The following is a 44165-nucleotide window of genomic DNA, read 5'->3' on the forward strand; positions in this document are numbered from 1 at the left end:
CCGAGTGGTGGGGCAAGAGCGTTTTGCTTACTTTTGCGCTGTTCAAAAGTGAGCCGCCGTAAGGGCGGAACCCATAGCAGCCGTGATCCAAATAACGGATATGTACCCAGCGGCCCCGCGCCAACTACAGTACTCAACCCGTAAAAAATGTGTAGATACCTATGCTGCGATGGCATCGACCGCATCTCCCTGAAGTACCGAGGTGTCTGCATGGCAGGCAAGCCAGCCCCCACAGAAGAGCAGAACTGATTTTGATCTGACAGGCACCGTTGACCACGATGGCCGCGCGCAGAAAGCCCATCGCCTACGGGTTTTTCACACCCACCAGGCTCATCAACCCCGCCAACGGAAAGTCCCCTTCCAACTCCGCCAGGCTGGCCGTGTGCATCGGTTGCGGCTGCCGCAAATGACCATGCTGCAACAAGCTGATCAGGCTACCCACCAACGGCTGGTGGCTGACCAGCAACACGTCGGCATCAGTGTCGAGTTTTTCCAGCACGTGCAGCGGGTTGCTGTCCGGCGTCAACCACGGCACCGTGCGAATCTGCGGCTCAAACCCCAATGCCTCACGCACCAGTTGCGCAGTCTGCTGCGCGCGCACATACGGGCTGGCGATGATGGCGCTGATCGGCTGGCCGATCAGGTGCGCAGCACTGCGCAACACTTCGCCGCGCCCATGCTCGGTCAGGTTGCGCTCAGCGTCGGAAGGCGCGTGGGCTTCGGCTTCACCGTGACGCAAAATCCACAGCTTCACAGTTTGGGCTCCTCATCACGCACCGGGTGCGGCGCCGGTGGCACGCTGTGGGCGGCTTCGCCCTCCGGTGCGCGCGGGGTCGGCCAATCCGCGAACGGCCACGGCTTTTGATCAGTGTGGAAACTGCCGAAACGGCCGATCTGCGCAAGAAACTGGCTGAGGCTGTCGCCAAAATTCATCAGGCCCAGGTTCGGCGCGCCGTAGAACAGGCGATACACCAACTGCACCACCACCAAAATACCGAGCAGGAACTGCGCGACTTGCCAGACCAGGGCAAACACCAGCATCCACAGGACTCGCAGGAGGATGGACTCGTATTTAGGGCCTGCTTTCGGATCGTTCATGGCGCGTTCCTCAGTTGAAACCACTGGTGGAAATAAAGTCGACATCGGTCTTGGGCTCGGCGCGCATCAGCAACTCGATGACCTGGTTCAAGGTGCGCCCTTCAAACAGGATCGCGTGCAGCCCGGCGACCAGCGGCATGTACACACCGACTTCCTGGGCCTTGGCCTTCAACACTTTGAGCGTGTTGACGCCTTCGGCCACTTCGCCCAGGCGCGTGACGGCGTCCTCCAAACTAAGGCCTTGGCCGAGGGCGAAACCGACCTGATAATTGCGGCTTTTCGGCGACGAGCAGGTGACGATCAAGTCGCCCACGCCCGCCAGGCCGAGGAAGGTCATCGGGTTGGCGCCCTGGTTCACCGCAAAACGCGTCATCTCCGCCAAGGCGCGCGTAATCAGCATGCTCTTGGTGTTTTCGCCCATGCCCAAGGCCACGGCCATGCCGGCAATAATGGCATAGACGTTTTTCAACGCCCCGCCCAGCTCGACGCCAAAGCGGTCGCTGCTGGCGTAGACGCGAAAGGTACGGCCATGCAGCACGGCCTGGACGCGCTCGCACAGTGCCTCGTCTTCACTGGCGACCACGGTGGCTGTCAGCGCGTGCTCAGCCACCTCCCGCGCCAGGTTCGGCCCGGACAGCACGCCAATGCGCGCCTGCGGGGCGATCTCTTGAAGAATTTCGCTCATCAGCTTGAAGGTGTGGGCCTCGATACCTTTGGTCAGGCTGACCAGTTGCTTGCCCGCCAGGCGTTCGGCGTGGGGCGCCAGCACCGAGCGCAAGGCGCTGGAAGGCAACGCGACAAAGCACAGGTCGCAGTCAGTCAAGGTAGCCAACAAGTCGGTCACCGGCTCGACCGCCGGGTGAATCTTGATGCCTTTAAGGTAACGGGGGTTTTCACGGTGGACGCGAATGGCCTCGGCCTGCTCGGGATCGCGCATCCACTGGCGTACCGCGTGGCCGTTTTCAGCCAGCAGATTTGCCACGGCGGTCCCAAAACTTCCGCCTCCCAGGACCGCAATAGGGCGCTGTTCAGTCATATGCAATCCGTTAATCCATAGCAGTGGCGATGGCGGCATTATACGGGGCGACCCGCTTGCGGCCAGCCCCCGTGTCAATTCACACGCTTGTCGGAAAATGCCCCGTCTGTGTGAAGTAATTGCAAGTGTGGCGACTGGCAAATGGCCCCACCTCAGTTAACATGGGCGGCTATCCGTAATTATCAAGGCCGTGCCGTGTATTTGGGCCCTCCTCCTCGCTCATCTCTATTATTGATGCTGTTGTGCAGCGCACCTGCGTTGGCGGATGACCTGTTCCTCGACAGCCAGCCACTGCCCCAGGTACTCACGGCCACGCGCCTCAAGCAATCGGCCGCCGCCGTGCCTGGCAGTATGACCGTCATCGACAGTGAGCTGATCAAGGCCAGCGGTGCGCGCGACATCGCCGAGTTGCTGCGTTTGGTGCCGGGGATGATGGTCGGTTACACCACCGGCAACCAGGCGGCCGTGAACTACCACGGCACCAGCGCCAGTGATGCACGGCGCATGCAGGTGTTGATCGACGGGCGTTCGGTGTACCGCGCGGGCCTGGCCACGGTGGACTGGAGCGATATTCCGGTAGCCATGGAAGACATCGAGCGTATCGAGGTGTTTCGCGGCCCCAACACGGTCAGCTATGGCGCGAATGCCTTGATGGCGGTGGTCAATATCCTCACGCGCTCGCCGTCCAACAGCCACGGTTCACGGGTCAAAGTGATCCGTGGCGAACGCGGCATCAACGACTTCTACGCCAGCCAGGGCATGGGCTGGGAGACCGGCGACTTGCGCTTGTCGCTGTCCGGGCAACAGGACGATGGGTTTGACAGCGACAAGCTCGGTGCCGACCGCCGTGACAGCCGTCGCCTCAGCCGTTTCAGCCTGGCGGTGAGCCAGACCCTGAACGCGCAGCAGAGCATCGACTGGCAGTTGGACGCCAAGGAAGGCAGCAATCAGCGCCCTTATACCTACACGCCGGTATTCGCCGGGATTACCGAAGGCGGCACCAATTCCGACGTTACCGCCAAGGACTATGCCGGCTCGATGCGCTGGAACATCGAGTTCAACCCCGAACACAGCCTGTATATCCAGGGCTCGGCCCAGCAATGGGACCGCCAGCAGGTCTGGAAAGCCTGTGACGCCAAGGTGTCGTTCAGCCCGGAACTGACCCAACTGTGGCAGCTCAACCCCAACTATGCCGAAAAGTTGGCCCGCCACATGGATATCTACAGCCAGGGCACCGCGCCGCCCGGCAGCGCTGCCGAACAAGCACTCGGCAACCAGGTGCTGGACCAGTGGCGCCAGGGCGCCAGCCAGAGCGTGTGTGGCGATATCGACCAGAGCACCCGCGAGAGTCGCTATGACATTGAGATCCAGGACACCCTGAGCCTGTCCGACAGCCTGCGCCTGGTCAGCGGCATGAATTATCGCTACGACCGCGCCGACTCCGACACCTACTTCAATGGCACCCTCGACGACACCACCTGGCGCCTGTTCGGCCACCTGGAATGGCGCGCCAGCGAACACTGGCTGTTGCAGGGCGGTGCGATGTACGAAGACACCCACTTGAGCGGCAATTCGCTGACGCCGCGGGTGGCGGTCAACTACCTGATCAACCCGCGCCACGGCTTGCGGGCGGTGTATTCCGAGGCGATTCGCTCGCCGGACATGTTCGAAAACAACGTCAACTGGAGCTACCGCGTCACCAACCTGAGCTCCCCGACCTTCGGGCAAAACTCCGGGCAATATTTTGTGGTAACACGCGGCCCCGGCAACCTTGATAAAGAGTTGATGCGCTCGCGCGAGCTGGGCTACAACGGCTTCTTTGCCGACCTCGGGCTGAATGTCGACGTGAAACTGTTCTACGACGAAATCACCGACATGATCAGCTCGCCGCTGCGCAACAACCAGTACATTGCCAGCAACGCCAACAGCGCGCGGTTTACCGGTGCCGAATCGCAATTCGATTGGCGCATGAGCAATGCCGACCGCCTGCGGCTGACCTATGCTTACGTCGACGCCGCCTCCAGCAACCCGCTCGATAAGGCACAAACCGCGCGCAACAGCGGCTCGGCCGGCTGGCTGCGTGAATGGGGCCACGGCTGGTCAAGCGCGCTGTTCTATTATGGTGACGACGCACTCAACACCTATCGCTTCGAACGGGTCGACCTGCGCGTAGCCAAGCGCATTGCCCTGGGCAAAGCCAACGTGGAGCTGGCCGGCATGTTGCAACAACGCCTCGACAACCAGCCCACCACCTTTGTCGACAACCATTACGACAGTCGCCACGTCCTCTACTTCAGCGCGGAGTTAGAGTTCTGACATGGGCGCTCAGTCACGGATGACCCTCCTGCTTGTTTTACGCTTCTGGAGGCGCGCCTTGTTATGGGTGTGCCTGCTGCTGGCCGCGCCGGCCTGGAGCGCCGACATTCTGCTGACCTCTGCCGAAGACGGGGCCGGTGTACAAGCGTTTGCGCAGGCCCTTGCCCAGCAGCGTCCCGAAGACCACGTGACCTTTACCCCGCTCAAAGACCTGCCGGCACCCAGCCGTTTGCCGGCGAATACCCGCCTGATCGTGCTGGACCTGCCCGGTCTTGATTGGCGCCTGCAGGATGCCCAAGGCCCGCCGACCCTGGTGCTGCGCATCAGTCGCCTGCAAGCGCGGCAGCGCCTGGGCCACACTCACCCGGCGAAAATCAGCCTGTTGTGGAGCGATCCGCCGCTTGCGCGTCAGCTCAACCTGATCGCGAGCATCCTGCCGCAGGCCAAACGCATCGGCGTGCTCTACGGCACCGACAGTGAATTCCTGCTGCAGGAGCTGCGCGAGTATGCGACACCGATGGGGCTGGAGATCGTGCCGCAGCTCTGGGACAACATTAATGACAGCCGCCCGCTGCAGAATCTGTTCAAGAACAGTGACGTGCTGCTCGGCCTCGATGACCCGCAGTTGTACAACCCCAAAACCGTGAAGAACCTGTTGCTCAGCAGCTACGCCCAGCAACTGCCGCTGGTGGGCCCCAATGCGGGGTTCGTCAAGGCCGGCAGCCTGGCCAGCACCTACAGCGATCAGGCCGACTGGCTCGATGTGCTCGACCGGCTACTGGATCATCCGCCGACCAGTTGGCCGCGTTCGTTGTACCCGGAACATTTTAAAGTCGTCGGTAACCCGCAAGTCGCACGCTCACTGGGAATCGAACAGGTTGACGAAGTCGCCGTCGCCGCCCGATTGGCCGAAGGAGAAAAACGCCCATGACCTTGCGTCGTCGTTGGGACATCAACACCCGCACCCAGCTCATCACCCTGGGCCCGGCGCTGTTGCTGACCTTGCTGTTGATCAGCTTCTTCACCTTCGTGCGAATCCAGGACCTGCGCCAGGAACTGGACCACACCGGCCAACTGATCGCCAACCAATTGGCCCCCGCCACCGAATACGGCGTCATTTCCGGCAACATCGACGTGCTCGACAGCTTGCTGCGCGCGACACTGGCTACGCCGCACGTGCGCTTCCTGGAGATTCAGGACAGCGCCGAAAAAATCCTGTTGTACGTCGAGCAGCCGTCGGAAAAAAACGACCGCTCGCTGTCGGTGAAAGTGTTCCAGGCGCCCATCCGCCTGCAACACATCCAGCTGGGCAATGACTTCTTCCAGGACAACCTCAACGAACCCAAGGCGCCGCGTGCGGATTACCTCGGCCGGGTGATTGTCGGCATGTCCAACGATGCGTTCAGCCAGCGCCAACAGGAGATCCTGTTCAAGGCCGGTATCCTCGCCCTGTTCGCGCTGCTGTTCACCTTCCTGCTCGCACGGCGCCTGGCCGCCAGCCTGTCGCAGCCGATCAGCGCGATGGGCCACGCGGTGAAGGCCATCCAGCAAGGCGACTACAAGACGCCGCTGCCGATTGTGGATGACTCGGAACTGGGCGACCTGTCGCGGCATATCAACAACCTCGCCGAGGGCCTCAACCAGGCCAGCCGCGAACAGCACCAGGCCATGGCCCAGTTGATCCAGACCCGCGAGGAAGCCGAGCGGGCGAACAATGCCAAGTCGGATTTCCTGGCGATGATGAGCCACGAATTGCGCACGCCCATGAATGGCGTTCTGGGCATGTTGCAACTGCTGGAAACCACCGAGATGACCGAGGAGCAGACCGAGTACGCGGCACTCGCGTCGGAGTCCACCGAGCATTTGCTCAAGGTGATCAACGACATCCTCGACTTCTCGCGCATCGAACGCGCAGCGCTGGAGCTGGAACATATTTCGTTCAACCTCGCGGACCTGATCAGCAGTTGCGCCCAGGCCTTCCAGCACAGCGCCCAGCAACGCGGCCTGGCGCTGGAGCTGCCGATTCCACTGGGCATGGATGCGTTGCGGGTGCAGGGCGACCCGACGCGTATCCGGCAAATTCTGGTAAACCTGATCGGCAACGCGTTGAAATTCACCGAGCACGGCACAGTGACCGTCGAGCCCCATTGGCAAACCCTCGACCATGAGTTGGTGTGGTTCACCTGCACCGTGCGCGACAGCGGCATCGGGATTTCCGCCGAACGCCTGGAATTGATGTTCGACGCGTTCCAGCAGGCCGACAGTTCCATTTCAAGACGTTACGGCGGCACCGGCCTGGGCTTGCCGATTGCCCGCACATTGGCCGAACGCATGGGCGGCACGCTGCGCGCCCAGAGCGAGGAAGGCCGGGGCTCGGTGTTTACCCTGGAAATCCCGTTGGCCATCGACCAGCAGAGCTTGCCGGCGATTGCCCCGCACGCCGAAGGCAAGAGCAGCGCCGGCGATGGCCGTCATGTACTGCTGGTGGAGGACAACCCGGTCAACCGCACGGTGGTCGAAGCGATGCTGCGCAGCCTGGGCTTTGAAGTGAGCCTGGCCACCGACGGCGCCGAAGCCATACGCAGTGCCGAGAGCCTGATATTCACCGCCATTTTGATGGATTGCCGCTTGCCGGTGATCGATGGTTACGAGGCCACCCGTCAAATTCGCCAACTGCCCGGCTGCGCCGATCTGCCGATCATTGCCCTCACCGCCAACGCCTTGCAGGGCGATCGCGAAGCCTGCATGGCGGCCGGAATGAACGATTACCTGGCCAAGCCGTTCAAACGCACGGATTTGCAGCAAATCCTGCAGCGTTGGGTGCAATAGCCCCGCGCCATCAACCAACTGCGACTGGCGTGAAAGACGAAAGTGCGGCAGTCTTAGGCACCCGAACGGGCCCATAAACAGGCCCGGTTTAAAATTTCAGTGAACAAGTGTACATTCAGTACCTTATCGCTGTGACTTTCACTACAACGCAATAGTCTATGTGTAGGCTGCCGACATGAGGCATGAACGCTTCATTCGGTTCGGGAAGATTTGCCCTACCCTGCCGCATGGGATTATTGAGGAGCTCGCATGACCAAACAAAACGCCTTTACTCGGGAAGACCTGCTGCGCTGCAGTCGCGGTGAGCTGTTCGGCCCAGGTAACGCGCAACTGCCCGCCCCGAACATGCTGATGGTGGATCGCATCACCCATATCAGCGAAGAGGGTGGCAAGTACGGCAAAGGTGAATTGGTCGCCGAGCTGGATATCACCCCTGACCTGTGGTTCTTCGCCTGCCATTTCGAAGGCGACCCTGTGATGCCGGGCTGCCTGGGCCTCGACGCCATGTGGCAACTGGTCGGCTTCTACCTGGGCTGGCAAGGCCTGCCGGGCCGCGGCCGCGCCCTGGGTTCGGGCGAAGTGAAGTTCTTTGGCCAGGTTCTGCCGACCGCCAAGAAAGTCACCTACAACATTCAAATCAAGCGCGTCCTCAAGGGCAAGCTGAACCTGGCCATCGCCGACGGTTCGGTGACTGTCGACGGTCGCGAAATCTATACTGCCGAAGGCCTTCGGGTCGGCGTATTCACTTCCACTGACAACTTTTAAGGGTTATCCGCATGCGCCGCGTCGTTATCACTGGTCTGGGCATTGTTTCTTGCCTGGGCAATGACAAAGAGACCGTCACCGCTAACCTGCGTGCAAGTCGCCCTGGCATCCGTTTCAACCCGGAATATGCCGAAATGGGTCTGCGTAGCCAGGTTTCCGGCTCCATCGACCTGCCGCTCGAAGAACTGATTGATCGCAAGATCTACCGCTTCGTCGGCCACGCTGCCGCCTATGCCTACCTGGCCATGAAAGACGCCATCGCCGACTCCGGCCTGAGCGAAGACCAGGTATCGAACGTACGCACCGGCCTGATCGCCGGCTCCGGCGGCGCATCGACCCTCAACCAGATGGAAGCGCTGGACATCCTGCGCGAAAAAGGCGTGAAGCGCGTTGGCCCGTACCGTGTAACGCGGACCATGGGCAGCACCGTTTCGGCCTGCCTGGCCACGCCGTTCCAGATCAAGGGCGTGAACTACTCGATCTCCTCGGCTTGCGCTACCAGTGCTCACTGCATCGGTACTGCGGTTGAGCAGATCCAGCTGGGCAAGCAGGACATCGTATTCGCCGGCGGCGGTGAAGAAGAACATTGGAGCCAGTCGTTCCTGTTCGACGCCATGGGCGCGCTGTCCACCCAGTACAACGAAACCCCGGAAAAGGCCTCCCGCGCCTACGACGCCAAGCGTGACGGTTTCGTCATCGCCGGCGGTGGCGGCATGGTGGTGGTCGAGGAGCTGGAACACGCTCTGGCCCGTGGCGCGAAGATCTATGCGGAAATCGTCGGTTACGGCGCCACTTCCGACGGCTACGACATGGTTGCGCCAAGCGGCGAAGGCGCGATCCGTTGCATGCAGATGGCGATGTCCACCGTTGATACCCCAATCGACTACCTGAACACCCACGGCACTTCGACCCCGGTCGGCGACGCCAAGGAAATGGAAGGCGTGCGTGCGGTATTCGGCGACAAGGCGCCGGCCATCAGCTCCACCAAGAGCTTGTCCGGTCACTCCCTGGGCGCCGCCGGCGTTCACGAAGCGATCTACTGCCTGCTGATGATGGAAGGCAACTTCATGGCCGGCTCGGCCAACATCGACGAGATTGATCCGGTGGTGGCTGATATGCCGATCCTGACCAAGACTGTTGAAAACGCCAAAATCGATACCGTGATGAGCAACAGCTTCGGCTTCGGTGGCACCAACGCCACCCTGGTACTGAAACGCTGGCAGGGTAAATAAGCCCCGCAGGTTGATCGCATGAAAAAGCCCCGACTGGTTCGGGGCTTTTTTATGGGTGACCGGGTTCGAGACCGAGTCGCCTGCTTCGCGAGCAAGCCCGCTCCCACATTTGGAATGCATTCCCCTGTGGGAGCGGGCTTGCTCGCGAAGAGGCCAACTCGGTTTACAGCCCTACACCGAAAACCGCGCCACCATGGTGTTCAGGTCCACCGCCAACCGCGACAGCTCCTGGCTCGCCGCACTGGTCTGGTTCGCCCCGGTCGAGGTCTGATGCGCCAAATCGCGAATATTCATCAAATTGCGATCCACCTCCCGCGCCACGGCCGCCTGCTGCTCCGATGCACTGGCAATCACCAGGTTACGCTCGTTGATCAAGGTAAACGCCGACGCAATTTCTTCCAGCGCGGTGCCCGCCGCCTTGGCGATGTCCAGCGTAGACCGCGCCCGCGTATTGCTCTGCTGCATCGAGCTGACCGCTTGATCGGTGCCCTGTTGAATCCCGCTGATCATCTGCTCAATTTCCTGGGTCGACTGCTGCGTGCGATGTGCCAACGCCCGCACCTCATCCGCCACCACCGCAAACCCGCGCCCGGCATCCCCGGCGCGCGCCGCTTCGATCGCGGCATTCAGCGCAAGCAAGTTGGTCTGCTCGGCAATCGAGCGAATGACATCCAGCACCTTGCTGATGCCATAGACCTTCTGCGCCAGGTCCTCGACCTGCGTCACATTGGCGGTCACGTCCGTGGCCAGCGCCTCGATCGACTCTACCGTCTGGTGCACCTGCTCACGCCCGTGCTGGGCAATGCGGTCGGACTCACGTGAGGCCTGTGAGGTGGCCACCGCGTTGCTCGCCACTTCCTCCACCGCCGCCGTCATCTGGTTGACCGCCGTCGCCGCCTGCTCGATTTCCTGGTTCTGCTGGTGCAGGCCACGGGTGGCGTCCTCGGTCACGCAACTGAGTTCTTCGGACGCCGAAGCCAATTGGTTCGAGGATTCGGCAATTCGCCGGATGGTGTCGCGCAGGTTCTCCTGCATGCCTTTGAGCGCCTGCTGCAAACGCGCCGGCTCGTCGCTGCCGGTCACGCTGATCTCGCCGGTCAAGTCGCCACTGGCCACGCCCTGGGCGACCTTCAATGACTGCGCCAATGGCAGCACGATGCTGCGCGTCAGCCACACCGCCAGCCCGATGGTGATCAGCGCGGTGAGCACAATCATGCCGACCACCCATGTGCGGGACTGTATGAACACATTTTGCGCCAGGTTCGCAGCCTGATTGGCGCTGGCTTTGTTCAAGGCGACCAAGTCGTGCAGCGTGCCGGCCATCTCGTCGGCGAGTTGGTTCATCTCGCCGTTGACGATTTTGATCGCGGCCTCCAGCTGATTGGCCTTGGAGAACGCCATAACCTGCTCCTGGCGTTGCAGGTACTGCTGCTCCTGCGCTTTGAAGCGATCAAACAGCGTGCGCTCTTCGGGCAGCACGATCAGCCCTTCATAGAGGGTTTGCGCTTGGTGCAGGCCATTTTTGAGGTCGGTGAGTTTCTGCTCGTTCTGCGCCAGCGCCTGGGGATCACGGTTTACCAGCAAGCGCAGGGTCAGCGCGCGGACCCGCAACAGGTCCTGGCTCATCTCCCCCACCGCCATCACGCTGGGCAGCCAGTTGTTTTCGACCTGATCCGACTGCTGGCGCATATTGGCCATCTGCAGCAGGGCGAAGCCGCCCAAGACGAACACCATCAACGCCAGTACGCCAAAGCCCAAGCCGGCGCGGGGGGCGATATTCAGACTACGGATACTACTCATTGCCTGGGTTCCTTCCAAAATGCGCTGCATCCACCTGCAGCGGGTCTCCTGAAAGGTATCGGCCCTTTATTGACTTTGCGTAAGACGAAAAGGCGATATCAATGTGCCTGCTCATCGCGAGGGGGTTTCGGCAGAATCGCCAGGAAGTTATCGCGTGCGACTTTGCGGGCTACGGCCTCGGGCAGCGCATCAAGGAAAGGATCGAAACGGCGCATTTCCTTACCGAGTTTGTTGAAGCGCCCTACAACGTCCGAACCCAGCATAAAGCGCTCCGGAAAGCGCTCCACCAGCTTTACCCACTCCGGCCTGGGATTGCCCGCACTGTCGAGCAAGTACGGCGTGAGCATGCTCCAGGACAGGTCGATGTACAGATTGGGATAGGCCTCCAACAGTCGGCTCAAGGTCGGCAGTAGAAAGTCCATCTGCACCTGATGTCGGTGGATCTCTTTACTGGTGCCGGCATGCGCCCAGATAAACCGGGTGTGCGGGTGGTTGCGCAGCGATTCTTCGACTTCCGCCAGGTACAGCGGGTTGCGCTCGCGCTTGGAGGTGATATTGGAATGCAGCATCACCGGCAGGTCGTTTTCGGCAGCAAGGTGATAAATGGCCGCCATGGCTTCGTTATTGGCGCGTGGGGTGTCGCCGGCGGTCAAGGCGGTCAGGTCATCGTGGCGCGTAAACACTTCGCCAATGCCCTGCCACAGCCCGGGATTGAGATCGAGCATGCGCTGGATATGCGCGGCAGAGTTCTTGTCGTTAGGGTTGAACCCGGACAGAAACGGATGGAAATGCTTGCGCTGCTCGGGCGTGAGCTTATTTACCGCAGCGGCAACGATCACGTCAGTGGCGCTGTACCAATAGGCATCGGCGTCATCACCGGCGTAGTAACGCGGGCGCTTGGGTTCGTCTTCGTGCCATTTCTTCGCCACGGGAATGCCGGAAATCATCACATGCTCAATGCGCGCGTCGGCCATCGCCTTGAGCAATTTATCCATGCCGGCGGTTTCCTGGAAAAAATCCACGTAATGCAGGTGCGCATCGCTGTAGGCATAGTCGCGCGCCTGCGCAGCAAGGCTGCTGGCGGCAAGCAACAGGGCGAGACTCAGGCGGTTCCAGGGCACGGTAAACCTCGATATCGGCTAATACGGGTAGACCTTGCGCGCGACCCAGGGGTTCATCCGTCAAAAAACACGGAACACCCCAGCGCCAGCATGTTCTATAAGTGCCAGCATGTTCTATAACTGCATGACCTTCATCCTGCCAAACCGTGAGGTTCACCATGCCTGTTACCGTCAACACCCTGAACCACGACAACTTTCGCCACAGTGTGAATATCAATAATCACGAACTGTTCACCGACCTGCCCAAAAGCCTGGGCGGCGACGACTCGGCGCCCTCCCCCCACGACTATTTCGATGCCGCCCTGGCGTCGTGCAAGGCCCTGACCGTCAAGCTCTACGCCCAGAAGAAAGACATCCCGCTGAGCGGCGTGACCGTGGAAGTCACCCACGACAGCAGCGAGGAGCAGCAGGGCAAGTACAAGCTCAACGTGAAGCTGACCCTCAAAGGCGTGCTCACCGATGCACAGCGCGACGAACTGCACCGCGTGGCCGACCGCTGCCCGGTACACAAATTGATGACCACTGCCGAGGTCACCATCGAGACGAAATTGTCCGAAGGCGCCTTCAGCCAATAGCGCCGCTCTCCCGCCGAGCGGGTTATGCTCAAGCAGCCTCTAACCCGCTCAGACAGGGACGCACCATGACCACCCTCACCGTGATCCGCCCGCGCGCCGAAGATGTCGAAGGCCAGCCGATCCTGCGCCCGCTGCCGTCGCGTGAATGCCGCAGCGTCGGACCTTTTGTGTTTTTCGACCACATGCTGCCCACGCGCTACGCGCCGGGCACCGGCATGAATATCCGCCAGCACCCACATATCGGGCTGTCAACGCTGACTTATCTGTTCGAAGGCGCGTTGCAACACAAGGACAGCCTCGGCTCGGACCAGGTGGTGCAGGCCGGCGACGTCAGCTGGATGACCGCCGGCAGTGCGATTGCCCACGTCGAACGCACGCCCGAGGCGCTCAAGGCCGAAGGTTTCAGCCTGCATGGCCTGCAAGTGTGGCTGGCCTCGCCCAAAGACCACGAGATCGGGCCGGGGCACTACAGCCATCACGCGGCGGCGAGCTTGCCGGTGAGTGACAACCTGGGTGTGCAGATTCGCCTGATCGCCGGCAGCGGCTTTTGTCTCAAATCGCCGGTGCCAGTGCTGTCGCCCACGCTATATGCCGAGGTGCGCATGCAAACGGCCACGACGCTGCTGATCCCGGATGAGCATGAGGAACGCGCGGTGTATGTGCTGGAGGGTGAGGCGCAGTTGGACGGCGAGGCGCTGGAGGTGCACAGCTTGGTGGTGTTGCCTGCCGGGCAGGACATGACGCTATTTGCTGAAAGCGATTGCCACCTGGTGGTGTTTGGCGGCGCGTCTCTGGATGGGCCACGGCGGATCAACTGGAATTTTGTGGCGAGCGACCCGGCCATGATCGAACAGGCGCGACAGCGTTGGGCGGCTGGGGATTGGCCGACGGTGCCGGGGGAAACAGAAAGAATCGAGTTGCCGGTGAGATGATTGTTCCCACGCTCTGCGTGGGAACACAGCCCGTGACGCTGCGCGTCACAAAGAGCGGACGCAGAGCGTCCAGCCAGGCATTCCCACGCGGAGCGTGGGAACGATCAACGCTAAAGATTTAGCCCTTGAACACTTCATCCAGCAAGTCATGCATCGACTTGAACGCCCGCTTGGCGGTCTTGGCGTCGTACATCATCTTGCCCGGCACATTGGCGTGCGGGTCGGTGAAGGAATGCACCGCGCCGCCGTAGCTGAGCAACTGCCAATCCACACCGGCCGCGTTCATCTCAGCTTCAAACGCCGGCAGCTGCTCTTTGGGCACCAATGGGTCGGAAGCACCGTGCAATACCAGCACCGAGCCCTTGATGTGCTTGGCGCCTGCCGGGTTCTGCGTGTCGATAGTGCCGTGGAACGATACGGCAGCCTTCAACGGCGCACCGGTACGCGCAAGCTCCAGCGAGCAGAAACCGCCAAAGCAGAAGCCGAAGGTCGCCAGCTTCGAGGTATCAACCGCCGCTTCGGTCTGGCCTTGCAGTTGCTCGAACGCCGCCTGCAGACGCTTGATCAGCGCCGGGTTGTCATTTTTCAACGGCATCATCGCCGCGCCGGCCTCATCGCCATTCGAGGGGCGCACAGTTTGCCCGTACAGGTCGGCGATCAGCACCACGTAACCCTTGGCGGCCACGCTTTTGGCGATCTCTTCGGCACCCGCACTCACACCCATCCAGTTCGGCGCCATCAGCAGGCCCGGCAATGGGCCTTGGTGGCCGGCATCGAACGCGAGGCGGCTTTCGTAAGACTGGCCATCAATCTGATAGACCACGGAACGTACAGTGACTTGGCTCATCATTTACTCCAGTTGAAGTGCGTTAGAACGAAAAAACCCGCCGAAGCGGGTTTTTCTACAACGGTGTTAAACCGACAGCTCAACCAACAGCTTGTTCAGTCGGCGCACGTAGGCCGCCGGGTCTTTCAAGCTGTCGCCAGCGGCCAGGGCCGCCTGGTCGAAGAGGATGTGCGACAGGTCGCCAAAGCGCTCTTCGCTCTGCTCGCCGTCGAGTTTCTCGATCAGCGGGTGAGCCGGGTTGAATTCAAAGATCGGCTTGGAATCCGGAACCTTCTGGCCGCTGGCTTCGAGGATCTGACGCATCTGCATGCCCAGGTCCTGCTCGCCGATGGCCAAGATCGCCGGGGAATCCGTCAGACGGTGGGAAACCCGCACTTCGCTGACTGCGTCGCCCAAAGCGGTCTTGATCCGCTCAACCAGGCCTTCTTTGGCCTTGGCAACTTCTTCGGCTTCTTTCTTCTCTTCTTCGGAGTCCAGGTTACCCAGGTCCAGGTCACCACGGGCCACGTCGACGAAGGTCTTGCCGTCGAATTCGCTGAGGTAGCTCATCAGCCACTCATCGATACGGTCGGTCAGCAGCAGCACTTCGATGCCTTTCTTGCGGAAGACTTCCAGGTGCGGGCTGTTCTTGACCTGCGCGTAGGTTTCGCCGGTCAGGTAGTAGATTTTGTCCTGACCTTCTTTGGCGCGTGCCAGGTACTCGGCCAGCGACACCACCTGCTCACCGTCTTCACCCTGAGTGGAGGCGAAGCGCAGCAGACCGGCGATTTTTTCCTTGTTGGCAAAATCTTCAGCCGGGCCTTCTTTCATGACCTGACCGAAGTTTTTCCAGAAGCCTTTGTATTGCTCAGGCTCGTTCTTCGCCAGTTTTTCCAGCATGTCGAGCACACGCTTGGTCAGCGCCGACTTCATGGAATCGATGATCGGGTCTTTCTGCAGGATTTCCCGCGACACGTTCAGCGACAAGTCGTTGGAATCGACCACGCCTTTGATGAAGCGCAGGTACAGCGGCAGGAAGGATTCCGCCTGGTCCATCACGAACACGCGCTGCACGTACAGCTTCAGGCCTTTTGGCGCTTCGCGCTGGTACAGGTCGAACGGCGCACGGGCTGGCACATAGAGCAGCGAGCTGTATTCCAGCTTGCCTTCAACCTTGTTGTGGCTCCAGCTCAGCGGGTTCTCGTAGTCGTGAGCGATGTGCTTGTAGAACTCCTGGTATTCCTCGTCTTTGACTTCGGTACGAGGGCGGGTCCACAAGGCGCTGGCACGGTTGACCACTTCCCATTCCTGGGCAGGCTGCTCTTCACCTTCAGCGGCCGCTTGTTCTTTGGGCAACTCGATCGGCAAAGCGATGTGGTCGGAATATTTCTTGATGATGTTGCGCAGGCGCCAGCCATCGGCGAATTCGTCTTCACCGGATTTCAGGTGCAGCACGATGCGGGTGCCACGGTCAGCCTTGTCGAGGGTGGCGATTTCAAACTCGCCCTCACCTTTGGAAGACCAGTGCACACCTTCGCTGGCGGCGAGGCCGGCGCGGCGGCTGAACACTTCAACTTTGTCGGCAACGATGAAAGCCGAGTAGAAGCCCACGCCGAATTGGCCGATCAGGTGCGAATCTTTTTTCTGATCGCCAGACAGGTTTTTCATGAAATCGGCGGTGCCGGATTTAGCGATGGTACCCAAATGGGTGATCGCGTCTTCGCGGCTCATGCCGATACCGTTGTCTTCGAGGGTGACGGTCTTGGCGTCCTTGTCGAAGCTCACACGGATTTTGAGTTCGGCGCCACCTTCCAGCAACTCAGGCTTGGACAGGGCTTCGAAACGTAATTTGTCGACAGCGTCAGAGGCGTTCGAGATCAATTCGCGAAGGAAAATTTCCTTGTTGGAATACAGCGAATGGATCATGAGGTGCAGCAGCTGCTTCACCTCGGTCTGGAAGCCCAGGGTTTCCTTTTGAGTTTCCACACTCATGGTCATCAAACTCCAATTGGATGGCAGTGGCCGCGCCCTTGAGGGTTGGCGGCGGGTTGTCATCAAAGTTGGGGGCTAAGACCAGGATTTCAAGGGCGGGCCGCTTCCTCAATTTTGAAATGTGCACGGGCGGTGGCAATCGGTTCGGCCACGGTACTTTGCCAGGCGGTGATCGCCACATTCGCCACGCGACGGCCCTGGCGCCACACCTGGCATTTGGCGTAGGTGTCGCGAAACTGCCCGGCGCGCAGGTAATCCAGGGAAAAGTCGATGATTTTCGGGATGCCCGGCGAGCCGGTAAATACCAGCAAATGTAACGCCGCCGACAGCTCCATAAAACCGGCGATCACACCACCGTGCAGCGCCGGCAATATCGGGTTACCAATGTTGTCCTTGTTGGCCGGCAGGCGAAACAGCAATTCATCGCCCAAACGCGTGCATTCAATGCCGATCAGCTTGGCGTAGGGAATCAGGTCGAGCAGTGCTTCGTAGTTACCGCGTTCATGGGCCTGCTCCAAGCGAGTCTTGAATCGATGTGTCATGCCTGTTCTCCCTTGATGGTGCTGCCCAATCCTTGTGCGCCCTTGAGGCGCTTGCCCATGCGCATGAACGTGCCCACCACGTGGGCGATGGGCTGTTGCGGGTCATCCTGATAGGCGAAGCCACGGGTGAAAATCACGTCGGTGGTGACCCGGTAGCACTGCGCAAAGCCGTACACCGGTTTGTGCGGTTCGGCGGGATGCATGTAGTCCACACGCAAGTCGAGGGTCGGGCACACCTCGAATTCGGGCAACACACACAGGGTGGCCATGCCGCAGGCCGTGTCCATCAACGAGGTAAGTGCGCCGCCGTGAATCACTCCGGTTTGAGGATCACCGACGATATGCGGGCCGTACGGCAGTGACAGCGTCATGCCCTCCTCGCTCGCGGCATGGACGCTGATGCCAAGCACCTGGCAATGGCGCAGGGCCGAAACAAAGCGTGTGGCACGCGCTAACAGGGGATTTTCGGTCATATGTTCTCGACTCTTATTAGTGTTGATTCGCGGAGTGTTGGGTGCAGGTGAAAGTTCCTTGAACACCCGCGTTTATATATCTGGGGAATAAAAGGAACTAATGCTGAACCCTCAGGCTCGAAAGGCCAGTAGATATCTTCAATAAGGAGAAACACCCCATGCGCAAGACTTTAGCTATTTCCATGATGTTCGCCGCTGCCCTCGGTCTCGCTGCCTGCGATAAAAAATCCGAAGACAAAGCCCAAGATGCCCAAGCGCATTCTGAGCAAGCTCAGAAAGACATGGCCAAAGCTCAGGATAAAGTGAACGACGCTGCAAAAGAAAACGCCGATGCTGCCAAAGCTCAGGCTGATGCGAACGCTGAAAAAGCAAAAGAAGACGGCACCGCCACACCAACAGCCCCTGCCAAGCCTTAATCGCCTGGTTGTTGCTGCAAAAAAAAGCCCGCTTATATAGCGGGCTTTTTGTTGTCCGTCGTTTTGTTCGGCGCCAGAAAGTTGCACTAATTCTAAAGCCTCTCACTAAGGTTCCTTCGCCGACTCGGTCAACGGGCTGTCAGTCGGGGTATAGACCATCACCTGCAGTACGTCGGAATGAAACTCTCGGCGATACAGCACGACCACGACCCCGCCGCTCATCAACATAAACAACCAGGGGCTGACAAACCAGGCCAACATGGTCATGCCGAAGTAATAAGCCCGCAGGCCAAAGTTGAATTGGTTGGCCGCCATCGAAATCACCCGCGCCGCCCTCAGCGCAAACGCCTTGCGCTCCTGCTCCGACACCTGCCGCTCACCGACCATCGGCGCAGAGCCCACCAGCACCGCCGCAAAGTTGTATTGGCGCATGCACCAACTGAAGGTGAAAAACGCATAGACGAACACCAGTGCCAGGCACAGCAGCTTGATTTGCGACACGCCCTGGGAAGCCTGCTGCACCATGGGAATGTCCGCCAACAACAACACTGCCCGCTCGGAAGCGCCCAACACGGTGAGAATACCCGCCAGGATGATCAGCGTGCTGGAGGCAAAGAACGAAGCGTTGCGCTCCAGATTGCCGATCACGCTGGCGTCGGCGATACGGTTGTCGCGCAGCAGCATGCGGCGCATCCAGTCTTCACGGTACAAGTGCAGCACGCTGGCAAGGCAGGCGGTGTCGCGGGCTTTCCAGAGCGCGTAACGGGTGTAGCCGCCCCAACACAGCACGAACCAGAGGGCGGCGAGCAGGTGGATCTGATTGGTTTCAACGAACGACATGCGGGTCCTTAAACACAGCGGATGGGGACAAACGTGATTCAAAATGTGGGAGCGGGCTTGCTCGCGAATGCGGTGTACCAGTACCAGATTTGCTAGCTGACACTGCGCATTCGCGAGCAAGCCCGCTCCCACACTGACCGTGTTCGAACTTTAGAGCGTTGTTGTGTCACAGGCATAAAAAATGCCCCGTATCGATTGATACGAGGCATTTCAGTGAAGCGCGAAACCCTTCGTTAAGCGATCGCTTCGCTACGCTTGCCGAGCATGCGGTCAACCACGACAGCAACAACCAATGTCATCACCGACGGCACCAGCCAAGCCAGGCCTTGCTCGCTCAGTGGCAGGTGCGACAACTGCGTCGGCATCCAATCAGCCAGGCCTGCGCCCTTGAGCGCGTCAATGCAGCCAAAAATGAACGACACCAGCATCACCGGGCCAACGATGCGGCCCTGCTCCAGCCAGAAGTCTTTGCAGAAGCTCAGGGCCACCAGCACGATGCACGGCGGGTAGATGGCTGTAAGCACCGGGATCGAGAAGGCAATCAGCTTGGTCAGGCCCAGGTTGGACACAAACAGCGAGAACAACGCGAGGATCACCACCAGCGTCTTGTAGGACAGCGGCAGGATCTTGCTGAAGTACTCGGCGCAGGCACAGGTCAGGCCCACGGCGGTGACCAGGCACGCCAACGAGATCAGCACGGCCAGGAAGCCGCTGCCCAGGGAGCCGAACGTGTGTTGCACGTAAGCATGCAGAACGGCTGCGCCATTGCTGGCACCGGCGGCTACGGCGTGGCTGCCCGAGCCCAGGCGGAACAGGCTGATATACACCAGCGCCAGGCCCACGCCGGCAATCAGCCCGGCAATGATCGCGTAGCGGGTGATCAGCTGGGGCGACTCAACGCCACGGGAGCGAATGGCATTGACGATGACGATCCCGAACACCAGCGCGCCGAGGGTATCCATGGTCAGGTAACCATTGATAAAGCCCTGGGAGAACGGTGCGGCGACGTATTCCGGTGTGGCCACGCCAACGTCACCGGCCGGCAAGGCAAATGCGGCGATGCCGAGGATGGCCAGGGCGATGATTTTCAGCGGTGCCAGGAAACGACCAACGGTGTCCAGCAGGCGGCCCGGGTACAGGGAGACGAAGAACACCACCAGGAAGTACACCGAACTGTAGAGGAACAGTGCCAGCGGGCTTTCGCCGGTCAGTGGCGCCAGGCCCACTTCAAACGAAACGGTCGCGGTACGCGGGGTGGCGAACAGCGGCCCTACCGCCAGATACGCCGCCGCCGCGAGCAGGCCGCCGGCGATCTTACCGATCGGGCTGCTCAACGCGTCCATACCGCCGCCGACCTTGGCCAGGGCGATCACAGTGACCACCGGCAGACCCACTGCGGTAATCAGGAAGCCCAGCGCTGCCATCCAGACGTGAGGCCCGGACTGCAAACCAACGATAGGCGGGAAGATGATGTTGCCGGCGCCCACGAACAGGGCAAAAGTCATAAAGCCTAACGCCAGGACATCCTGGCTTTTCAACACTTTCATTTGAGGAAATACCACACTACTGAATCGGAATTTAGAGAGGGATTCCCTATGGATGAGGGAACTGCTGCCGGTCCTTATGGGGACCGACCGGTCTAGCGCGCGGCTTCCTTTTGGGATGCGGACGCATAAAGAGGCGGCTAGAGTACAGAATTGGGCTGACAAACGCACTGTTGCGGGGCGAACTGTCCGATAAGCGACATCTGGATGTCGCATTTTCATACTTAAATTTGGCATACAGAACAATGTGGGAGCTGGCTTGCCTGCGATGCGGGCGACTCGGCGCATCAGGTAAACCAAGTCGATGCTATCGCAGGCAAGCCAGCTCCCACATTTTGACCTTCATCAGGCTCGCGACTTCAGCAAGTCCAGAAAGCACAAAGGCCACCCGAAGGTGGCCTTTGCCTGGTGAAGCGTCAGTTAAGCGCGAGGCTTACTTGACAGCCCAACCGGTCAGCTCAGCCAGGGCTTTGCCGATGTCTGCCAGCGAACGCACGGTTTTAACGCCTGCGTCTTGCAGTGCAGCGAATTTCTCGTCTGCAGTGCCTTTGCCGCCAGAGATGATTGCGCCAGCATGGCCCATGCGCTTGCCAGCAGGGGCAGTCACACCAGCGATGTAGGAAACAACCGGCTTGGTCACGTGTGCCTTGATGTAGGCAGCCGCTTCTTCTTCAGCCGAACCGCCGATCTCACCGATCATCACGATCGCTTCGGTCTTCGGGTCTTCCTGGAACAGCTTCAGGATGTCGATGAAGTTCGAACCCGGGATCGGGTCACCGCCGATGCCGACGCAAGTCGACTGACCGAAACCGGCGTCAGTAGTCTGCTTCACAGCTTCGTAGGTCAGGGTGCCGGAACGCGAAACGATACCGACTTTACCTGGCAAGTGAATGTGACCTGGCATGATGCCGATCTTGCATTCGCCTGGGGTGATCACGCCTGGGCAGTTAGGGCCGATCAGGACTACGCCCAGCTCGTCGCACTTAACTTTAGCGTCCAGCATGTCCAGGGTAGGAATGCCTTCGGTGATGCAAACGATCAGCTTGATGCCGCCGAATGCCGCTTCCAGGATGGAGTCCTTGCAGAAAGGAGCTGGAACGTAGATCACGCTGGCGGTGGCGCCAGTGGCAGCTACAGCATCTTTCACGGTGTTGAACACTGGCAGGCCCAGGTGCTCGGTGCCGCCTTTGCCCGGCGTTACGCCGCCAACCATCTTGGTGCCGTATTCGATGGCTTGCTGGGTGTGGAAACTACCTTGCGAACCGGTAATACCCTGGCAGATAACTTTGGTGTCTTTATTGATCAGGACGCTCATTATTTGCCCTCCGCAGCTTTGACAACTTGTTGAGCAGCGTCGGTCAGGCTGGTAGCCGCGATGATGTTCAAACCGCTTTCTGCCAGTACTTTAGCGCCCAGTTCAGCGTTGTTACCTTCAAGGCGAACAACAACCGGGATTTTAACGCCGACTTCTTTCACTGCACCGATGATGCCTTCGGCAATCATGTCGCAACGAACGATGCCGCCGAAGATGTTAACCAATACTGCAGCGACGTTGGAGTCGGACAGGATGATCTTGAAGGCTTCGGTAACGCGTTCTTTGGTAGCACCACCGCCCACGTCGAGGAAGTTGGCAGGTTTGCCGCCATGCAGGTTGACGATGTCCATGGTACCCATGGCCAGGCCAGCACCGTTGACCATGCAACCGATGTTACCTTCCAGGGCTACGTAGTTCAGTTCGAACTTGGCAGCGTGCGCTTCGCGCGGATCGTCTTGCGACGGATCGTGGAAAGTCTTCAGCTTAGGCTGACGGTACATGGCGTTGGCGTCGATGTTGATCTTGGCATCGAGGCAGTGCAGATCGCCGTCAGCCTTGATCACCAGCGGGTTCACTTCCAGCAGGGCCAGATCGTGATCCTGGAACAGTTTGGCCAGACCTACGAAGATCTTGGCGAACTGGGCAACTTGCTTGCCTTCCAGGCCCAGCTGGAAAGCCAGCTCGCGACCCTGGAATGGCTGAGCGCCAACCAGTGGATCGATAGTGGCTTTCAGAATTTTTTCTGGGGTTTCGTGAGCGATTTTCTCGATGTCCACGCCACCTTCGGTGGAAGCCATGAACACGATGCGACGGCTCGAACGGTCAACGACAGCGCCCAGGTACAGCTCTTTAGCGATATCAGTGCACGATTCAACCAGGATCTTGGTGACTGGTTGACCATTGGCATCAGTCTGGTAAGTCACCAGACGCTTGCCCAGCCACTGCTGTGCGAAGGCCTTGGCGTCTTCTTTGCTGCGAACCAGCTTAACGCCGCCCGCTTTACCGCGACCACCAGCGTGGACCTGGGCTTTGACAACCCACTCGGTGCCACCGATTTTGTCGCAAGCTTCTGCTGCTGCTTCCGGGGTGTCTACTGCGTAGCCCTTGGATACTGGCAGGCCGTATTCAGCGAACAGCTGCTTACCCTGATACTCGTGAAGATTCATGCTTTTTACCGTCTTCGTTAGGTACTGCGCATTCGGCGCTGCGCTCATTATGAGTGCCGCGCCACCTGTGACTGCTGCTCGCGCAGCTTGCGGGGCTTAATGCCCGTAAAGCTGCGCAAGACTGCGTCCAGCGGATATTCCGCGGTGAGTCTTGCGCGCAAGGCTCACGACGGGCAACTCCGCCGTGGTTTCTTATTATCTCGCTTAGCGCTTCTTCTTGTTGGCGATGTGGATGGCGCCGCCATTCACTGCCAACGCTGCTTCGTGCAACGCTTCGGACAGGGTCGGATGGGAGAAGACCATCATGCCCAGGTCCTCGGCACTGGTGCCGAATTCCATACCGATTGCGCCTTGCTGAACCAGTTCTGCAGCGCTTGGGCCAATCACGTGGACGCCCAATACGCGGTCAGTCTTGGCATCAGCGATGACTTTGACAAAACCACCGGTGTCGTTGGCTGCCATGGCACGGCCAGAAGCGGCAAACGGGAAGGTGCCGACGTTAACTTCAACGCCTTCAGCTTTCAACTGCTGTTCGTTCTTGCCGACCCATGCAATTTCCGGGTGGGTGTAGATAACCGACGGGATCAGGTCGTAGTTCATCTGGGTTTTGTGGCCCTTGATGCGCTCGACAACCATGATGCCTTCTTCGGAAGCCTTGTGCGCGAGCATCATGCCGCGAACCACGTCGCCGATGGCGTATACGCCAGGCACGGTGGTAGCGCAGTGATCGTCAACGTGGATGAAGCCACGCTCGTCGATATTCACGCCGCTGTCGGAAGCCAGCAGGTCGGTGGTCACTGGACGGCGACCCACGGCGACGATCAGCTTGTCGAAGGTGATCGTCTGCTCGCCTTCTTTATCGGTGTAGGTCACCACGACTTCTTCGCCGTTAACCTTGGAACCGGTAACACGGGCGCCCAGCTTGATGTCCAGACCTTGTTTGGTCAGGGTTTTCAGCGCTTCTTTGGACACCGCGGTGTCAGCAGCCAGCAGGAACGTGTCCAGGGCTTCCAGCACAGTCACTTGGGAACCCAGGCGGGACCATACCGAACCCAGTTCCAGGCCGATCACGCCAGCGCCGATCACGCCCAGACGCTTAGGCACGCTTTGGAATTCCAGGGCGCCGGTCGAATCAACGATCACGTTCTGGTCAACTGGAGCCGGTGGAATGTCGATTGGACGCGAGCCTGGTGCCAGGATCACGTTCTCGGCTTCGATGACTTCTACCGAACCGTCAGGCTTGGTGATTTCAACTTTCTTGCCGGCCAGCAGTTTGCCGTGGCCTTGCAGGGAAGTGACGCCGTTGGCCTTGAACAAGGTGGCAACGCCGGACGTCAGGCCTTTAACGATGTTGGCTTTACGGCCGACCATTGCTGGCACGTCCATGGTCACGCCAGCATGGTTGATGCCGTGGATCGCGAAACCGCTTTGGGCTTCGTGGAATTTCCAGGAGCTGTCCAGCAGCGCCTTGGAAGGAATGCAACCGACGTTCAGGCAAGTACCGCCCAGTGCCAGTTTGCCTTCCTTGTCGGTGTATTTTTCGATGCAAGCAGTCGAGAGGCCCAGTTGTGCGGCCTTGATGGCGGCAACGTAGCCGCCAGGACCTGCACCAATCACTACAACGTCAAATTTCTGCGACATGAAAATAGTTCCTCTATTTAGCAGCAAGCTTTCAAGCCGCAAGCCCCGAGCCCAGCTGCCTTATCCGGCAGCCTGTCACTCGAGGCCTGCAGCTGCTTCTATCAGATATCCAGCAGCAGACGAGCCGGGTCTTCCAGCAGGTTCTTGATGGTCACCAGGAAAGTCACGGCTTCTTTACCATCGATCAGGCGGTGATCGTAAGACAGTGCCAGGTACATCATTGGGCGGATCACGACTTGGCCGTTGATGGCCATCGGACGCTGGATGATGTTGTGCATGCCCAGGATCGCAGCTTGTGGCGGGTTGACGATCGGGGTCGACATCATCGAACCGAAGGTACCACCGTTGGTGATGGTGAAGGTACCACCGGTCATCTCGTCGATGGTCAGCTTGCCGTCACGGGCTTTCTTGCCGAAGCCGGCGATGCCGCCTTCGATTTCAGCCAGGCTCATCAGTTCGGCGTTACGCAGAACCGGCACTACCAGGCCACGGTCGCTGGACACGGCAACGCCGACGTCTGCATAGCCGTGGTAAACGATGTCGCCGCCGTCGATGGAAGCGTTGACTGCCGGGAAGCGTTTCAGCGCTTCGGTGGCCGCTTTCACGAAGAACGACATGAAGCCCAGGCGCACGCCGTTGTGGGACTTCTCGAACAGATCCTTGTACTTCGAACGCAGGGCCATGACTTCGGTCATGTCGACTTCGTTGAAGGTGGTCAGCATCGCCATGTTCGACTGTGCTTCAACCAGGCGCTTGGCCACGGTGGCACGTACGCGAGTCATCGGCACGCGCTTCTCGGTGCGGTCGCCGGCAGCGAACACAGGCGCAGCGGCCGCTGGAGCAGCAGCCTTGGCAGGTGCGGCAGCTGGAGCGTTCTTCTTGGCTTCAACAGCGGCAACCACGTCTTCCTTGGTCACACGGCCGTCTTTGCCAGTGCCTTTGATGGAAGCCAGGTTGATGCCGTTTTCTTCAGCCAGCTGACGTGCAGCCGGTGCAGCGATCGGGTCTTCGCCAGCAGCGGCCGGAGCGGCGGCTGGAGCAGCAGCGGCAGCGGCCGGTGCAGCTGCGGCGGCCGGAGCAGGAGCAGCAGCGCCGCCCTCTTCGATCGAACCCAGGATCTGGTTCGACAGAACGGTAGCGCCTTCTTCGGCAACGATTGCGCCCAGTACGCCGTCAGCTTCAGCCAACACTTCCAGAACGACTTTGTCGGTCTCGATGTCGACGATCAGGTCGTCACGCTTAACAGCGTCGCCTGGTTTCTTGTGCCAGGTGGCAACGGTGCCATCGGCAACCGATTCCGGGAATGACGGGGCTTTGATTTCGATAGCCATTATCTGTGGGTCCTTAAAATTCGGTTTCAGTCAGCGCGAAGGCGTTAAACAGTGAAAGCATCTTGCAGCAGTTTTTCCTGCTGCTCGGCGTGCATCGACGCATAACCACACGCAGGTGCAGCAGAAGCATCACGACCGGCGTACTCAAGGCCCAGGCCTGTCTTGTGGTTGCCGATGCTGCGACGCAAGTGATGTTGGCTGCTGTACCACGCGCCCTGGTTCATCGGTTCTTCCTGACACCACACCACGTTGGTGAGGTTGGTGTAAGGCGCGATGGCCTCCATCAGGTCGTCTTCCGGGAACGGGTAAAGCTGCTCGATCCGCACGATGGCGATGTCTTCGCGGCCCTCGCTACGGCGTTTTTCCAGCAAGTCGTAGTAAACCTTGCCGCTGCACAGGACCAGGCGCGTGACCTTGGCCGCGTCCAGGGTGTCGATTTCTGGAATAACGGTCTGGAACGAACCGTCGGCCAGATCTTCCAGGGTCGAGATGGCCAATTTGTGACGCAACAGCGATTTCGGGGTCAGCACTACCAGCGGCTTGCGCAGCGGGCGGATCACCTGGCGACGCAGCAAGTGGTAGATCTGGGCCGGGGTAGTCGGCACGCACACCTGGATGTTGTGCTCGGCGCACAGCTGCAGGTAACGCTCCAGACGGGCCGAAGAGTGCTCCGGACCCTGACCTTCATAACCGTGTGGCAGCAACATGGTCAGACCGCACAGACGGCCCCACTTGTGCTCGCCGCTGGTGATGAACTGGTCGATAACCACCTGGGCACCGTTGGCGAAGTCGCCGAACTGGGCTTCCCAGATCACCAGCGCGTTTGGCGTGGTGGTCGAGTAGCCGTATTCGAACGCCAGTACGGCTTCTTCGGACAGGAACGAATCGTACAGGTCGAAACGTGGCTGGCCTTCGTACAGGTTCTGCAACGGGATGTAGGTGCCCGCGTCTTTCTGGTTGTGCAGCACAGCATGACGGTGCGAGAACGTACCACGGCCGATGTCCTGGCCGGTCATGCGGATCGGGTGACCTTCGAACGCCAGGGTCGCGTACGCCATGGTTTCGGCGTAACCCCAGTTGATCGGCAGGCCGCCGGCTTGCATCTTCTGACGGTCTTCGTAGATCTTCGCAACCTGGCGCTGCACCACGAAGCCTTCCGGGATTTCCAGCAGCTTGGCAGACAGTTCCTGCAGGGTTTTCAGATCGAACGAGGTGTCGTGACGTGCAGTCCAGGCGTGGCCCAGGTACGGACGCCAGTCCACGAACAGCTCTTTGTTCGGCTCTTTAACCAGGCTTTTTACTACATGCAGACCGTTGTCCAGCGCGTTGCGGTATTCATCGACTTTCGCTTGAACACGCGCATCGTCAACCACACCGGCCTTGATCAGGCTTTCGGCGTACAGTTCACGGGTGGTGCGCTGCTTGGTGATCTGCTGGTACATCAACGGCTGGGTGCCGCTAGGCTCATCCGCTTCGTTGTGACCGCGACGACGGTAGCAAACCAGGTCGATTACCACGTCACGCTTGAACTGCATGCGGTAGTCGATGGCGAGCTGGGTCACGAACAACACGGCTTCCGGATCATCGCCATTCACATGGAGGATCGGCGCCTGGATCATCTTGGCAACGTCGGTCGCGTACTCGGTAGAGCGCGCGTCCAGCGGGTTGCTGATGGTGAAGCCCACTTGGTTGTTGATGACGATGTGAACCGTACCGCCGGTCTTGAAGCCGCGAGTCTGCGACATCTGGAACGTTTCCAGGACCACGCCTTGACCGGCAAATGCCGCGTCACCGTGGATGGAAATCGGCAGAACTTTCTCACCGGTGGCATCGTTACGACGATCCTGGCGAGCACGCACCGAACCCTCGACCACTGGAGAAACGATTTCCAGGTGGGATGGGTTGAAGGCCATGGCCAGGTGAACTTCACCGCCGGTGGTCATCACGTTGGACGAGAAACCCTGGTGGTATTTAACGTCACCGGAGCCCAGCTCGACCTTCTTCTTGCCTTCGAACTCGTCGAACAGCTCGCGCGGGTTCTTGCCGAAGGTGTTGACCAACACGTTCAGGCGACCACGGTGAGCCATGCCGATCACGATTTCCTTGGTGCCATAGGAACCGGAACGCTGGATCAGCTCGTCGAGCATTGGAATCAGGCTTTCGCCGCCTTCCAGGCCGAAACGTTTGGTGCCTGGGTATTTGGTGCCCAGGTATTTCTCGAGGCCTTCGGCCGCGGTCACGCGCTCCAGCAGGTGGCTGCGCACATCGGCGGACAATACCGGACGGCCACGCACGCCTTCCAGGCGATGCTGGAACCAGTGGCGCTGCTCGGAATCGGTGATGTGCGTAAATTCAGCGCCGATGGTGCGGCAATATGTCTGCTGCAACGCTTCGTGAATTTCGCGTAGGCTCGCTTCCTCTTTGCCGATGAACAGGTCGCCGGCACGGAAGGTCGTATCAAGATCGGCATTGGTCAAGCCGTAATGATTGATCGACAGGTCAGCAGGTGCAGGACGCTTCCAGAGCCCCAGCGGGTCAAGCTGGGCCGCCTGGTGGCCACGCATCCGGTAGGCCTGGATCAGTCGCAATACTTCAACTTGCTTCTTCTCATGCTCGCTGCTCACGCTACCGGCGGAAACCGGTTGGGCGCGGCGCTGGTTCTTTGCCAGCAGCACAAACTGATCGCGAATTGTTGCGTGCGATACATCGGTGGCAGCGTTGCCGTCTGAAGACAACGTCTGAAATTTGGTGCGCCATTCTTCTGGCACAGCGTTAGGGTCGTGCAGGTAGAGCTCATAAAGCTCTTCCACATAGGCAGCGTTACCACCTGAAAGATAGCCGCTGTTCCACATGCGCTGCATCACGCTTTCTTGCATGCTTGGTCACCCTCGATTTGGGGACACCACCGGCGAAAACACCGAGTTTGCTTGCAAAAGGCCAAGTGCAGCGACCAAAACAAGCCACTTAGGATCACGCTGATAGTTCGGGTACCAACCCGAATGCCCCTGCTTGTCTCATTTCTTCAAAATAAGAGCCGCGGCTTTGTAAGTCGCTGCTCAAGTTAAAACTACGGCGCCGGTTGAAGCCTGCGCCGTAGCATTTACGGGCACAACGGTCCTGCTTTGCTACAACGTCGCTTACACGCCGCTTTGCAGCAGCATGTTACGGATGTGACCAATGGCCTTAGTCGGGTTCAGGCCTTTGGGACATACGTTGACGCAGTTCATGATCCCGCGGCAGCGGAATACGCTGAACGGGTCATCCAGTGAAGCCAGACGCTCGGACGTCTTGGTGTCACGGCTGTCTGCCAGGAAGCGGTACGCTTGCAGCAGGGCAGCTGGACCCAGGAACTTGTCCGGGTTCCACCAGAAGGACGGGCACGAAGTCGAGCAGCAAGCGCACAGGATGCACTCGTACAGACCGTCGAGCTTTTCACGCTCTTCCGGGGACTGCAGACGCTCGATGGCCGGAGCCGGCGTGTCGTTCTGCAGGAACGGCTTAACTTTCTCGTATTGCTTGTAGAAGATGCTCATATCGACGACCAGGTCACGGATAACCGGCAAACCTGGCAGAGGACGAACGATCAGCTTGTTGCCTTTAACCACGGCGGACAGCGGCGTGATGCACGCCAGGCCGTTTTTGCCGTTGATGTTCATGCCGTCGGAACCGCACACACCTTCACGGCAAGAGCGACGATAGGAGAAACCTTCGTCCTGCTCTTTGATCAGTGCCAGTACATCCAGCACCATCAAGTCTTTACCACCGGTATCGACCTGGAATTCCTGCATGAACGGCGCAGCGTCCTGATCAGGGTTGTAGCGGTAAACACTGACTTTCAACATGGCAGCCACCCTTAGTAAGTCCGAATCTTCGGTTCAAACGTCGGAACCGTCTTCGGCGAGAAGTTCACAGCACGCTTGGTTACGCGCTTGTCACCCGGGAAGTACAGGGTGTGGCACAACCAGTTTTCGTCATCGCGATCTTCAAAGTCTTCACGAGCGTGAGCACCACGGGATTCTTTACGAACCTCGGCGGCGATCGCCGTCGCTTCAGCCACTTCCAACAGGTTTTGCAGCTCAAGGGCTTCGATACGAGCGGTGTTGAACGCCTGGCTCTTATCGTTGATCTTGACGTTGGCGATGCGCTTGCGCAGATCAGCCAGCTGGGCAATACCCTTCTGCATGTATTCGCCGGTACGGAATACACCGAAGTAGTTCTGCATGCAGCTTTGCAGCTCGCGACGCAGGGTAGCCACGTCTTCGCCATCGGTGCGCTCGTTCAGAGCGTTCAGACGCGCCAGGGCCGCTTCGATGTTGGCGTCGGTGGCGTCATCGTATTCGATGCCGTCAGTCAGTGCCTTCTCGAGGTGCAGGCCGGCAGCGCGGCCGAATACCACCAGGTCGAGCAGCGAGTTGCCGCCCAGACGGTTGGCGCCGTGAACCGATACGCAGGCCACTTCGCCTACTGCAAACAGACCGTGGATGATCTCGTCCACGCCTTCGGCGTTCTGGGTGATCGCCTGGCCATGAATGTTGGTCGGCACGCCGCCCATCATATAGTGGCAAGTTGGAACAACCGGAACTGGAGCAACTACCGGGTCAACGTGAGCGAAGGTCTTGGACAGCTCACAGATACCCGGCAGGCGGCTGTGCAGGACTTCTTCACCGAGGTGATCGAGTTTCAGCAGTACGTGGTCGCCATTCGGGCCACAGCCGTTACCGGCGATGATTTCTTTAACCATCGAACGGGCAACAACGTCACGACCCGCCAGGTCTTTCGCGTTCGGAGCATAACGCTCCATGAAACGCTCGCCGTGCTTGTTGATCAGGTAACCACCTTCACCACGGCAACCTTCGGTAACCAGTACACCGGCGCCGGCGATGCCGGTTGGGTGGAACTGCCACATCTCGATGTCTTGTACCGGCACGCCTGCACGCAGGGCCATGCCGACGCCGTCACCGGTGTTGATCAGGGCGTTGGTGGTGGACGCGTAGATACGGCCTGCACCGCCGGTGGCCAGAACAGTTGCCTTGGCGCGGATGTAGGTGGTTTCACCGGTTTCGATGCAGATCGCGATCACACCAACGAAGGCGCCGTCGGCGTTCTTCACCAGGTCAACTGCGTAGTACTCGTTCAGGAACGTGGTGCCGGCTTTCAGGTTGCCCTGGTAAAGCGTGTGCAGCAGCGCGTGACCGGTACGGTCGGAAGCAGCGCAGGTACGGGCAGCCTGGCCACCTTTACCGTAATCCTTCGACTGGCCGCCGAATGGACGCTGGTAGATACGACCTTGCTCGGTACGCGAGAACGGCAGACCCATGTGGTCCAGCTCGAACACGGCGGCCGGGCCTTCTTGACACATGTATTCGATAGCGTCCTGGTCACCGATGTAGTCGGAACCCTTGACGGTATCGTACATGTGCCAGCGCCAGTCATCGTTCGGGTCGGCGGACGCGATGGCGCAGGTGATGCCACCCTGGGCCGAAACGGTGTGGGAACGCGTCGGGAACACCTTGGTGATCACGGCAGTCTTGTGACCGCCCTGGGCCAGCTGCAACGCTGCGCGCATGCCAGCACCGCCGCCACCAATAATGATGGCGTCGAAGGAAATAGTTGGAATGTTAGCCATGAATCAGATACCCCAAAGAATCTGCACACCCCAGACGAAGTAAGCGAACATCGCGACGCCGCATACTGCCTGGAAGAGGAAACGTACTGCAGTCGCGGACTTGCCCAGCGCCATCGGCGTCAGGTAGTCAGTCGCGATGGTCCACATGCCGACCCAGGCGTGTGCGCCCAGGGCAACAAGTGCCAGCAGACTGAAGATTCGCATCGCATTGTGGGAAAACAGCCCGTGCCATTGCTCATAGCCAATGCCCGGGTTTGCGACGAGGTATCCGATCAGGAAAATGAAATAAGCCGCGAGAACGACCGCAGACACACGCTGCGCCATCCAGTCATAGAGGCCCGAACGCGAAAGGTTCGTAACGCTGGTTACCATATCCAAACTCCTGCCAGAACGATCAGCACCACGGAAATGGCGATGATGATTTTCGAGCCCAGGCGGCCGCCTTCCAGCGTCTCACCGATACCCGCATCCATGATCAAGTGGCGCACACCGGCTACCAGGTGATAAAGCAGAGCGGACAGGAGGCCCCATGCTACGAACTTGGCCAGCGGGCTGGTCAAGCATGCCTTCACCTCGGCGTATCCTTCCTCGGAACCCAGGGATTTGCTCAATGCATAAAGCATGATGCCCAAGCCCAGGAACAGGATGATGCCGGAAACACGGTGCAGGAACGACGTAACGCCGGTGATGGGGAGTTTGATGGTCCTTAGGTCTAGGTTTACAGGTCGTTGGCTATTCACGGCTTTTTTTCACACTGAAGAGCCCCTAACAATCAGGGCAAAGTTGTTGGGGAGTGCACTGGTCAGGTAAGCACCACCCAGGGAGTGCGACCCCCAATGAAAGCAAGCCCAAAAGCCCTTGGCGGTCGGTGGCCGAGTATAGACAGTTAGGTTACTAATGACAACGCGCGCTCCTCACCCTAATAGCTGATTGCGTTGGCGGGATAAAAGGCGTAAATGGCAGTCAATTTCGACGAAAAAGTCTGGTTAAAGCCTTCTGGAGCAAGACTTTAGGCAAATTGACATCTGGATTTATATCAATATAGTGGTGCGGGCCCTGCGTGGGGGGTCTGTCTGATGATTTGAAGCATAAATAGGAGGCCACATGGCTGACAAAAAAGCGCAGTTGATCATCGAGGGCGCAGCCCCCGTCGAGCTGCCCATTTTAACCGGCACCGTTGGTCCCGATGTTATCGACGTACGGGGCCTGACGGCCACGGGCCGTTTCACTTTCGACCCAGGCTTCATGTCGACCGCCTCTTGCGAGTCGAAGATCACCTATATCGACGGCGACAATGGCATCCTGCTGCACCGGGGCTACCCGATCGAGCAACTGGCTGAAAAGTCGGACTACCTGGAAACCTGCTACCTGCTGCTAAATGGCGAATTGCCAACAGCCGAGCAAAAAGCCCAGTTCGTCAGCACCGTAAAGAACCACACCATGGTTCACGAGCAGTTGAAGACCTTCTTCAACGGCTTCCGCCGCGACGCCCACCCGATGGCCGTCATGTGCGGTGTGGTCGGCGCCTTGTCGGCCTTCTATCACGACTCCCTGGACATCAATAACCCGCAGCATCGCGAAATCTCCGCGATCCGCCTGGTTGCCAAGATGCCAACCCTGGCCGCAATGGTTTACAAGTACTCCATGGGCCAACCCATGATGTACCCGCGCAACGACCTGACGTACGCGGAAAACTTCCTGCACATGATGTTCAACACCCCGTGCGAGATCAAACCGATCAGCCCGACGCTTGCCAAGGCCATGGACCGGATCTTCATCCTCCACGCCGACCACGAGCAAAACGCCTCCACCTCTACCGTGCGTCTGGCCGGCTCTTCGGGTGCCAACCCGTTCGCCTGTATCGCCGCCGGTATCGCCGCACTCTGGGGCCCTGCCCACGGCGGTGCGAACGAAGCCGTTCTGACCATGCTGGATGAAATCGGCGATGTCTCGAACATCGACACTTTCATCGCCAAGGCCAAGGACAAGAACGATCCGTTCAAGTTGATGGGCTTCGGTCACCGCGTTTACAAGAACCGCGACCCACGCGCTACCGTCATGAAGCAGACCTGCGACGAAGTGTTGAAGGAACTGGGCATCAAGAACGATCCGCAACTCGAACTGGCCATGCGCCTGGAAGAGATCGCCCTGACCGACCCGTACTTCATCGAACGCTCGCTGTACCCGAACGTCGACTTCTACTCGGGGATCATCCTCAAGGCGATCGGCATTCCAACCAGCATGTTTACCGTGATCTTCGCCCTGGCGCGGACCGTGGGCTGGATCTCCCACTGGAAAGAAATGCTCTCCAGCCCGTACAAGATTGGCCGCCCGCGCCAGCTGTACACCGGCTACGAGTCGCGTGACATCACCAAGCTGGAAGATCGCAAGTAAGCCATCAAGCGCTTGGTTGCACCGAATAAGGCCTCCTCTGGAGGCCTTATTTGTTTCTGATGATCGTTCCCACGCTCCGCGTGGGAATGCCTCCTGTGACGCTCCGCGTCACCCCGCGCAAGGCTTGAGACTGGCGTCGTCAGCAGGACGCGGAGCGTCCGGGTTCACATTCCCACGCAGAGCGTGGGAACGATCAAGGCAGTTTTATTGGTGCAGGATTTGAGAAACAGTTTTGTGAAATCCGTTACCAATAAAAGCAAAAAAATGCCCCGATCTCGCGACCGGGGCATTTTTTTGTAGCTGTTACAACGTTTAGTGATTCACCGCCCCACTCGCCCCCAGGCCAGTCTGCGAACGCACAAACTGCGGGAAGTACAGCGCACGCTCTTTCTCTGCCGCCGCCGACTTGTCGGTGATGGAGAAGAACCAGATACCCACGAACGCGATGATCATCGAGAACAACGCCGGGTATTCGTACGGGAAGATGGCTTTTTCATGGTGCAGGATCGACACCCAGATGGTTGGGCCAAGGATCATCAGGCCTACGGCACTGATCAAGCCCAGCCAGCCGCCAATCATGGCGCCACGGGTGGTGAGGTTTTTCCAGTACATGGAAAGCAGCAACACCGGGAAGTTACAGCTGGCAGCAATGGAGAACGCCAGGCCCACCATGAACGCGATGTTCTGGCTTTCGAACAGGATACCCAGGCCGATGGCCAATACACCCAAGGCTACGGTGGTGATCTTCGACACGCGAATCTCATCCTTTTCGTTGGCCTTGCCTTTCTTGATCACGCTGGCGTACAGGTCATGGGACACCGCCGACGCACCGGCCAGGGTCAAACCGGCAACCACCGCCAGGATGGTGGCAAAGGCCACAGCCGAGATGAAGCCCAGGAAGATGCTGCCGCCCACCGCGTTGGCCAGGTGCACCGCCGCCATGTTGTTACCGCCCAGCAAGGCGCCTGCCGCGTCCTTGAACGCCGGGTTGGTGCTGACCAGCAGGATCGCGCCAAAGCCGATGATAAAGGTCAGGATGTAGAAGTAGCCGATGAAGCCGGTGGCATACAACACGCTCTTACGCGCTTCCTTGGCGTCGCTTACGGTGAAGAAGCGCATGAGGATGTGCGGCAGGCCGGCCGTACCGAACATCAGCGCAAGCCCTAAGGAGAATGCCGAGATCGGGTCTTTTACCAGGCCACCCGGGCTCATGATCGCTTCACCTTTAGGGTGAACCTTGATCGCTTCGGAGAACAGCGTGTTGAAGTCGAAGTTGACGTGCTTCATCACCATCAGCGCCATGAACGAGGCACCGGACAGCAACAGCACGGCCTTGATGATCTGCACCCAGGTGGTCGCGAGCATGCCGCCGAACAACACGTACATGCACATCAGGATCCCCACCAGGATCACCGCAACGTGGTAATCCAGGCCGAACAGCAGCTGGATCAACTTGCCCGCACCGACCATCTGCGCGATCAGGTAGAACGCCACCACCACCAGCGAGCCACACGCCGACAGGCTGCGGATCTGGGTTTGCCCCAGGCGATAGGACGCTACGTCGGCAAAGGTGTACTTGCCCAGGTTACGCAGGCGCTCGGCGATCAGGAACAGAATGATCGGCCAGCCCACCAGGAAGCCGATCGAGTAGATCAGGCCATCGTAGCCGGAGGTGAACACCAGCGCGGAAATCCCCAGGAAGGACGCCGCCGACATGTAGTCGCCAGCAATCGCCAGGCCGTTCTGGAAACCGGTGATCTTGCCGCCGGCCGCATAGTAGTCGGCCGCCGATTTGTTGCGCTTGGATGCCCAGTAAGTGATGCACAGGGTGGCACCGACAAACGCGACAAACATCACGATGGCCGAGACGTTCAGCGGTTGCTTGTGCACTTCACCGGTCAATGCATCCGCCGCCCAAACGGCCGGAGCAAACAGCGAAGCGCCGAATATAGCCAATAGACGCCGGATCATTGCGCAGCCTCCTTGAGAATCGCATTGTTCAGGTCGTCAAATTCGCCATTGGCCCGACGCACATAGATAGCGGTCAGGATGAAAGCGGACACAATCAGTCCGACGCCCAGGGGAATGCCCCAGGTAATCGAGGAACCAGGGCTGAGTTTGGCCCCCAGCACTTGTGGCCCATAGGCAATTAACAGGATGAAAGCGGAGTAAAGCCCTAGCATGATCGCCGAGAGAATCCAGGCGAACCTTTCCCTTTTTCTCACCAGCTCCTTGAAACGCGGGCTGTTTTGAATCGAGAGGTAAATGCTGTCGTTCATTGTTTTTATCCTCGCAGCACAGCTTTTTATTATTTTGGAACATATCCACTGTATGCGGCTGCGGAACAGGTTCCAGACGACCTTAGTAGTAGAACGAGATAGCAACTTCGCAAGTTTTTAAGTCAACAAATAAACAACAGCCTGAATGCAGGCAAAAAAATGTGGGAGCGGGCTTGCTGTGGCGAGCAAGCTTGCTTGCGCTGGGGTGCGAAGCGCCCCCGAAAAGCCGGAGACTGCTGCGCAGTCAGCGGGAGCAAGCTCCCTCGCCACAGCAAGCCCGCTCCCACATTAGGGTTGTGGTGGGGCTTCTAAAGAGTTAGTGCTTTATTTGGCAGTCCACTCGGCCACACGCTCAGGGTGCTTGGCAACCCAGTCCTTGGCCGCTGCGTCAGGCTTGGCACCTTCCTGGATTGCGAGCATGACTTCGCCGATTTCGTCCTTGGAGGCCCACTGGAATTTCTTCAGGAAAGCGGCGACTTCCGGCGCTTTCTTCTCCAGGCCCTTGCTGCCGATGCTGTTGACGGTTTCAGCAGCGCCATAAATCCCTTTTGGATCGTCGAGGAAACGCAGTTTCCACTTGGCGAACATCCAGTGTGGCACCCAACCGGTGACCGCAATGGATTCCTGCTTGTCTTCGGCACGGGTCAGTTCGGCGATCATCGCGGCGCCCGAACTGGCTTGCAGCTTATAGTCCAAGCCATAGGCCTTGATCGCCTCGTCGGTCTTGAGCATCACGCCTGAACCGGCATCGATGCCGACAATCTTGTTCTTGAAGGTGGTGTCGGTCTTGAGGTCTTCGATGGACTTGGCTTTAACGTACTCCGGCACGATCAGGCCAATTTTGGCATCCTTGAAGTTGGGGCCGTAGTCGACCACCTTGTCCTTGTTCTTGGCCCAGTACTCACCGTGGGTCACGGGCAGCCAGGCCGAGAGCATGGCGTCGAGCTTGCCGGTGGCTACACCTTGCCACATGATCCCGGTGGCGACGGCTTGCAGTTTCACGTCGTAACCGAGCTTTTCCTTGATCACTTCTGCCGCCACGTGGGTGGTGGCAACGCTGTCGGACCAGCCGTCCACATAGCCGATGCTCAGGGTTTTGCTGTCGGCGCTGGCCAGTGTGGAGCTCATCGCAACTACCAGAGTGGCAGCTGCGCCCAAGAGTCGTCGCATCTTCATAGTACTTCCCCGAAAGTGCTGCGCCCGGCGGATGCCGAGCGACGTCAACCTGTTGTTATATGGTGCACCGCGCCCCCTTCACGCGCATCGATCCGGCGGCCCAGACATCAGTGGAGTGCTGACACTTCGATCATCAACCTGCCGGGGCCTTGGACCTGCTCTGACTGCGACCTCAGGTAAGCAAGAAACGACATCACATCGCCAGCAGGGCGATTTGTAGGACATCGCTGCAAAATCCCGCCCGAACTTTGCATGTCTAAATTATGCAGCCCCACTGAGACGGGCTAATTCCGGGTAAGATGCGCGCCTTTGCTCCTCCAGATAAGCCGACCATGCCCGCGACTGCCCGCTTCCCTGCCCTGCCCTATTGTTTCGCCTTGATCCTCGGTGTGCTGGCCCTTGTCGGCTATTGGTACGGCCTCGGCCGGCCGGTGGTATTGCCGGACGTCGCCAGCGCCAGCCACAAAATGCAATGTGCGTCCTACACGCCGTTCGACAAGGACCAATCACCCTTCGACCAGCCGTTCACGCTGCGCCCAGAGCGCATGGACGCCGACCTGGCGCTGCTGGCCACCCGCTTCGACTGCATTCGGACCTACTCCATGACCGGCTTGGAAGCCCTGCCCGGCATGGCGCGCAAGCACGGGCTGAAGTTGATGGCCGGTGCCTGGGTCAGCAGCGACCCGGTAGCCACTGAAAAAGAAATCGACGAGCTGATCGCGGCGGCCAACGCCAACCCCGACGTGGTCACCTCGGTGATCGTCGGCAACGAGGCCCTGCTGCGCAAGGAAGTCACCGCCAAGCGGTTGGTGACGCTCATTCATAAAGTCAAAAGCCAGATCAAGCAGCCGGTCACCTATGCCGACGTATGGGAGTTCTGGCTGCAACACCCGGAAATCGCCCCGGCCGTGGACTTCCTGACCATTCACCTGCTGCCGTACTGGGAAGATGACCCATCGGGCATCGACCAGGCGCTCAAGCACGTCGGTGATGTGCGCCAGACCTTCGGCAACAAGTTCGCGCCTAAAGATGTGCTGATCGGCGAGACCGGCTGGCCCAGCGAAGGTCGCCAACGCGAAACGGCCGTGCCGAGCCGGGTCAACGAAGCCAAGTTCATGCGCGGCTTTGTGGCCATGGCCGAAGCCAATGGCTGGCGCTACAACCTGATCGAAGCCTTTGACCAGCCGTGGAAACGCGCCAGTGAAGGCGCGGTTGGCGGTTACTGGGGCCTGTTTGATGCCGATCGCCAGGACAAGGGTATTCTTGCCGGGCCGGTGAGCAACGTGCCGTACTGGCCACTGTGGTTGGGCGTAGGCGGGATTATCCTGTTGGGTACATTGGCCCTCGGTGGCCGTGTTCGCAGCACTCGCGCCGCGGTCCTGCTGCCATTGCTCGGCGCCGTGGCAGCCTGCTCCATCGGCACCTGGGCCGAACTGACTCGCGTCACCGCACGCTTCAACGATGAATGGGTATGGGCAGCCTTGCTGGTGGTGTTGAACCTGCTGGTGCTGGCCCATGCCGCGCTGGCCCTTGGCGCACGAGAAGGATGGCGCGAGCGCGCGTTCAACTGGCTGGAGCAACGCGCAGGCTGGCTGGTGGCAATCGCCGGGTTTGCCGGCGCGGTGATGATGCTGGCGCTGGTGTTCGACCCGCGTTATCGCAGCTTCCCGAGCGCGGCACTGGTGCTGCCGGCGCTGGTGTACCTGGTTCGCCCGGTGACCGGGCCGCGTCGGGAGATTGCGTTGCTGGCCTTCATCATCGGTGCCGGGATTGCACCGCAGCTGTATCGCGAAGGTTTGCTTAACCAGCAGGCGTGGGGTTGGGCGGTGGTCAGTGTGTTGATGGCTGGGGCTTTGTGGCGTTGCTTGAGGGTGCGCAAGGCTTAGCACCGCTTTCGCGAGCAAGCCCGCTCCCACATTCGGCCGCATTTCAAAGGATGTAATCGGTCAATTGTGGGAGCGGGCTTGCTCGCGAAGAGGCCCTATCAGGCAGCCCGAGGCTTCCTGACCAACCGCAACCCCGCAATCACCACCGCAAACACCGCAAATGTGGTGTTGTACAGCGCCAATGCCGGTAACCCAAACACCATCCCCAACACCGCCAAGCCCCACCCCGCGCGGCCCGGCACAAAAAACCCCAGCACCGACGTGACCAACGCCGCCCAGCCCAGCACCTTGAAATGAATCATCAGCCCCAGGTTCGAGCGCAACTGGCATTCCCAGCGGCTGGCCTCATCGACGCAGATTCCCACCCAGCGGCCGTCCTCCATAAAACCGTAGCGGGCGCCATAACTGGCGGCCAGCCATAACGGCAGGGCAATAAGCAGCAGAATCAACGGCAAGCGGCGGGACATAAGGCACTCCGATAGGCAAAAACGGCGCTCAGCTTAATGCCCCGGCTGCCGTTAGCAAGGTGTGTACGCAGATAACTGTTCAACCAAGCGTCGCAAAGTGTATCTTCTGGCTACTATTACCCCGATTCCGACTTCTTTTTCCGACTTTTCGTGCCGAATGCTGGCACTTCGGTGATGGAGCGGTGGTCATAGCCTGCGAATCTATCAGCACGTTTCCTCTTAGGGATTAAGTCATGCTCCGTTCCTTGCGCTGTGCTGCCTTGCTGGGCAGCCTATTTTTGAGTGCGTCAGCACTGGCCGTCGATATCGACCAGGCCACGTATGGCTACCCTTTGACCAACCCGTTCGAAGCGACCATCGCCACCACTCCGCCTGACCTTCGGCCCAAATTGCCGACCAACGACGAGATCAACCAGTCCGACTACACCCTGAACATGCGCCCCGAGCGCGAATTCAGCCTGCCCGACAACTTCTGGGCAGTGAAGAAACTCACCTACCGCATCGCCAAGCAAGACCACGCCGCGCCGCTGATCTTCCTGATCGCCGGCACCGGTGCGCGGTTTGACAGCAGCATCAACGAGTACCTGAAAAAGCTCTATTACCAGGCCGGCTACCACGTGGTGCAACTGTCGTCGCCAACCAGCTTCGACTTCATCAGCGCCGCCTCGCGCTTCGCAACGCCTGGGATCACCCAGGAAGACGCCGAGGACATGTACCGCGTCATGCAGGCGGTGCGCGCGCAGAACGCCTCGCTGCCGGTGACCGACTTTTACCTCACTGGCTACAGCCTCGGCGCCCTGGATGCGGCATTTGTGAGCAAGCTCGACGAGACCCGTCGCAGCTTCAACTTCAAGAAAGTGCTGCTGCTCAACCCGCCGGTCAACCTCTATACCTCGATCACCAACCTCGACAAGCTGGTGCAGACCGAGGTCAAGGGCATCAACAACACCACCACTTTCTATGAACTGGTGCTGAGCAAGCTGACCCGCTACTTCCAGCAAAAGGGCTACATCGACCTCAACGACGCCCTGCTCTACGACTTCCAGAACTCCAAGCAGCACCTGACCAATGAACAGATGGCGATGCTGATCGGCACTTCGTTCCGCTTCTCGGCGGCCGACATTGCGTTCACCTCGGACCTGATCAACCGTCGCGGCCTGATCATCCCGCCTAAATACCCGATCACCGAAGGCACCAGCCTCACGCCGTTCCTCAAGCGTGCACTGCAATGCGACTTCGACTGCTACCTCACCGAACAAGTGATCCCGATGTGGCGCGCGCGTTCCGACGGCGGCAGCCTGCTGCAACTGGTCGACCAGGTCAGCTTGTACGCGCTCAAAGACTACCTGCACACCAGCCCGAAAATCGCGGTGATGCACAACGCTGACGACGTGATCCTCGGCCCTGGCGACCTCGGTTTCCTGCGTAAAACCTTCGGCGATCGCTTGACCGTCTACCCGCTGGGCGGCCACTGCGGCAACCTCAATTACCGCGTCAACGCCGACGCCATGCTGGAGTTCTTCCGTGGCTAAATATCTTCTGCTGCTGGCCGCCCTGATGTGCGCGGGCGTCGCCAATGCCGACAACAGCAAGGCGCATGAGCCGGTCAAAATAGATTCCGATGGTTTCAAGGAACCGCTGACCAAGCTCAAATTCAACCCGGGCCTGGACCAGCGTGAGTTCGAGCGTTCATCGCTGACTGCGCTCAACGTGTATGACCCGCTGGAGTCGTGGAACCGCCGCGTGTATCACTTCAACTACCGCTTCGACCAATGGGTGTTCCTGCCAGTGGTTGACGGTTACCGCTACGTGACGCCGAGCTTCCTGCGCACCGGCGTGAGCAACTTCTTCAACAACCTGGGCGATGTGCCCAATCTGCTGAACAGCCTGCTGCAACTCAAGGGCCACCGCTCCCTGGAAACCACCGGACGCCTGCTGCTCAACACCACCATCGGCATCGCCGGCCTGTGGGACCCGGCCACCGCCATGGGCCTGCCGCGCCAGAGCGAAGACTTCGGCCAGACCCTGGGTTTCTACGGCGTGCCCGGCGGCGCCTATCTGGTGCTGCCGATCTTCGGCCCGTCAAACCTGCGCGACACCACCGGCCTGATCGTCGACTACGGCGCGGAAACCGAGATCAACTTCCTCAACGTGTCCAAAGTCAGCGAAAACCACCCGGAAATCTGGGCCCTGCGCGCCGTCGACAAGCGCTACCAGACCAGCTTCCGCTACGGCCAGATGAACTCGCCGTTTGAGTATGAGAAGGTGCGGTATATCTATACCGAATCGCGCAAGTTGCAGATTGCCGAGTAACTAAAGCACCACAAAAAAGGCCATTCGATTGAATGGCCTTTTTTTTCGCCTGCCGTTTTTCCATCGATATCTAAAAATAATCCCTAAGCGGGAACTCAAAACACAAAATCATCCACACAAAAATGATGCTGCTTCACACACACAACAGCATCTATCCCAACGACTGCAACAGCATGCAAGGAAACGATCATGTACCTACCCAATCTCATGTCTCTCAATGTCTTTGCGACACTTGGCAGCCTTCGCTCAGACTCAACCGGCGCTCAGCCTCCCACTCAAAACACGGGTAGAGCGCCGGGCGATTATAGGACTGTCGAGCAAATTACCGGCGGGCCGCTTTTCCAACAAACCTTCTCGTGGTCAACTGACCCTAAAAACCCTCAAGTGCCTTTGTTGGAGGGACAACGGGTAGCTGATTTTTACGCGCAGATCGGCGGCAACTTTAACGATCCAAAACTGAGCCTCAGCGAGAGGGCTGACTTGGCGGCCAACGCAGAGAGGGTACTCCAATTTATCGCTCAATCAGGAGGCGAGGCCTCAACCGCTGACAACAACCGGATTGAAGGCAAATATAGCGCTACTTTCAGGATTGACCCAGATTTCCTATCCGATGAAAACCTCAGCGCCGAGGGCTCGGAAGCCAGAACACTCTTGAGCTTCGCCAGATATGGCTATGACGCACTTCAAGGCCTTGGAGGGCAGGATATAAAACCTAACCACCGGCCGGTTGTATAGGCCGAGAAGCCACCCGTTGAGAGATGACATGGACCCTTACTCACAATTACTTGAGCAGGTTTTCTACGAGGAAATGCTAACCCCGGCGCTGTTATCGTTTTGCCTGGTCCTGTTTCTATTCGTCCTCCGCACCGCATTCAAAAACACCTCCCGCAGCCAGGTATGCGTGCTGTTTGCCCTAGGGTTCATGGTGATCATTGGCTGGCCTCATGCCTGGCAGATGATGTTCCCTGAAGTGTGCATCGCGCCGACCGGCACGCCTCAAGAGGCCTGCCATTTCAGCCCTTGGGCCCGCCTGAAGCTGGGTCTGTTGAGTGGCGCGTGTGGAGCGCTTCTGGCACTGATCTCGGTAAAAGCCTGGCAGTTCACGGCCAGAAAATTTAACTAAGGAGCGCCCAACGCCCTACTCGTCTATGGCTTGGCAGTGATTCCCGACCAGGCCTTGCCCACCCCCGTCACAATCACCAGGACCAGTGCCCCGGCAATAATTCCGGCCACCGCATTGAGCAGCGTCGGTATCAACCACGCCATGCCGCCGACGCTTTGACTCACTGTCTCGATCCAGTGATGCACCACCGGCACACCATGGGTGAGGATGCCACCGCCGACCATGAACATCGCCGCCGTGCCGATCACCGACAGGCTTTTCATCATGTACGGCGCAGCGCGAAGGATCGCCCCGCCAATGCTGCGCGCGGCCTGGCCGGGCTTTTGCGTCAGCCACAGGCCCAGGTCATCCAGCTTGACGATACCGGCGACCAGCCCGTAAACGCCGATGGTCATCACTATCGCGATGCCCGACAGCACGATCACCTGCTGCATCAGCGGCGCATCGGCGACCGTGCCGAGGGTGATGGCGATGATTTCTGCCGACAGAATAAAGTCGGTACGGATCGCGCCCTTGATCTTGTCCTTTTCAAACGCAACCAAGTCAGTCGCCGGGTCCGCCACCGCTTCGACCAAGTGCGCCTGTTCCTCTGTACGTTTGTGCAGAAAGCTATGCGCGAGCTTCTCAAAACCTTCAAAACACAGATAAGCCCCGCCCAGCATCAACAACGGCGTGACCGCCCACGGCGCAAACGCGCTGATCAACAACGCCGCAGGCACCAGGATCAATTTGTTCAGAAACGAACCCTTGGCCACCGCCCACACCACCGGAATCTCCCGCTCGGCCCGCACCCCGGAGACCTGCTGGGCATTCAGCGCCAAGTCATCCCCAAGCACCCCGGCGGTCTTCTTGGCGGCCATCTTGGTCATCAACGCCACATCGTCGAGGACGGCGGCGATGTCGTCGATCAGTACCAGTAAACTGCTTCCTGCCATGGTGGGTTCATCCTGCGGTTAGAGTGCCGCGAATATAACGCGGCGACCGTGAGGGAATATAGGGCGCTACTCGCGGAGGATTGCTTTTGATCTGGCTGTTGATCTGCTTTTGATCTTGATCTGGCTTTTGATCTTGATCTTGATCTTGATCTGAGTCGCCCCGTCAACCACGCTGG

At 59.3% G+C, this 44165-nt stretch carries 39 protein-coding genes and 1 pseudogene; 14 read left to right on the plus strand and 26 right to left on the minus strand.

The genetic code is table 11. From position 1 onward, the window contains the following. Nucleotides 1-304 precede the first annotated feature (304 nt). From sixA to HX783_RS23165, 3 genes are read right to left on the minus strand one after another with little or no spacing between them, the layout of a single operon-like run. Nucleotides 305-754 carry a phosphohistidine phosphatase SixA gene (gene sixA, locus HX783_RS23155; protein WP_159955118.1) on the minus strand — a complete coding sequence of 150 codons (450 nt, stop codon included), beginning with the start codon at nt 752-754 and terminating at the stop codon, nt 305-307. Continuing rightward, a complete protein-coding gene (locus tag HX783_RS23160) occupies nt 751-1098 on the minus strand; it encodes a DUF4389 domain-containing protein (RefSeq protein WP_159955117.1) in 348 nt (115 codons plus the stop codon). Before HX783_RS23160 ends, sixA begins: the two co-directional genes overlap by 4 nt. A 10-nt stretch (nt 1099-1108) precedes the next feature. Beyond that, nucleotides 1109-2134: an NAD(P)H-dependent glycerol-3-phosphate dehydrogenase gene (locus HX783_RS23165; RefSeq protein ID WP_159955116.1), complete on the minus strand. Its 1026-nt coding sequence runs from the start codon at nt 2132-2134 to the stop codon at nt 1109-1111. A gap of 195 nt (nt 2135-2329) precedes the next feature. Between HX783_RS23165 and HX783_RS23170 the strand changes: the two genes are divergently transcribed. From HX783_RS23170 to fabB, 5 genes are all read left to right on the plus strand, one after another. After that, nucleotides 2330-4450 carry a TonB-dependent receptor plug domain-containing protein gene (locus tag HX783_RS23170; protein WP_371317704.1) on the plus strand — a complete coding sequence of 707 codons (2121 nt, stop codon included), beginning with the start codon at nt 2330-2332 and terminating at the stop codon, nt 4448-4450. A gap of 1 nt (nt 4451) precedes the next feature. After that, the gene (locus tag HX783_RS23175; RefSeq protein ID WP_177018374.1) at nt 4452-5381 is read left to right on the plus strand and encodes an ABC transporter substrate-binding protein; all 930 of its coding nucleotides are present in this window, start codon (nt 4452-4454) and stop codon (nt 5379-5381) included. Next, entirely contained in the window at nt 5378-7279 is a 1902-nt protein-coding gene (locus HX783_RS23180) for an ATP-binding protein (protein ID WP_177018375.1), read from the plus strand. Before HX783_RS23175 ends, HX783_RS23180 begins: the two co-directional genes overlap by 4 nt. Nucleotides 7280-7528: 249 nt before the next feature. After that, nucleotides 7529-8044: a 3-hydroxyacyl-[acyl-carrier-protein] dehydratase FabA gene (gene fabA / locus HX783_RS23185; protein WP_003210552.1), complete on the plus strand. Its 516-nt coding sequence runs from the start codon at nt 7529-7531 to the stop codon at nt 8042-8044. Nucleotides 8045-8055: 11 nt separating this feature from the next. Further along, the gene (gene fabB / locus HX783_RS23190) at nt 8056-9276 is read left to right on the plus strand and encodes a beta-ketoacyl-ACP synthase I (RefSeq protein ID WP_017134470.1); all 1221 of its coding nucleotides are present in this window, start codon (nt 8056-8058) and stop codon (nt 9274-9276) included. Between the two features lie 171 nt (nt 9277-9447). Here fabB and HX783_RS30360 read toward each other — a convergent pair whose 3' ends face one another. The 3 genes and pseudogenes from HX783_RS30360 to HX783_RS23200 all read right to left on the minus strand — a co-directional run bounded on the left by HX783_RS30360 (nt 9448) and on the right by HX783_RS23200 (nt 12197). Next, nucleotides 9448-10311: a methyl-accepting chemotaxis protein gene (locus tag HX783_RS30360; protein ID WP_371317706.1), complete on the minus strand. Its 864-nt coding sequence runs from the start codon at nt 10309-10311 to the stop codon at nt 9448-9450. After that, a pseudogene (locus HX783_RS30365) lies at nt 10303-11106 on the minus strand (MCP four helix bundle domain-containing protein); the annotation flags it as partial. The gene HX783_RS30360 and the pseudogene HX783_RS30365, both read right to left, overlap by 9 nt. A gap of 68 nt (nt 11107-11174) precedes the next feature. Then, nucleotides 11175-12197: an amidohydrolase family protein gene (locus tag HX783_RS23200; protein ID WP_177018377.1), complete on the minus strand. Its 1023-nt coding sequence runs from the start codon at nt 12195-12197 to the stop codon at nt 11175-11177. A gap of 158 nt (nt 12198-12355) precedes the next feature. Between HX783_RS23200 and HX783_RS23205 the strand changes: the two genes are divergently transcribed. Further along, nucleotides 12356-12772 carry an OsmC family protein gene (locus HX783_RS23205; RefSeq protein WP_159955110.1) on the plus strand — a complete coding sequence of 139 codons (417 nt, stop codon included), beginning with the start codon at nt 12356-12358 and terminating at the stop codon, nt 12770-12772. Nucleotides 12773-12837: 65 nt separating this feature from the next. Further along, nucleotides 12838-13704 (plus strand): pirin family protein, encoded by an 867-nt coding sequence (locus HX783_RS23210; protein ID WP_177018378.1) that lies wholly within the window; start codon nt 12838-12840, stop codon nt 13702-13704. 118 nt (nt 13705-13822) lie between these two features. Here the strand turns inward: HX783_RS23210 and HX783_RS23215 are convergent, their stop codons facing one another. The 4 genes from HX783_RS23215 to HX783_RS23230 form a co-directional block, all read right to left on the minus strand. After that, nucleotides 13823-14551, minus strand: coding sequence for a dienelactone hydrolase family protein (locus HX783_RS23215; protein WP_177018379.1), 729 nt, complete (start codon nt 14549-14551; stop codon nt 13823-13825). Between the two features lie 66 nt (nt 14552-14617). Beyond that, entirely contained in the window at nt 14618-16522 is a 1905-nt protein-coding gene (gene htpG, locus HX783_RS23220; RefSeq protein ID WP_159955107.1) for a molecular chaperone HtpG, read from the minus strand. A gap of 89 nt (nt 16523-16611) precedes the next feature. Continuing rightward, the gene (locus HX783_RS23225) at nt 16612-17064 is read right to left on the minus strand and encodes a PaaI family thioesterase (protein WP_177018380.1); all 453 of its coding nucleotides are present in this window, start codon (nt 17062-17064) and stop codon (nt 16612-16614) included. Further along, nucleotides 17061-17537, minus strand: a complete 477-nt coding sequence (locus HX783_RS23230; RefSeq protein ID WP_177018381.1) for a PaaI family thioesterase — start codon at nt 17535-17537, stop codon at nt 17061-17063. The genes HX783_RS23225 and HX783_RS23230 overlap by 4 nt, the downstream gene beginning before the upstream one ends. 158 nt (nt 17538-17695) lie before the next feature. Here HX783_RS23230 and HX783_RS23235 point away from each other — a divergent pair, with 158 nt between their 5' ends. After that, nucleotides 17696-17953 (plus strand): hypothetical protein, encoded by a 258-nt coding sequence (locus HX783_RS23235; RefSeq protein ID WP_159955104.1) that lies wholly within the window; start codon nt 17696-17698, stop codon nt 17951-17953. A 105-nt stretch (nt 17954-18058) separates the two neighbouring features. On the opposite strand, the gene HX783_RS23240 is transcribed toward HX783_RS23235, so the two are convergent. From HX783_RS23240 to sdhC, 11 genes are all read right to left on the minus strand, one after another. Next, complete coding sequence (locus HX783_RS23240; protein ID WP_177018382.1) at nt 18059-18793, minus strand: DUF599 domain-containing protein; 735 nt, start codon at nt 18791-18793, stop codon at nt 18059-18061. A gap of 233 nt (nt 18794-19026) precedes the next feature. Then, nucleotides 19027-20340 carry a branched-chain amino acid transport system II carrier protein gene (gene brnQ, locus HX783_RS23245; RefSeq protein WP_177018383.1) on the minus strand — a complete coding sequence of 438 codons (1314 nt, stop codon included), beginning with the start codon at nt 20338-20340 and terminating at the stop codon, nt 19027-19029. 430 nt (nt 20341-20770) lie between these two features. Then, nucleotides 20771-21652 (minus strand): succinate--CoA ligase subunit alpha, encoded by an 882-nt coding sequence (gene sucD / locus HX783_RS23250; protein WP_003172813.1) that lies wholly within the window; start codon nt 21650-21652, stop codon nt 20771-20773. Continuing rightward, nucleotides 21652-22818 carry an ADP-forming succinate--CoA ligase subunit beta gene (gene sucC, locus HX783_RS23255; RefSeq protein WP_003233235.1) on the minus strand — a complete coding sequence of 389 codons (1167 nt, stop codon included), beginning with the start codon at nt 22816-22818 and terminating at the stop codon, nt 21652-21654. The genes sucD and sucC overlap by 1 nt, the downstream gene beginning before the upstream one ends. A 204-nt stretch (nt 22819-23022) precedes the next feature. Further along, nucleotides 23023-24459, minus strand: coding sequence for a dihydrolipoyl dehydrogenase (gene lpdA / locus HX783_RS23260; RefSeq protein ID WP_159955101.1), 1437 nt, complete (start codon nt 24457-24459; stop codon nt 23023-23025). A gap of 101 nt (nt 24460-24560) precedes the next feature. Beyond that, nucleotides 24561-25790, minus strand: a complete 1230-nt coding sequence (gene odhB / locus HX783_RS23265) for a 2-oxoglutarate dehydrogenase complex dihydrolipoyllysine-residue succinyltransferase (RefSeq protein WP_159955100.1) — start codon at nt 25788-25790, stop codon at nt 24561-24563. A gap of 44 nt (nt 25791-25834) precedes the next feature. Continuing rightward, nucleotides 25835-28666 (minus strand): 2-oxoglutarate dehydrogenase E1 component, encoded by a 2832-nt coding sequence (locus tag HX783_RS23270; RefSeq protein WP_177018384.1) that lies wholly within the window; start codon nt 28664-28666, stop codon nt 25835-25837. A 261-nt stretch (nt 28667-28927) separates the two neighbouring features. Then, complete coding sequence (locus HX783_RS23275; protein WP_003172807.1) at nt 28928-29632, minus strand: succinate dehydrogenase iron-sulfur subunit; 705 nt, start codon at nt 29630-29632, stop codon at nt 28928-28930. An 11-nt stretch (nt 29633-29643) separates the two neighbouring features. Then, nucleotides 29644-31416, minus strand: coding sequence for a succinate dehydrogenase flavoprotein subunit (sdhA, locus tag HX783_RS23280; RefSeq protein ID WP_027607057.1), 1773 nt, complete (start codon nt 31414-31416; stop codon nt 29644-29646). 3 nt (nt 31417-31419) lie between these two features. Next, nucleotides 31420-31788, minus strand: a complete 369-nt coding sequence (gene sdhD, locus HX783_RS23285) for a succinate dehydrogenase, hydrophobic membrane anchor protein (RefSeq protein WP_003172805.1) — start codon at nt 31786-31788, stop codon at nt 31420-31422. Beyond that, the gene (gene sdhC, locus HX783_RS23290) at nt 31782-32156 is read right to left on the minus strand and encodes a succinate dehydrogenase, cytochrome b556 subunit (protein ID WP_016979564.1); all 375 of its coding nucleotides are present in this window, start codon (nt 32154-32156) and stop codon (nt 31782-31784) included. Before sdhC ends, sdhD begins: the two co-directional genes overlap by 7 nt. A 364-nt stretch (nt 32157-32520) precedes the next feature. Here sdhC and gltA point away from each other — a divergent pair, with 364 nt between their 5' ends. After that, nucleotides 32521-33810 carry a citrate synthase gene (gene gltA / locus HX783_RS23295; RefSeq protein WP_034118918.1) on the plus strand — a complete coding sequence of 430 codons (1290 nt, stop codon included), beginning with the start codon at nt 32521-32523 and terminating at the stop codon, nt 33808-33810. Nucleotides 33811-34122: 312 nt separating this feature from the next. Here the strand turns inward: gltA and HX783_RS23300 are convergent, their stop codons facing one another. From HX783_RS23300 to HX783_RS23310, 3 genes are all read right to left on the minus strand, one after another. Further along, the gene (locus tag HX783_RS23300) at nt 34123-35781 is read right to left on the minus strand and encodes a cation acetate symporter (RefSeq protein ID WP_110624990.1); all 1659 of its coding nucleotides are present in this window, start codon (nt 35779-35781) and stop codon (nt 34123-34125) included. Next, nucleotides 35778-36089 carry a DUF485 domain-containing protein gene (locus HX783_RS23305; RefSeq protein WP_110624991.1) on the minus strand — a complete coding sequence of 104 codons (312 nt, stop codon included), beginning with the start codon at nt 36087-36089 and terminating at the stop codon, nt 35778-35780. Before HX783_RS23305 ends, HX783_RS23300 begins: the two co-directional genes overlap by 4 nt. A gap of 324 nt (nt 36090-36413) precedes the next feature. Further along, the gene (locus HX783_RS23310; RefSeq protein WP_145164995.1) at nt 36414-37265 is read right to left on the minus strand and encodes a glycine betaine ABC transporter substrate-binding protein; all 852 of its coding nucleotides are present in this window, start codon (nt 37263-37265) and stop codon (nt 36414-36416) included. A 332-nt stretch (nt 37266-37597) separates the two neighbouring features. Here HX783_RS23310 and HX783_RS23315 point away from each other — a divergent pair, with 332 nt between their 5' ends. Beyond that, a complete protein-coding gene (locus HX783_RS23315; protein ID WP_177018385.1) occupies nt 37598-39151 on the plus strand; it encodes a glycosyl hydrolase family 17 protein in 1554 nt (517 codons plus the stop codon). A gap of 98 nt (nt 39152-39249) precedes the next feature. Here the strand turns inward: HX783_RS23315 and HX783_RS23320 are convergent, their stop codons facing one another. Further along, a complete protein-coding gene (locus HX783_RS23320; RefSeq protein ID WP_177018386.1) occupies nt 39250-39618 on the minus strand; it encodes a hypothetical protein in 369 nt (122 codons plus the stop codon). Between the two features lie 233 nt (nt 39619-39851). Here HX783_RS23320 and HX783_RS23325 point away from each other — a divergent pair, with 233 nt between their 5' ends. From HX783_RS23325 to HX783_RS23340, 4 genes are all read left to right on the plus strand, one after another. Continuing rightward, on the plus strand, nt 39852-41150 hold the full coding sequence (locus HX783_RS23325; protein ID WP_177018387.1) for a serine/threonine protein kinase: 1299 nt from the start codon (nt 39852-39854) through the stop codon (nt 41148-41150). Continuing rightward, the gene (locus HX783_RS23330; RefSeq protein WP_159955094.1) at nt 41143-41931 is read left to right on the plus strand and encodes a VacJ family lipoprotein; all 789 of its coding nucleotides are present in this window, start codon (nt 41143-41145) and stop codon (nt 41929-41931) included. The genes HX783_RS23325 and HX783_RS23330 overlap by 8 nt, the downstream gene beginning before the upstream one ends. 189 nt (nt 41932-42120) lie before the next feature. Further along, nucleotides 42121-42666 (plus strand): hypothetical protein, encoded by a 546-nt coding sequence (locus HX783_RS23335; protein WP_177018388.1) that lies wholly within the window; start codon nt 42121-42123, stop codon nt 42664-42666. 28 nt (nt 42667-42694) lie between these two features. Then, nucleotides 42695-43054 carry a hypothetical protein gene (locus HX783_RS23340; protein WP_177018389.1) on the plus strand — a complete coding sequence of 120 codons (360 nt, stop codon included), beginning with the start codon at nt 42695-42697 and terminating at the stop codon, nt 43052-43054. A gap of 23 nt (nt 43055-43077) precedes the next feature. On the opposite strand, the gene HX783_RS23345 is transcribed toward HX783_RS23340, so the two are convergent. After that, complete coding sequence (locus tag HX783_RS23345; protein ID WP_177018390.1) at nt 43078-43989, minus strand: DUF808 domain-containing protein; 912 nt, start codon at nt 43987-43989, stop codon at nt 43078-43080. Between the last annotated feature and the right edge of the window lie 176 nt (nt 43990-44165).

Source organism: Pseudomonas sp. D2002, assembly GCF_013385735.1.
Classification (GTDB): domain Bacteria; phylum Pseudomonadota; class Gammaproteobacteria; order Pseudomonadales; family Pseudomonadaceae; genus Aquipseudomonas.

Coding starts and splice junctions, on each gene's coding strand:
- HX783_RS23315 (WP_177018385.1), top strand. CDS start 37,598: ATGCCCGCGACTGCCCGCTTCCCTGCCCTGCCCTATTGTTTCGCCTTG.
- fabA (WP_003210552.1), top strand. CDS start 7,529: ATGACCAAACAAAACGCCTTTACTCGGGAAGACCTGCTGCGCTGCAGT.
- HX783_RS23165 (WP_159955116.1), bottom strand. CDS start 2,134: ATGACTGAACAGCGCCCTATTGCGGTCCTGGGAGGCGGAAGTTTTGGG.
- HX783_RS23270 (WP_177018384.1), bottom strand. CDS start 28,666: ATGCAAGAAAGCGTGATGCAGCGCATGTGGAACAGCGGCTATCTTTCA.
- HX783_RS23305 (WP_110624991.1), bottom strand. CDS start 36,089: ATGAACGACAGCATTTACCTCTCGATTCAAAACAGCCCGCGTTTCAAG.
- brnQ (WP_177018383.1), bottom strand. CDS start 20,340: ATGAAAGTGTTGAAAAGCCAGGATGTCCTGGCGTTAGGCTTTATGACT.
- HX783_RS23175 (WP_177018374.1), top strand. CDS start 4,452: ATGGGCGCTCAGTCACGGATGACCCTCCTGCTTGTTTTACGCTTCTGG.
- HX783_RS23215 (WP_177018379.1), bottom strand. CDS start 14,551: ATGAGCCAAGTCACTGTACGTTCCGTGGTCTATCAGATTGATGGCCAG.
- HX783_RS23300 (WP_110624990.1), bottom strand. CDS start 35,781: ATGATCCGGCGTCTATTGGCTATATTCGGCGCTTCGCTGTTTGCTCCG.
- HX783_RS23310 (WP_145164995.1), bottom strand. CDS start 37,265: ATGAAGATGCGACGACTCTTGGGCGCAGCTGCCACTCTGGTAGTTGCG.
- HX783_RS23340 (WP_177018389.1), top strand. CDS start 42,695: ATGGACCCTTACTCACAATTACTTGAGCAGGTTTTCTACGAGGAAATG.
- htpG (WP_159955107.1), bottom strand. CDS start 16,522: ATGAGTGTGGAAACTCAAAAGGAAACCCTGGGCTTCCAGACCGAGGTG.
- HX783_RS23160 (WP_159955117.1), bottom strand. CDS start 1,098: ATGAACGATCCGAAAGCAGGCCCTAAATACGAGTCCATCCTCCTGCGA.
- sucD (WP_003172813.1), bottom strand. CDS start 21,652: ATGAGCGTCCTGATCAATAAAGACACCAAAGTTATCTGCCAGGGTATT.
- HX783_RS23230 (WP_177018381.1), bottom strand. CDS start 17,537: ATGACCGAAAATCCCCTGTTAGCGCGTGCCACACGCTTTGTTTCGGCC.
- HX783_RS23275 (WP_003172807.1), bottom strand. CDS start 29,632: ATGTTGAAAGTCAGTGTTTACCGCTACAACCCTGATCAGGACGCTGCG.
- fabB (WP_017134470.1), top strand. CDS start 8,056: ATGCGCCGCGTCGTTATCACTGGTCTGGGCATTGTTTCTTGCCTGGGC.
- sdhD (WP_003172805.1), bottom strand. CDS start 31,788: ATGGTAACCAGCGTTACGAACCTTTCGCGTTCGGGCCTCTATGACTGG.
- gltA (WP_034118918.1), top strand. CDS start 32,521: ATGGCTGACAAAAAAGCGCAGTTGATCATCGAGGGCGCAGCCCCCGTC.
- HX783_RS23235 (WP_159955104.1), top strand. CDS start 17,696: ATGCGCAAGACTTTAGCTATTTCCATGATGTTCGCCGCTGCCCTCGGT.
- HX783_RS23205 (WP_159955110.1), top strand. CDS start 12,356: ATGCCTGTTACCGTCAACACCCTGAACCACGACAACTTTCGCCACAGT.
- HX783_RS23210 (WP_177018378.1), top strand. CDS start 12,838: ATGACCACCCTCACCGTGATCCGCCCGCGCGCCGAAGATGTCGAAGGC.
- HX783_RS23345 (WP_177018390.1), bottom strand. CDS start 43,989: ATGGCAGGAAGCAGTTTACTGGTACTGATCGACGACATCGCCGCCGTC.
- HX783_RS23225 (WP_177018380.1), bottom strand. CDS start 17,064: ATGACACATCGATTCAAGACTCGCTTGGAGCAGGCCCATGAACGCGGT.
- HX783_RS23180 (WP_177018375.1), top strand. CDS start 5,378: ATGACCTTGCGTCGTCGTTGGGACATCAACACCCGCACCCAGCTCATC.
- HX783_RS30360 (WP_371317706.1), bottom strand. CDS start 10,311: ATGCAGGAGAACCTGCGCGACACCATCCGGCGAATTGCCGAATCCTCG.
- sucC (WP_003233235.1), bottom strand. CDS start 22,818: ATGAATCTTCACGAGTATCAGGGTAAGCAGCTGTTCGCTGAATACGGC.
- HX783_RS23240 (WP_177018382.1), bottom strand. CDS start 18,793: ATGTCGTTCGTTGAAACCAATCAGATCCACCTGCTCGCCGCCCTCTGG.
- HX783_RS23320 (WP_177018386.1), bottom strand. CDS start 39,618: ATGTCCCGCCGCTTGCCGTTGATTCTGCTGCTTATTGCCCTGCCGTTA.
- sdhA (WP_027607057.1), bottom strand. CDS start 31,416: ATGGCTAACATTCCAACTATTTCCTTCGACGCCATCATTATTGGTGGC.
- HX783_RS23325 (WP_177018387.1), top strand. CDS start 39,852: ATGCTCCGTTCCTTGCGCTGTGCTGCCTTGCTGGGCAGCCTATTTTTG.
- HX783_RS23335 (WP_177018388.1), top strand. CDS start 42,121: ATGTACCTACCCAATCTCATGTCTCTCAATGTCTTTGCGACACTTGGC.
- lpdA (WP_159955101.1), bottom strand. CDS start 24,459: ATGTCGCAGAAATTTGACGTTGTAGTGATTGGTGCAGGTCCTGGCGGC.
- odhB (WP_159955100.1), bottom strand. CDS start 25,790: ATGGCTATCGAAATCAAAGCCCCGTCATTCCCGGAATCGGTTGCCGAT.